The sequence below is a fragment of the Eubacterium sp. AF19-12LB genome, from assembly GCF_003479125.1.
In the GTDB taxonomy this organism is placed as follows: domain Bacteria; phylum Bacillota; class Clostridia; order Lachnospirales; family Lachnospiraceae; genus Eubacterium_U; species Eubacterium_U album.
On sequence record NZ_QUGP01000007.1, the window covers coordinates 1 to 46945 of the forward strand.

30 protein-coding genes are annotated in these 46945 nt (G+C 35.0%); all 30 read left to right on the top strand.

Annotation, left to right across the window (positions count from 1 at the left end; genetic code table 11):
- Nucleotides 1-455: 455 nt before the first annotated feature.
- Nucleotides 456-2117 carry a hypothetical protein gene (locus DWX29_RS08215; protein ID WP_117910605.1) on the top strand — a complete coding sequence of 554 codons (1662 nt, stop codon included), beginning with the start codon at nucleotides 456-458 and terminating at the stop codon, nucleotides 2115-2117.
- A 76-nt stretch (nucleotides 2118-2193) separates the two neighbouring features.
- Nucleotides 2194-5283, top strand: coding sequence for an extracellular solute-binding protein (locus tag DWX29_RS08220; RefSeq protein ID WP_022088809.1), 3090 nt, complete (start codon nucleotides 2194-2196; stop codon nucleotides 5281-5283).
- Nucleotides 5284-5286: 3 nt separating this feature from the next.
- A complete protein-coding gene (locus tag DWX29_RS08225; protein ID WP_022088810.1) occupies nucleotides 5287-6216 on the top strand; it encodes a sugar ABC transporter permease in 930 nt (309 codons plus the stop codon).
- Nucleotides 6217-6233: 17 nt separating this feature from the next.
- A complete protein-coding gene (locus DWX29_RS08230; RefSeq protein WP_022088811.1) occupies nucleotides 6234-7103 on the top strand; it encodes a carbohydrate ABC transporter permease in 870 nt (289 codons plus the stop codon).
- A gap of 13 nt (nucleotides 7104-7116) precedes the next feature.
- Entirely contained in the window at nucleotides 7117-9189 is a 2073-nt protein-coding gene (locus tag DWX29_RS08235; protein ID WP_118565600.1) for a YIP1 family protein, read from the top strand.
- The gene (locus tag DWX29_RS08240; RefSeq protein WP_022088813.1) at nucleotides 9173-11668 is read left to right on the top strand and encodes a DUF5696 domain-containing protein; all 2496 of its coding nucleotides are present in this window, start codon (nucleotides 9173-9175) and stop codon (nucleotides 11666-11668) included. The genes DWX29_RS08235 and DWX29_RS08240 overlap by 17 nt, the downstream gene beginning before the upstream one ends.
- Nucleotides 11668-13152, top strand: coding sequence for a sugar ABC transporter permease (locus DWX29_RS08245; protein ID WP_022088814.1), 1485 nt, complete (start codon nucleotides 11668-11670; stop codon nucleotides 13150-13152). The genes DWX29_RS08240 and DWX29_RS08245 overlap by 1 nt, the downstream gene beginning before the upstream one ends.
- A complete protein-coding gene (locus tag DWX29_RS08250) occupies nucleotides 13142-14095 on the top strand; it encodes a carbohydrate ABC transporter permease (RefSeq protein WP_022088815.1) in 954 nt (317 codons plus the stop codon). The genes DWX29_RS08245 and DWX29_RS08250 overlap by 11 nt, the downstream gene beginning before the upstream one ends.
- A 2-nt stretch (nucleotides 14096-14097) precedes the next feature.
- Entirely contained in the window at nucleotides 14098-15114 is a 1017-nt protein-coding gene (locus DWX29_RS08255; protein ID WP_199522696.1) for a glycoside hydrolase family 16 protein, read from the top strand.
- 9 nt (nucleotides 15115-15123) lie between these two features.
- Nucleotides 15124-16485: a family 16 glycosylhydrolase gene (locus tag DWX29_RS08260; RefSeq protein ID WP_022088817.1), complete on the top strand. Its 1362-nt coding sequence runs from the start codon at nucleotides 15124-15126 to the stop codon at nucleotides 16483-16485.
- A 67-nt stretch (nucleotides 16486-16552) separates the two neighbouring features.
- Complete coding sequence (locus DWX29_RS08265; RefSeq protein ID WP_022088818.1) at nucleotides 16553-17557, top strand: LacI family DNA-binding transcriptional regulator; 1005 nt, start codon at nucleotides 16553-16555, stop codon at nucleotides 17555-17557.
- A gap of 61 nt (nucleotides 17558-17618) precedes the next feature.
- Nucleotides 17619-20798: a hypothetical protein gene (locus DWX29_RS08270; protein ID WP_022088819.1), complete on the top strand. Its 3180-nt coding sequence runs from the start codon at nucleotides 17619-17621 to the stop codon at nucleotides 20796-20798.
- A 178-nt stretch (nucleotides 20799-20976) separates the two neighbouring features.
- Nucleotides 20977-23673 carry a cellobiose phosphorylase gene (locus DWX29_RS08275; protein ID WP_118565601.1) on the top strand — a complete coding sequence of 899 codons (2697 nt, stop codon included), beginning with the start codon at nucleotides 20977-20979 and terminating at the stop codon, nucleotides 23671-23673.
- 194 nt (nucleotides 23674-23867) lie between these two features.
- Nucleotides 23868-24773, top strand: a complete 906-nt coding sequence (locus DWX29_RS08280; protein ID WP_118565602.1) for a glycosyl hydrolase family 17 protein — start codon at nucleotides 23868-23870, stop codon at nucleotides 24771-24773.
- A 338-nt stretch (nucleotides 24774-25111) separates the two neighbouring features.
- Nucleotides 25112-27256 (top strand): hypothetical protein, encoded by a 2145-nt coding sequence (locus DWX29_RS08285; protein ID WP_117910611.1) that lies wholly within the window; start codon nucleotides 25112-25114, stop codon nucleotides 27254-27256.
- Nucleotides 27257-27557: 301 nt separating this feature from the next.
- The gene (locus tag DWX29_RS08290) at nucleotides 27558-30551 is read left to right on the top strand and encodes a discoidin domain-containing protein (protein ID WP_118565603.1); all 2994 of its coding nucleotides are present in this window, start codon (nucleotides 27558-27560) and stop codon (nucleotides 30549-30551) included.
- Between the two features lie 138 nt (nucleotides 30552-30689).
- Nucleotides 30690-31601: a LysR family transcriptional regulator gene (locus DWX29_RS08295; RefSeq protein ID WP_117910613.1), complete on the top strand. Its 912-nt coding sequence runs from the start codon at nucleotides 30690-30692 to the stop codon at nucleotides 31599-31601.
- A 270-nt stretch (nucleotides 31602-31871) separates the two neighbouring features.
- The gene (locus DWX29_RS08300) at nucleotides 31872-32903 is read left to right on the top strand and encodes an ATP-binding cassette domain-containing protein (protein WP_022088256.1); all 1032 of its coding nucleotides are present in this window, start codon (nucleotides 31872-31874) and stop codon (nucleotides 32901-32903) included.
- Nucleotides 32893-33552, top strand: a complete 660-nt coding sequence (locus DWX29_RS08305) for a methionine ABC transporter permease (protein ID WP_118565604.1) — start codon at nucleotides 32893-32895, stop codon at nucleotides 33550-33552. Before DWX29_RS08300 ends, DWX29_RS08305 begins: the two co-directional genes overlap by 11 nt.
- Before the next feature lie 138 nt (nucleotides 33553-33690).
- A complete protein-coding gene (locus DWX29_RS08310) occupies nucleotides 33691-34536 on the top strand; it encodes a MetQ/NlpA family ABC transporter substrate-binding protein (RefSeq protein WP_118565605.1) in 846 nt (281 codons plus the stop codon).
- 461 nt (nucleotides 34537-34997) lie between these two features.
- The gene (locus tag DWX29_RS08315; protein WP_118565606.1) at nucleotides 34998-36068 is read left to right on the top strand and encodes a hypothetical protein; all 1071 of its coding nucleotides are present in this window, start codon (nucleotides 34998-35000) and stop codon (nucleotides 36066-36068) included.
- Between the two features lie 24 nt (nucleotides 36069-36092).
- The gene (locus tag DWX29_RS08320; RefSeq protein ID WP_118565607.1) at nucleotides 36093-36668 is read left to right on the top strand and encodes a hypothetical protein; all 576 of its coding nucleotides are present in this window, start codon (nucleotides 36093-36095) and stop codon (nucleotides 36666-36668) included.
- Between the two features lie 471 nt (nucleotides 36669-37139).
- Nucleotides 37140-39260: a recombinase family protein gene (locus DWX29_RS08325; protein WP_118565608.1), complete on the top strand. Its 2121-nt coding sequence runs from the start codon at nucleotides 37140-37142 to the stop codon at nucleotides 39258-39260.
- The gene (locus DWX29_RS08330; RefSeq protein WP_347496384.1) at nucleotides 39257-39562 is read left to right on the top strand and encodes a TnpV protein; all 306 of its coding nucleotides are present in this window, start codon (nucleotides 39257-39259) and stop codon (nucleotides 39560-39562) included. The genes DWX29_RS08325 and DWX29_RS08330 overlap by 4 nt, the downstream gene beginning before the upstream one ends.
- Before the next feature lie 340 nt (nucleotides 39563-39902).
- On the top strand, nucleotides 39903-40463 hold the full coding sequence (locus DWX29_RS08335; RefSeq protein WP_118565609.1) for a sigma-70 family RNA polymerase sigma factor: 561 nt from the start codon (nucleotides 39903-39905) through the stop codon (nucleotides 40461-40463).
- Nucleotides 40460-41152, top strand: a complete 693-nt coding sequence (locus DWX29_RS08340) for a hypothetical protein (RefSeq protein WP_054690455.1) — start codon at nucleotides 40460-40462, stop codon at nucleotides 41150-41152. Before DWX29_RS08335 ends, DWX29_RS08340 begins: the two co-directional genes overlap by 4 nt.
- Before the next feature lie 388 nt (nucleotides 41153-41540).
- Complete coding sequence (locus DWX29_RS12950; RefSeq protein ID WP_054325471.1) at nucleotides 41541-41732, top strand: hypothetical protein; 192 nt, start codon at nucleotides 41541-41543, stop codon at nucleotides 41730-41732.
- The gene (locus tag DWX29_RS08350; protein ID WP_173783928.1) at nucleotides 41713-42735 is read left to right on the top strand and encodes an AAA family ATPase; all 1023 of its coding nucleotides are present in this window, start codon (nucleotides 41713-41715) and stop codon (nucleotides 42733-42735) included. The genes DWX29_RS12950 and DWX29_RS08350 overlap by 20 nt, the downstream gene beginning before the upstream one ends.
- A 180-nt stretch (nucleotides 42736-42915) precedes the next feature.
- Nucleotides 42916-44181 carry a plasmid recombination protein gene (locus DWX29_RS08355; protein WP_117599154.1) on the top strand — a complete coding sequence of 422 codons (1266 nt, stop codon included), beginning with the start codon at nucleotides 42916-42918 and terminating at the stop codon, nucleotides 44179-44181.
- A gap of 467 nt (nucleotides 44182-44648) precedes the next feature.
- Nucleotides 44649-46945 (top strand): glycoside hydrolase family 16 protein (locus tag DWX29_RS08365; RefSeq protein ID WP_199663686.1); only part of this gene is annotated, 2297 nt, incomplete at its 3' end.

Sequence of the window (46945 nt, forward strand, 5' to 3'; positions counted from 1 at the left end):
CTGCGTCATGAATAACCACCTCAAATCCGCTGCGCTACTTTTCGGTGATTATACATTCGCCAAATATATAAAATTTTATGTAAACATAAAATTTTATATGTCTGGCTCATTGTGTATAACAAACAATAATAAATAATAACAAACAATAAAAGGCTGAAAGTGGCATAAATAAAGGGTTTTACCACCAAATATCGCAAAAATACAACAAAAAATGTCTATATATAGTAATTGTGAATGATTTAACAAAGAAATGAAACGGTTTTAAATAACAAAGTATACAAGTTTGGGAAAATGAGAAATAACAAAAATGTATAAAATATACAAGAATACGATTTGTAAAATCGTTTTTTTATGTTGATTTGTACATATATGTGTGCTAGAATATGAATTAGGAAATCACGATGTGAATTCTAATGTAGGTGAAATTTTTAAATTTTTTGAAGGAGGAAGTTATAATGAGAAAATTTAGCCGCAAAGCATTAGCTTTATCACTTTGCGTAGTTTTAGGAGCTACAGGTTTTACAGGTTGTGGCGATAAGAAAAATGGAGGCGGTTCTTCTAAGGGAGATAATACTGCAGACATGAGCACAGGCCTCAACAAAGATGCAGAAGGTGACATATCAATCATGGTATGGTCAGGTGATGGTCAGTATTATGAAGATATAGGACATATGGATTGGACAAAGGATGACATTAAAGCACAGAACGTTGCAGCAGTTTATGCAGTAGCTAAGAAGTTTAATGAAACATATCCTAATGTAAAGATTAACCTTTTTGCTAAATCAGGTGATCCTAACCAGGCCGGAACAAACACATGGGATCAGGAAATTGAAAACTTTAAAGTAGACCATGGTAAATATCCTGATATTTGGGCATCAACAGATGTTCCTAATGACATTAAGAAAGGTTTAGTTGCAGATTTATCAGTTTACAAAGATGAAAGTTCATACAAAGCATACAATGAATCACTTATGGCAACAATGAACTATTGGGGATTCCAGGGCGCATTGCCATCATACTCAATTCCTTGGGGTATTTGGGTTAATAAATCACTCGCAACAGAAAACAATATCGATGTTCCTGATATTGATTGGGATATTGATGAATATACAGATTTTATCAAGTCAGCAGATTGTGAAACATTCTGGGGCGACAAGAGCACTCCTGTACGTTTAATTGAAACAGGAACAGAAGATATTAATAAGAGCATCTTAGAGAATGGAACAGTTAATGTTAACTCAGATGCAGTTAAAGACTTGCTTACATATGTACCTGAATGGGCTGAAACAACAGTTGACGTTGCTGAAGGTGCAGGAAATCTTTCAGAAGAAATTGCTAAGGAATGTGGTCAGTACAGCTGGTATTACTTCTGCAACAATAGATTATTAACAGATTCAAATGATCCTTGGTATCTTGCTAGTGCAGCAGATCCTAATGCAAAGAGCACACTTGGTGTTGTACAGGCAGATGACTTTGATATTTATCCAAGACCATCTACAGAATATTGTGATAATACAGTAGGAACAGTAGTTGACCCAATCTGTGTACACAATTATGCATTAGATGATAAGAATGCTGAATGGAGTGATTCAGAAAAACAACAGTTATTAGTTGCTTACACATTTGCAACATACTGGACTGGAAGCACAGAAGCTAAGCAGGCAATTGCAGATCAGGAATGGGTTCAGGGTACATCATATAAACCTGCTATGAACGATACATTCCCAGTAGTAACTGGAGATGCATATGATGAACAGATGGATATCTGGTATTCAATCGATTCACATGCAGTTTACAAAGATACAGAAAAATTCCCTGGATTTGCAGAAGTTGTTCGTTTATATAAAGAAGGACAGACATGGGATTACTCAGATAAGACAACTCCGGTATCAATTACAGAAAATGGTGAAAAACAGAGCTGCTTATATGAATGGGAAAACATGTGGGATGAAAATGTAGCAGGCGCATGGCAGACAGACCCTGACTGGGTTGACAATGTAAAATCTAGATTGGCTGACTGGAATACAGCTATGAATAAAGATTTAGAAGCAGCTACAGAACAGTTGAAGGAATCTTTAAAGGAATATTATGGATTCACAGATGCTGATTTTAAATAAAAGCTGATTGTTAACATCATTGCGGAACTACTCACTTGGGCAGTTCCGCTTTTGTAACAAGAAAGAAAGGACAACAATGAAAAAAAAGATTATTAGCGGATTGGTTGCTGTATGTGTCATTGTTGCAGCGATATTTGCATATAAGTTTGCGTTTGGCAACTCCGGTACATATGTTAAAGATCCAAGTGCTACTGAAGTACAAAAGGCGTTTGATACTTTAAACAATGCATATGTAGAAGATGGCACACAACCAGAAAAGTATTACACAGATTTCATTGCTGACAGTTCTCTGAGTACAGGCGAAGGAAAACATATTGCATCAGTAAATGGTGGAATATCAACTGAAGAATATTATCAGCAGAACAAAAACAATGAAAATGTTTCTGAAGAAGTTAAAGAAAATAGTAATCCGATGAAAGAATTAGATTATCAGGATGTAGCTCAATATGACATTTCAGTTGAAAAGAGCGGATTGTACTATTTGTATTTGGATTACACTTCAGTAGGAAGCACAATGTCTAATTACACAGTAAGCGTTAAAATTGATGGTGAACAGAAGTATAATGAAATGAATACAATAAGTTTACCGCTTACATGGAAAGATAAAGATGTTGAAGTTGATAAAGATGGAGTTAAAACATTTCCGTTAGACAGTCACAATGATGAAATGGCTCCAAGCCAGGAAGTTGTTAAAGACTGGAATTTAGAATCTCCTCTTTATAATAATACATATACATCAACAACTCCTTTATGCTTCTATTTAGAAGAAGGCGTAAATACAATCGAAATCGAAAATGTTTCATCAGGCGGCTTGGCAGTTGGAGATTTAGTTGCTGCAGCTGCAGAAGATGACACAGATTCATACGAAGATTATGCTAAGAGTCATAGCAATGAAAAACATATCTCAGATGAAGATGTTCAGATTGACGCAGTATATTATGATACAAAAAATACAACAAGTGCTATTTATGGAACAAGCACAAATTCATCACTTACAAGATTTAACATCGATTATGAAAAATTAAATACATTAGGATGGTCAGAAGCAGGTGCAGAAGTTACATATAAGTTCAATGTAGCTAAGACAGGAAATTATAACTTGGCCTTCCATTATAAAAATGAAAAGAAAGAATTCAGTTCTTTTGAAACAATTAAAATAGATGGAAAAGTCCCATTTACTGAATTAGAAAATTATCAGTTTCCATATGTAGCATCAGGTTGGGACAACCTTACACTCGCTGATGAAGAAGGAACTCCTTATGAAATCTATTTAACAGAAGGTGAACATACAATTACGATTAAACAGGAAAACCAGCCTGTTATGGAAGCGTATAGAGATGCTTTACTTATTGAACAGCATTTGACAGATTTTGAACTTGAAATCACAAAGATTACAGGTACAAATATTGATAAAAACAGAAAATGGAAAATGACTAAATACATTCCTGAGATTAAGGATTATCTTGATGCGTACGAAACATTAATTCAGCATATAAGATTTTTGCTTCAGGATTATTCAGATGGTGGTAATGATGGTGCAGTTCTTACTTATTTAGATCAGGCGGAAGTTTTCATCAAGAATATTTCAAAATATCCGGATGAAATTGCTTTACATAAAACTGATTTAACCGGAGCTGAAAACTCAATATTAAAATCAATGAGTAACTTTACAACAGAAGTTGTAGCTAACAGCATTACACTTGATAGAATTTATGTTTATGGTGATAAGAGCCAGTTAGGAGCAAATAACTCTTCGGTTGGTGGATCACTCTGGGTTGGAATAAAGTCATTGATGAATACATTTACTTCATCTAAGTATTCTACAGATATTGAACAGGCAGGAGACGACGTACTTACGATTTGGTACAATGGTGCTATTACTCACGTAGATTTACTTCAGAAGATGGCTGATACACAGTTTACACCACAGACAGGAATTAAAGTTAAGATTGCAACAATGCCTGATGTAAATAAACTTACATTAGCTATTGCAGCTGATAAGACACCTGATATGGTATTAGGACTTGCTTCTTACGTGCCATTTGACTTATCAAGCCGTGGTGCTTTATATGATATGACACAGTTTGATGATTTCTGGTCAGTGTCAAAGAGATTCCCAACAGGAAGTTTTGTTTCATATGTATATAATGAAGGAGTTTATGCTATTCCTGAAAGAACAGATTTCAACGTTATTGCATATAGAACAGATATATTTGACAACTTAGGAATTCAGGTTCCTGATACATGGGATGACTTAATTGAAATATTACCTACACTTCAGAGATATGGTATGAATTTCTATCATAATATTTCTCTTGGTACAACAGGTTACAAGTGGTTCTATCAGACAGCTCCAATGATTCTTCAGAATGGCGGACAGCTTTACAAGCAGAATGAAGATGGAATTGTAACAACAGGTATTGATACAAAAGAATCAGTTAAAGGTTTACAGGTATTGGGCGATTTATTTACAAAATACTCACTTGATACATCAGTACAGAACTTCTTTAATTCATTTAGATATTCTACATTGCCAATTGGTATTATTGGTATGGAAGATTACACATTGATTAACAATGGTGCACAGGAATTAGAAGGACAGTGGGATATTGCTCCATATATCGGAACAAAGAGAACTGATGAAAATGGAAATGAATATGTAGACAGAACATTCGTAGCAAATGGTTCAGGCGCTTCTATATTTAAATCGTCTAATAAGAAGGAACAGGCTTGGAAATTCCTTAAATGGTGGACAAGTCAGGATGTTCAGGTTGAATATACAAACACACTTCGTTCTACATACGGTAAGACATATTTCTGGCTTTCAGCAAATATTGAAGCTTTAAAAGCTAACCCAATGGATGAAGCTGATAAGCAGGTTATTTTAAATCAGATGAATTATGTAACTGATGTAACAAGAACACCGGGGCAGTACTTACTTGAAAGAACAATTTCAAATATATGGACAACAATGGTATTCGATGGAACAGCGGCACAGGTTGCAGTCGATGAAGCAAAGGTTGATGTAAACAGAGAAATTATTCGTAAGATGCAGGAACTTGGATACTACGATGAAGATGAAGTGATGGTTAAGAAATTCAAACTTCAGGGTTACGATTGGATTAAAGAAAATCAGGATGCGGCAGCACCGGAAAAGGAGGAGTAAAAGATGGCTAAAACAATAGCAGAGCGCAATCATAAAAAACACGCATCTGGCGAAGGATTTAAAATCTTTTTACTTTTCCTTCCATATGCACTTTTATTTATAACATTTATTTTACTTCCTATTATAATAGCTATGGGATTGTCATTTACATATTTTGATGTAATTAACGCTCCAAAGTTTGCGGGATTACATAACTATATAACATTGCTCACGGGTGATGAAGTATTTATGAAGTATGTATTACCTAATACTGTATTGTACGCTATTGTAGTAGGTATTGGAGGATATATATTATCTTTCTTAATGGCTTGGTTACTTGCTCAGGTAACACCAAGAATCAGAACAGTATATGCTTTGGCTATGTACACACCTTCAATGGTAGGTCAGGTTTTGATTACAGTAATTTGGAAGACAATCTTCTCTGGTGATCAGACGGGTTTAGCTAATGCATATTTACAGAAATTTGGAATAATTGATCAGCCAATTCAATGGTTGATTTCATCAGATTACTTTATGCCGATTATGATTTTCGTATCATTATGGTCATCAATGGGTATTGGATTCTTATCAATGCTTTCAGGTATTTTAAATATCGATCAGGAATTATACGAAGCAGCTTATGTGGATGGTATAAAGAACAGAGCACAGGAAATCATTTACATTACAGTCCCATCAATGAAACCACAGATGTTATTCGGTGCGGTTATGGCGATTGTAAATGCGTTTAACATGGGATGGATTGGTGTTGCTTTAGCAGGTGCCAACCCAACACCGGATTATTCAGGACAGTTAATTGCTAACCATATTGATGATTATGCATTCTTACGTTATGAAATGGGTTATGCAGCTGCAATCTCAGTAGCATTACTTGCTTTAGTATGGATTTGTAGCCAGGTAGCAAATAAGTTGTTTACTGAAAAAGATGAATTTTAAAAGGGAGGAGAAATAGAATGGCAAATTTTCAAGGTAATAGAATTAACCCAACAAGATTTTCAACAGGGCAAATAAAATTCCACATTATTGCATTTCCATTGTCAATATTTATGATACTCCCTGTAATTTTTATAATATGTCAGGCGTTTAAGCCTTTAGGTGAATTGTTTAGATTCCCACCAACAATTTTTGTTCACAATCCAACATTGGATAACTTTAAGAATCTGTTTAACTTAGCAGGAGCTACAGGTATTCCAATGTCAAGATACTTTTTGAACTCACTTATTGTAACAGTTCTTACAGTAATCTTGAATGTAATTATTACAATAATGGCAGCATATGTATTCTCAAAAAAGAAATTTAAGATTAAAGGTGCTTTATGGGAAATCAACCAGGCAGCCCTTATGTTCGTAATGACAGCTGTTGCCATTCCAAGATTTATTATTATTGTTAAATTAGGAATTTACAATACATGGCTTGCACATATTTTGCCTTTGATTGCAATGCCGGTAGGTTTGTTCTTAGTTAAGCAGTTCGTTGATGGTATACCTGATGCTTTAATAGAAGCAGCCGTAGTTGATGGCGCAGGAGATATTACTATTTTAAGAAAAGTTATTATTCCATTAACAAGACCTGCTTTGGCTACATCTATCGTGCTTACATTCCAGGCAGTATGGAATAACGTAGAATCATCAAATAACTACATTACAAACGAAACATTGAGAACATTAAACTACTATGTAAACTCTATCAGTGTTAATAACGTAGTTGCAGCGGCTGGTATTTCAGCAGCAGCTTCGATGATATTGTTTGTACCTAACTTGATTATCTTTATCTGTATGCAGTCTCAGGTTATGAACACTATGAGCCATTCAGGTATTAAGTAAGGAGGACCGGAAGATGAAGAGAAATATGAAGAAACCATTAGTGTTTATAATGGCATTAATGATGATGATAATGACAGTTCTTCCGGTTAGTGCATCCCAGGCTACAAGTTATACATACACTTTGGATGATAACAATGAGCGTGTAAGAACACAGGATGCTTACTTGCCAGATAGAACAATTACTAATTTAGGATTGAAAAATCCTTCAGACATAATAATTGATGAAAACAATATTATGTACATCTGCGATACAGGAAATACAAGAATTGTAATATACGATTTAAATTCAGAGAAGGTTTTACATATAATCTCAGGTGATGATGATATTTACAAGGGAACAGATTTCAAAGGATTTACAACTCCTAAGGGTATATTCCGTACAGATGATGGAACACTTTATGTTGCTGATGGCGGAGAAAAAGCTGTTTTCAAATTTGATTCAAATTACAATTACTTGACAGCATTTGAAACTCCAACAGCTCCAATATTTGGTGACACAAACTACGAACCAAGTAAAGTGGCAGTTGATAAAGGTGGAAACATCTTTATCGTGTCAGAAGGTGTTAATACAGGTATAATTCAGTTGAGTTATACAGGTGAATTTCTTGGATATTTTACATCAAATAAAACAAGATTGACACCACAGCAGGCATTCTTGAAAGCTATTTATACAAAAGAGCAGGAAGAAAAATCTGCACTGTTAAACACAGCACCACCTACATTTTCTAATATTTATGTTGATGAGACAGGTACTGTTTATACAACAAGTATGGGAAAAGGTGATGACTTATTAAAGAAACATAGTACAAACGGTGGAAACATGTTCCAAAACGCTGTTGCGGCACATGCAAGTTTGACAGATGTTTCAGTTGATGACAGAGGAATAATTTATGCAAGTGATACTACAGGATATATTACAGTTTACACAAAATCAGGAGAATTGATTTTTGATTTTGGCGCAAATGTAAAGAACCTTGATATTTCAGGTTTATTCTCATCACTTACAACAATTGCTACAGATAATAATAATAATATTTGGACAGCAGATGGAGATAAAGGATATTTACAGTCATTTATTCCAACAGATTATGCTAAGACAATTTATAAAGCCTTAGATGAATATGAAAATGGTGAATATGCAGCATCACTTGAAGACTGGTCAACAGTTCTTCGATTAAACCAGATGTCAGTACTTGCACACAATGGTGTAGGTAAAGCATATTACAATGCAGAAGAATATTCAGACGCAATGGAACATTTTGAAATTGCCGGAAACAGAAACGATTATTCAAATGCATTCTGGGAAGTTCGTAATGAAGTAATTCAGAACAATTTATGGTGGGTAATGCTTATCATCTTTATTCTTATTGTTGTAAAAGTATTGATTGTTTTAATTGACAGAAAGAAAGTATTAAAGAAGAAAAAGAGAGCCCTCGGTAAGAAGTTAAAAAAAGTGCCTGTAATTGGAGAGTTAGGATATGCATTTAAGATATGTAAACACCCAATTGACAGATATTATGATATCCGTGTAGGAAAGAATGGTTCAGTTATCGCTGCAAGTATTATATACATAGTATTCTTTATTGTTTATATGATTTATAAGACAAGCAAAGGATTTATTTATCAGTACACAGATATTGAAGATATGGATATCAGCGCAGTAGTAATCGGTTTCTTCGCAATCGTAATTTTATTTGTTATTTGTAACTATCTTGTTACATCAATTACAGATGGTGATGGAACATTTAAGCAGGTTTATATGATTCCTGCATATGGTGCAATTCCTGCTTTAATATCAATGATAGCAGTAATTGTTATGTCTTATGGTTTGACATATAATGAAGCATTCATTCTTACAGTAATCTTAATTGTTGGTATCGGCTGGTCATTAGTACTGGTATTCCAGGGATTATCAACTGTACATGATTACAGTTTTAAAGAAACAGTAGTAAGTTTGATTATTACATTTGTATTTATGCTCATTGCAGCAATCGTAGTACTTATCGTAATTATCATGTGGGAACAGTTATCAGGCTTCTTAATTACAATAGGAAAGGAGATTATAAGAAATGTTACAGGTAAATAAAAAAGTTATAAATAAAATAATATCAGCATCTCTCATAACAGTCCTTTCAGCAGGAGTTGCAGTAAATGGTTCCTATCTTAATACAAACAGAGATACAAGAAAGGCACCTGAAAGATCAAAGTCAGCAATGAGTGTTTCTTCAGCTTTTGAAAAAATATATGAGTCTGATAAGGTTGCATATTATTATAGAGAAGACAGAGATATATTTGCTATTGAAGATAAGGCAACAGGATATGTCTGGAAAACAGGTTTAGACGTTCCGTTTAAAAAGCAGGTTGAAGATGCTAAAGATGCAGTAAATGGTGAAGGCCATTATACAGTTGAAAGACTAGCAGAAAAATGGAAAATGACTAAAGTTCAGGTTAGAGAAATTGCCAATACTCCAATTGAAGAATCAATGAATGAACAGTACACTGGAATTGCTAATTCATTAATTTCAATTGAATGTTTCAAAGGAAGCGGAGAAAGTATGACAACAACTACATACGCTTCAGCATCATATGATGATAAAGATGGTGATTCATCACTTGAAGAAGTAAGTGGTTCTAATGGAAAACAGTGGAAATTAAATGCTGTATTTGATAAAGCTGAAATTGGTGTTGAAGTTATGATTACTTTAGGTGATGACGGAAGCATCAATTACAATATTCCTTACGATGGAATTTCAGGTAAGGGTATTAAGAAACTTTCATCAATATCAATTACTCCTTTCTTAGGAGCAAGTGGTGGTGTACAAACTGTATATAATGAAAAAGAAAAAGATTGGACAGACCTTCAAAAAAAATATTTAACACCTGGTTATGTATTTGTACCTGATGGAAGTGGAAGTTTAATCAGATTCGCAGAAAATACATCAAAGTTCAGTGATTACACAGGAGATGTTTATGGAAGTGATTTATCAAGTTATATGTATTACTACAGTGCACTTGATGATTCAGTTCCACTTGAAGATCCGGTAATGCCTGTATTTGGCGTTTCACAAGGTGATGGAACTCAGTCAGCGTTTGTTGCATATGCAGATAGTGGCGATGAATTTATGACAATTATTGCAACTCCATCATCTACGGACAAGAATAAAATCAGATATACATATGCATATCCTAAATTCTCTTACAATACAGAATTCTACCAGGTTACAAACCAGGCAGGTGATGCTTATCGTAAGACTCAGGATAAGGCAAATGAATTTGATATTGATATGACATACGATTTCCTTTACGGAGATGGAAGTAACGGCGAACCTGCAGCTGATTATACAGGAATGGCAAAAGCATACAGAGAACATCTTATCGAAGAAGGAATATTGACAGTTAAGGAAGATGAAGAGGGAGATATCCCAATGAGAATTGATTTCTTAATGTCAGATTCTAAAAAAGGTGTATTTGGAACACAGGAAGTTGCCGTAACAACAACAGATGATGTTAAGAAAATTTTAGATAAGTTAATTGGAGATGGAATAACAAATATTAATTCAGGTCTTATGGGATGGCAGAAAAATGGTGAAACATTAGCAAAGCCAAGTGATTGGAAGTTCTCAAAGGACATTGGTAAAAAAGGCAAATTCAAAGATCTTATGAAAGAATTTAGCGACAAGGAAATTGATATTTCATTCTCAAGAGATTTCGTATCAATTAACAGTAAGATGATTAACTACTATGGAAATGCAGCTAAGCATTTAAATACTCAGTATTTAACAGTAGATAAATCAAAAGTATTGCCTGAAAACTCACCTGTAACTGACTTTAGTTTTGCATTACCTACAAAGTCAGCAAACTGGTTGACAAGTTTATACGAAAGAATTAGTGATTACAATAATTCAATAACAGTTAAAGGTATTTCAAATACATTATTAAGCTCACATAGCAGTACAGGACCTACAACAACTGTTACACAGGCAATTAACTTATATGAAAAAGCATTTGAAAAAATTAAGAAGAATGGGGCAACAGTTAATATGGATAGCCCAAATCAGTACTTATGGAAATATACAGACCGTTACTTACAGTCACCTGTAGGAACATCTCAGTATGTATATGAAACTGATTCAGTTCCTTTCTTACAGATGGTATTAAATGGAACAATGGAAGTATACGCACCATATTCAAACTTCTCATTCTATTCACAGGCTGACATGTTGAAGATGATTGATTATAATATTTCACCTTCATTCGTGTTAACACAGAAGCCTTCATACTTACTTGCATCAACAACATCGTGTGATTACTACTCAACAGAGTTCGATCAGTATGAAGATTTGATTAATACAATTTACACAACAGTAAATGATGTGTTATCAAAGGTTAAGGGATGCGAATGGATTGGAAGAAAAGTATTAGATGATGGTGTAATTGCTAATGAGTACACATCAAATGATGGAGAAAAGACAGTAATCATCAACTATACAGATGAAGAAGTAACAATAAACGGTGAATCAGTTCCTGCCCAGAGTGCAGCAGTAATTGAAGGAGGTGTAAATTAATGGCAGACGAAAATAAGATTGTAACACCTTCAGATATTGAAGAAGCAAAGACAGAAACAGTAGATACACAGACAACTGCTACAGTGGAAAACACTGTAGCAGAGAAAGATGAAAAAGTTGAAAGTGTTGTTACAGATGAAGAAATTGCATCTGTAGAAATAACTCAACCACAGAAAGCCCAAAGTTCAAGTCTTCGAGCTCAGATGAAAAGTCTTAGAGACGAAGAAGAGGAAGAAGCTAAAGAAAAAGAAGAAGAAAAATCTCAGCCGGAAGAAGAACCTGTCCGTGGTGATTCCATAATAGAAGAAAAACTGGCTAAGATTGAAAAAGAAGAAAAAATGAGCAAAGCAGAAGCCAGAGCAGAAAAGGCAGCATTAAAGGCTGCAGAAAAAGCTGCAAAGGAAGAAGCAAAAGCCGTAAATAAAAAAGAAACTAAACAAAAGAAAGTACAGCCAAAGGAAAAAGGCAAAAAGAAAATGCAGACATATCAGCATAGACAGAATAAATATGGATATGCTTTTATGGCACCTTGGATTGTAGGATTTTTACTTTTTACATTATTCCCGTTTGTTGCAACTATTTTCTTGAGTTTTATGAACGTTAAGAAAGCAGCAACAGGTTATGTACTTAAGTTTGCAGGAATTAATAACTATATAACAGCGTTTATTAAGAACTCAGATTTCTTACCAGCGTTACTTAGTTATTTGAAGATGATAATTCCATATACATTCATTGTAGTTGTATTATCATTTATCATTGCGTATCTTCTTAATAAGATTAAGACAGGTAAGGGATTACTTAGAACAATTTACTTCCTGCCCGTAATTATTATGTCAGGTCCTGTAATGTCACAGTTACTTGATGTACAGAATGCGGCAGCAGAAGCTACACAGAAAGTAAGTGGTGCAGTTGATGCGGCTGATCAGTACTCAAACATCTTCATTATGCAGATGATTCAGAGTTACTCAGCACCATTAGCAACAACACTTGCTCAGGTATTTGATCAGTTATCAATAATTTTATGGTTTACTGGTATCCCAATCGTTTTGTTTATTAACGGTTTGCAGAAAATTAATGTAAGTATTTATGAAGCAGCTAAGATTGACTCAGCTAATGCTTGGCAGATAATGTGGAAGATTACAATTCCAATGTTAAGACAGATTGGAATGATTATTACAATCTTCACAGTAATTCAGTTAGGTACTTACGAAGCTATCAACCCTGTATACACCTTGATTCTTGAACAGACCGGTGATACGGCGAGTGGTTTAGGATATGCAGCAACATATGCATGGATTTACAGTATAATCGTATTAATAATTGTAGGATTTGTTTTATTGTTATTTAAGGAAAGAAAGCCAAAAGACATTAAAGACAGAAAGAGACAGGAAAAGAAATTGGCTAAACTTGAAAAACAGCAGATGAAGAGATTAAAGAAACAAAACAGATATGCAAAGAAGGAGGCAAAGAAATATGGCAAGTAAAAATGATCAATCAGTTATTGATTTGACTAAAATGAATAAGTTTAGTTTTGCAAAATTAAAGAAATTAAAAGCTGTTCATGTTATTTCTAAAATTGCTATATATTTCCTTCTTATTTGTATAGGATTTGTATACTTAGAGCCGATATTTGAAATGATATCAAAATCAATCATGTCAGCTAAGGATTTGATTGATCCATCAATTACATGGATTGCAAAGCATTTTACATTAAGCAACTTTAAAGAAGCAGCAAATACTTTGGATGTAAGTCATTCATTGATTAACTCAATTTGGGTTTCAGCATTGTTTGCACTTGGTCAGACTATTGTTTCTGCTACAACAGGATTTGCTTTATCAAGATATTCATTTAAAGGTAAAGGATTATGGTTTGGAATGATAGTATTAGCATTTATCCTTCCGGTACCACTCCTTACAGTACCTAGAATTATCATGTTAGATTCATTAAATACTGCAATCGGTGTTAAATTAATAGGAACTATCATTCCACAGCTTTTAATGTCTATTTTAGGACAGGGAACATATTCAACAATTTTGATTTTGATTTTCTATAACTTCTTCAATATGATTCCAAAATCATTAGATGAAGCAGCTATGATTGATGGTGCTGGAGCATTAAAGGTATTCTATCATGTAGCAATCAGATTATCACTTTCAACAATTCTTGTAGTATTTATGTTCGCATTCGTATTTAACTGGAATGAAACATATTCAACAAGTACATTGATGCGTAATTCAATTGAGTTGGTACCAAATCAGTTAACATTATTTGATAACAATCTTACAACTAGCGATGTAGGTAGTGTAAATGAAGCAAGTAAGATGGCGGCAACATTAATTTCAATAGCTCCATTGTTATTGTTATATGCACTCGTACAGAGACAGTTTATTGAAGGTATTGAAAACGCAGGTATTACAGGAGAATAAAAATGAAACGAAAACTGACAGCAATATGTATGATATTCGCCACAGCTTTTGCTGTGGTGGCCTGCCAGTCTTCTGATAAAAGCCAAACAAATAATACGAAAGATAAAACAGAGACTCAGACAGTCAAAGAAAGAATAGCAAATAGTATTCCGGACAGATATGATGATTACGGTGAAACAAAACCGGCTGATTATTATGTAAAAGCGGATGGATTTGATTATGACTATAATAGTTTGAATTACAAACTTGTATGGTCAGATGAGTTTGATTACGAAGGACTCCCTGATGAAAGCAAATGGACTTACGATATAGGTAAAGGCCAGGGCGGTTGGGGAAATGGCGAACTGCAAAAATACACAGACAAAGGAAATGCCTGGGTAAAAGATGGTAAGCTTACAATCGAACTTAGAAAAGAACAGGATGAATTCGGGAAAGATATGTATACGTCAGCCCGAATTAAAACAAAAGGAAAAGCTGATTTCCGATATGGTAAATTTGAAATTAAAGCAAAATTACCTAAAGGAAAAGGAACATGGCCCGCGATATGGATGCTTCCATCAAGTACTACTGAATATGGTGGATGGCCTATGTCAGGAGAAATTGACATAATGGAACATGTTGGATATTTGCAAAATATTATTCATTCAAATGTGCATTGTCAAAAATACAATGGATTGGATGGCTCTAATAAAGGTTGGGCAAAAAAAGTCGAGGGTGTTAGCGAAGAATTTCATACATATGGATTCGAATGGCTCCCGGACAAATTAATATTTACCGTGGATGGTGAAACAATATTTACTTACGATCCCGATGAATATGTTGGAAATAGTAAAAATGTAACAAAAGATGAATGGCCTTTTGATAAGGAATTTCATCTTATAATGAATATAGCTTACGGCGGAAGCTGGGGTGGAAGTTCAGGAACAGATGATGAATGCCTTCCACAGCAGATGCAGGTAGATTATGTTCGTGTATATCAAAGCGACGTTATAAGCGCTTTGGCAGAAAAAGAAAAATAGGAGGCGCAAATGAAAGCAATGAAAAAAATCGCATCAGTTGTTTTATCATTATTAATGGTTGTTTCTATAATTGGTGTTATGCCAACTCAAACAGATGCAGCTATCAAGGTTTTGACAGGCAAAAAGACAACTATTTCAATAGGCGAATCATATGGTATCGCTACATTAGCAAAGGGAGTTAAATACTCTACAAGCAATAGCAAAGTTGCTTCAGTTAACAGCAAAGGTTCAGTAAAAGGTAAAAAAGCCGGTATTGCAAAAATTAAATTATCATCAAGTGCCGGAACAGCAACAGTTAAGGTTACTGTTACACCAACTAAGGTAAAAGGTGTTAAGGCTAGCATTGCTTCAAGTACAGAAACAGCTTCAAACGTTACTGTATCTTGGAAGAAAGTAAAAGGAGCAACAGGTTATTATATCTACAAATCAACAAATAAGAACAAGGGATTTAAGAAGGTTGCTACAGTAAAAAAAGGTAAAAAAACAAAAACTACAATTAAGAATGTAGCCGGTGGTGCAACATATTACTATAAAGTAAAAGCTTATGCTAAAGCAGGCAAAAAAGCAATTGCTAGTAGCGAATATTCAAATGTTGCAAGCGTAAAAACTTGGAAGTTGACTTGGTCAGATGAATTTAATGGAACAAGTTTAGACCTCAATTCATGGAAATATGAAACAGGAGCAAATGGATGGGGTAATGAAGAATTTCAGGATTATACAGAAGGAAAGAACATTAAATTTGAAAATGGTTGTTTAGTAATTATTCCTAGAATGGAATATGATTTAGTTGCTAAGAAACCTGTATATTGCTCATCAACAAGAATTAATACTAAAGGTAAAAGAGAATTTACTTATGGTAGAATGGAAATAAGAGCAAAGGCATCTAAAGCAAAAGGTACTTGGTCAGCAGGATGGATGCTTGGAGCAAACAATGATACAAAAACATGGCCATTATGTGGTGAAATTGATATTTTAGAAGCAATGAACGGTGGAGTTCCACAGACAATCCATTGCCCATATTTTAATAACCAGTCAACATCTCATGGAAATAAGAATTATGACACAGGTCTTACACAGGCTACTGCAGCAGCAGATTTCCATACATATACAGCAGAATGGAATGAAAATTCAATCACATTCATGGTAGATGGAAGAGTAGTTGGTGTATATGATCCTTCAAAATTCAGTGCAAGTATTTTCAATGAAGCTTGGGTATTTGATCATTCATTCTTCTTCATTCTTAACTGTGCAATCGGTGGTAACGCTGCAGGAACAGTTACAACAAATGGATGGACATTAACAGGAACAAATGGAAATATTCAGACATATGAAGACTACTATTATGTTGACTATGTAAGAGTATATCAGTAAGATGAAATTGACTGTCACCCGTTAAGTGGCGGGTGACAGATATAATAAAACCTTAGGAGGGAATAACATGGTTACAATTAAAGATGTTGCTAGAGAAGCAGGAGTTGCAATATCTACGGTTTCTAATGTATTTAACAATGCTGACATCGTAAGTGAAGATACAAAACAGAAAGTATTAGAGGCGGTTGAAAAATTGCATTATATCCCTAATATGAATGCAAAGTTATTAAAATCTAATAGAAAGAATACAATAGGATTATTTGTAACAAGTTTACAGGGAGATTTCTATAAGGTTTTAACACAGGCAATTCATTTGCAATGCAAATTAAACGATTACTTATTAAACATATATGTAAGTAATGACAACTCACCGGATGAAATATATCGTATGATAATTGCATCAGGCGTAGCAGGAGCAATAATTTATCATGAAGATTTAACAGGCGATTATGTAAAGCGAATTGCAACAGTTAATATTCCAATGGTATTTATTGATAGAAATTGTAAGGGAAAAAATATTTCAGGAGTATTTGTAGATGACAAATTAGGAGCATCTATGGCAGTTGACCATTTGATTAAACTTGGTCATAAGAGAATCGGTTACATGCATGGTAACGAAAGCGGCGACGATGAACATCGTTATGCCGGATATGCGGAGATGATGGAAAAGAACAATCTCCCAATCGATAAGGAATTAGAAGTCAGAGGATATTATGAGGAATCACTTGCGTACAGTGAAATGAGATCACTGTTATCAAAAGGAATTGATATCCCGGATGCTATGTTCTGTGCAAATGATGAAATGGCATGGGGCGTTATTCAGGCATTTCAGGATATCGGTGTGAGAGTACCTGAAGATGTAAGTGTTATCGGATATGATGACAGTACAATTAGTCCTTATTATGGAGTACCTCTTACAACAGTACACAGCCCAATTGCAGAAATGGGTAGTGTAAGCGCAAATGAGCTTTTCAGATTGCTCAAATCAGATGATGATAAGAATGGAACAGTAACTAAATTATCACCAAAAATGGTTTATAGAAGCTCATGTGGTAGAGCAAAAGAAAGATAAAAAAGAAAATTATTAGCGTAAGCATAAAGATAAATATAATGATAAAAAAAGGAGTAATAAAATGAGTAACTACAGACTTGAAGGTAAGACTTTTGTTATAGATGATTATGATAGAATGCCGGCTTTTTCAAGCTTTTTGCCAGGTCTTGCAGGTGTTAAAGGAATTCCAATGTGGACATTCTACACTAACAGAGGACAGGGAATGAATAGTTTTGGTATTGGCAACAAGGGAAATGCCATTATGGAATTTAACTCAGCTAATACGGCATTTGAAAACACACAGGTAAAAGGTTTTAGAACATTCTTAAAAATTGATGGACAGTACTATGAACCATTTTTCCAGTATGAAGATGATGCAAAACGTTCAATCAGAATGAATAAAAACAGTTTCAAGATTATTGAAAATAATACTAAATATGGTATTGAGGTTACAGTAAATTACTATGTACTTCCAAATGAAAGTATCGGAGCTCTTGTAAGACAGGTTTCTGTTAAGAATACAGGAGATAAGGCTAAGAACATCGAAATCGTAGATGGTCTTCCAAAGATTATTACATACGGAATTGCAAATGGTGAATTTAAGGAAATGTCTAACTTATTTAAAAGCTGGGCAGACATTAAGAACCTTGAAAACAAAGTTCCATATTATACACTTAGAGCTTCAACAAAGGATTCAGCTGAAGTATCAGACGTTGAAGGTGGTTACTACTATTTAACAATTAAGGATAATGAATTACAGGACGTAATCTATGATGTAGATACAGTGTATGGTTATGATTTATCTCTTATGAAACCTGTTAATTTTGTAGAAGGTGGAATTGATAAAGTATTAGCAAAGAAACAGTGTTTTGCTAATAAAGTACCTTGTGGATTTACTCCATTTAAGGCAGAAATTAAAGCCGGGGAAGACTTCTCATTCTCAACAATGATTGGTTTTGCAGGTTCAGTTGAACAGATTAATGCTAAACTTGCAGATTTTACAGTACCTGGTTATTTAGATAAGAAATTTGAAGAAGCAGAAGAATTAGCAGATAGCTTCACTTCAGATATTAAGACAAAGACAGCAGCTGGAATATTTGACCAGTATGTAGAACAGTGTTACTTAGATAACTTCTTAAGAGGTGGATATCCATATGTATTAAACAAAGATGGAAATAAGTCAGTAATTCACTTGTTCAGTAGAAAACATGGTGACCCTGAAAGAGATTACAACTTTTTCTCAATCGCTGCTGAATATTATTCACAGGGTAATGGTAACTTCAGAGATGTATCTCAGAACAGAAGAAATGATGTATTCTTCAAGAAGGACGTTGGTGACTTCAATGTTAAGACATTCTTTAGTCTTATTCAGGCAGATGGATACAATCCACTTGAAGTAAGACCAAGTCTTTTCAATGTAATTGAAGGAAAAGAAGATGAAGTTCAGGCTTATGTTGAAGAATCAATTAACGGTGATGCTACAGCAATTAAGGAAATTGTTGCAGGTAAATTTACACCGGGACAGATTTCAAACACAATTGCAAAACTTCAGTTAGAACTTAAGATTGATGACGGAGAATTCATTGCAAATATTTTAAATAACTGTGATCAGAACATTGAAGCTGGATTTGCTGAAGGTTATTGGAGTGATCACTGGGATTACAATATGGATTTAGTAGACAACTACTTAAGCATTTTCCCAGATAAGATTGATGAGTTCTTATTCGAAGACAAAACATATAAATTCTATGACAGTGTAGCAACAGTTGTACCACGTGATGAAAAATACGTAATTAACAACAAAGGTGCTGTACGTCAGTATGGTATGGAAGTTGAAGATGAAGAAAAACTTGCAAGACCTGGATTTAATAAATGGGCTACAAACTGGTTACAGACAAAAGACCAGAAGCCATATATGACAACATTATCAGTTAAGATGATTATTTTAGCACTTAGCAAATTCGCTCAGCTTGATGTTGACGGAATGGGTGTTGAAATGGAAGGTGGAAAACCGGGATGGAATGACGCCATGAACGGACTTCCTGGATTATTTGGTTCAGGTACACCTGAAACATTTGAATTAAAGAGACTTGTAAACTTCATCATTGACAATTTCGAAGGCGAAGGCAAAATCGTAATGCCTGCTGAAATTGCTAAGTATTTAAGAGATGTTAAGGCTACATTAGATAAGGCAAATGCAGGCGAACTTAACGATTTTGAATATTGGGATGCAGTTGCAACAATCAGAGAAAATTATAGAGAAACAATTAAACTTTACTTTAGTGGAGAAGAAACAGCTCTTGCTAAATCAGAAATAGTTGAAATCTTCAAAGCATTTGAAGCTAAGATTGAAAAAGGCATTGCAAAAGCAGTTGAAATTGGTGAAGGCGTAGTTCCTACATACTTTACACATGAAGTAACTGACTTTGAACCAGTTGTAGATGCTGATGGAAATCCTGTAATGAGTCATTATGGATTACAGAAAGCTAAAGTTAAAGGCTTTAAGGCAGTTCCACTTCCAGCCTTCCTTGAAGGACCTGCAAGAATGATGGGATATGTTGATACAGACACAGCACGTGAAATGTTTAATAATGTTAAAAAGACAGATATTTACGATAGCAAACTTGGAATGTATAAGACATCAGCTTCAATCGAAGAATGCTCAATGGAAAATGGACGTTGCCGTGCATTTACACCAGGATGGCAGGAAAGAGAAAATGTATTCCTTCACATGGAATATAAATATATGTTGGCAATGATTAAAGCGGGATTATATGATGAATTCTACGAAACAGTAACAAGAGCGTTAGTTCCATTCTTAGATCCAAATATGTATGGAAGAAGTATTCTTGAAAATTCATCATTTATCGCATCAAGTGCAAATCCAAATGAAGACATTCACGGAAGAGGTTTTGTTGCAAGACTTTCAGGTTCTACAACAGAAATGATTTCAATGTGGATTGAAATGTTTACAGGTGGAAAAGTATTTACATATGAAAATGGAGAATTAGTACTTAACTTCACACCAAAGCTTGCAAAATGGTTATTTGATGAAGGAAAGGCTACATTCAGATTATTATCAACTTGTGATGTAACATATGTAAACAACACAGGAAAAGATACATATGGTGCTGATGCAGCAGTAGTTGATAAAGTAGAAATAGACGGAAAAGTAGTTTCTACTGAAAATAAGATTACAGGCGAATTAGCAGAAGCTGTTCGTGATGGAAAAGTAGACAAGATTACTGTTTATTTTAAATAGTTGCTAAATGAATAGGCGGAGATCCAGGAGGGTGTCCGCCTTTTGTGTGAATAGTGATTGCAAAAAACGCAAATTTTTATAAAAAATTAACATTTTACACACTTATAAAGACATACAAAGGATACGGGCTGTGGTTTTTGCGAACGCTTACTTGAGTATATTAGAAAGAGGAGAAGAAATGGGAAGTCTTAAATATATAGATAAAAAAGGTACATTTACACTGGACAATCCTGATTTAACAAGTTATATGTATTTTCCACTTGCAAATGAAGCAGGAATGATGAGTGCAATTACTCCTGATTTAGGTGGTGACATTAAGTTAGATCAGAATACATTTTTGTTAGAGCCTGTAAGTAGTGAAAATTTACATAATAACAAATCAAGCAGAAATTTCTGGGTTTATGTTGAAGGAAAAGGAGCATGGTCTGTTACAGGTAGATCTGCAATGCAACAGGCACAGTTGTTTACAGATAAAAAAGATGATGTGAAATTAACTGCAGGTATTATGTGGCATGAAATAGAAAGAAAATCAGATGAATTTGGATTGTCAGCTAAAATTACATCATTTGTACCTTCTACTGATGATAAAGTAGAACTTACTAAGATTGTAATTACTAACAATACAGAGGGAGAAGTAGAATTTACACCTACAGTAGCAATACCTATGTATGCACGTTCTGCGTCAAACATTCGTGACCATAGACACGTTACATCATTATTACATAGAACATACACAATAAAAGACGGTGTAGTAATTAATCCTACATTAACATTTGACGAAAGAGGTCATAACCTTAATAAAGTTTATTATGCGGCATTAGCTAAAATGACAGGATTTGAGAAAATGGTTAATCCTGAAAGTTTCTGCCCTGTTACAGAAGAATTCATAGGAAATGGCGGAAATTTTGAAAATCCATATTATGTGATGAAAAATATGCCATTACCATACAAGGAAGGAGAAGAAGTTGACGGTTATGAAACTGTAGCAGCGATGCAGTTTGAAAAAGTAACATTAATGCCAAAGCAGTCAAGAACTTTCGTAGTAGCTTTAGGTTACGGCGAATCAATGAATGATATAAATGAACTAAGTAAAAAGTATTTATCTGTGGAAGAATTTGATAAATATTTAGAGGAAACAAAGGAATTCTGGCAGAAAAAAATAAATGTAAGTTATAGTTCAGCAGACAAGGAATTTGACAATTGGATGCATTGGGTAAACTTCCAGCCAATGTTAAGAAGAATTTACGGATGTTCATTCTTACCTCACCATGATTATGGAAAAGGTGGAAGAGGATGGAGAGATTTATGGCAGGACTGCCTTGCACTTTTAATTATGGAACCGGCTAAAGTTCGTGGCATGTTAATTGATAATTTTGGTGGAGTCAGATTAGATGGAACAAATGCAACAATTATTGGTTCTAAGCAGGGCGAATTTATTGCTGATAGAAATAATATCACAAGAGTATGGATGGATCATGGCGCATGGCCATATCTGACAACGGAGTTATACATTGAACAAAGTGGTGATATAGAATTTTTAACAGAAAAAAATGCATACTTTAAGGATCCGCAGGTTTGCCGTGGTGAACAGAAAGACTTAGAGTGGAATGATGCACAGGGAAATAAGCAGTTAACAAATGATGGAGAAGTATATGAAGGAACAGTACTTGAACATATGCTTATGCAACATTTGACATCTTTCTATGATGTAGGTGAACATAATCATATTAGACTTAGAGGGGCTGACTGGAACGATGGTCTTGATATGGCTGATGAGAGAGGCGAAAGTGTAGCATTTACAGCACTTTATGGTGGAAATCTTGGAAATATGGCAAAACTTATAAAGAGTTATGCTGACATGACAGGAAATGAAACTGTCGAATTAGCTAAAGAAATGCTTTTATTATTAAATGTTGATCCAACAGTTTATGATAGTATAGACGAAAAACATGAAGTGTTATACAGCTACTGTGAACAGGTAAAGCATAGTGTAAGTGGTGAAAAAGTAAATGTAAAATGTACAGAGCTTTGTACAATACTTAATAGAATGTCACAGTGGATAGCAGAGCATATCAGAAATACAGAATGGATTAAGAGTAAAGATGGTTACTCATGGTTTAATGGTTACTATGACAATCATGGAAATGCTGTCGATGGTGATTTTGAATCCGGTGTAAGAATGATGATTACAGCTCAGGTGTTTACAATTATGGCAGGAACAGCAACTAAAGAACAGATAAAAGACATTACTGCAGCAGCAGATAAATATCTTTATGATGAAAAAGTTGGTGGATATAGATTGAACACTGATTTTAAAGAAGTAAAAACTGATCTTGGAAGACTTTTTGGATTCGCATATGGTCATAAAGAAAATGGAGCAGTATTCTGTCACATGGCAACAATGTATGCAAATGCATTATATCAGAGAGGATTTGCAAAAGAAGGATATCAGGTTATAAATACTCTGTTTAAACATTGTAATGACTATAAAGTAAGTGGAATATATCCGGGAGTACCTGAATATATCAGTCAGCGTGGAAGAGGAATGTACCATTACCTTACAGGGGCTGCAAGCTGGATGCTTCTTACAGTTTTAAATGAAATGTATGGAGTAAAAGGTGAAATAGGAGCGCTTAAATTTAAACCAAAGCTTTTAGCTAAACAGTTTGAAAATGGAGAAGCTTCAGTAAGTTGTATGTTTAGAGGTACAAATATACATGTAACTTATAAGAATGGCATGTGCAAAGACGCAGGCGATTATAAAGTTGCAGTTATTTATATTGACGGACAAAGATACGGCGAAACAGATACGATTGCAAAAGAAGATGTAGACAAATTTGGTGATAAGGCTGATATTGTGGTTGTATTACAATAGAAAGTTTATATTTTTTTGATTTGAATATTAAAACTGAAGTAAATTTAAAGATTAAAGCATAGCGGGGAATCTATGGGTTCTCCGCTATATTGATAAAATGCTAACAGAGACATACGGAGATGATAATAAAGCAATGCTAATTTCCACTATTGTTTTTGTAAAATAAAATCAGGAAGTTGAAAGGAAAAGAGAAAATGTTTGAATGGGGAAGAGCAATATGCTATTCAGGGTACAGAGAAAATCAAAGTCCATTAAATGAAACATATCCAACATATGATGAGATAAAGGAAGATTTACGAATAATTGAAAGCGAAGGATTTAAATACATAAGAATGTATTCACCGGTTATTTATGCAGAAATGACATGTCAGGTTATTAGGGATTGTGGCATGAATATAAAAGTAATGCTTGGTCCTGAACTAATATCAGAGGTTAATAATCCGGGATGCTCATGGGTTCATGAGGTGTATACCGAAGAAGAGTTGGCTAAAAGGGCAGAGTTTAATGATAAAAGAATTGAAAATCTTGTTAGAATAGCAAATGAGAATAGCGATATAATTAATGCAGTATCTATAGGAAATGAAAATACACCTGAATGGGGAGCAAATAATGTTCCTATAGAAAGATTGATTTCTTTTGCAAAAATATTGAAGTCAGAAACAAATGTACCTGTAACATTTAATGAGGGCGCATTCGAATGGGTAAAACTTCAGGAACTTGCAAAATATCTTGACATTATAAGCGTACATTCATATCCGTTGTGGTATGGAAATACAGTTGAAGAAGCGTTAGATGTAAACAAGGAATGGTACAAAAAGATATGTGAATTATATCCGGATAAACCTGTAATTTTTTCTGAAGTAGGCTGGGCTACAAACTGTGCCGATTTTTCACAAATGAAAGAAGGCGAGGCTAACGAAGAAAATCAGAAGAAATATTATCAAGAATTCTGGAATTGGTCAGACAAAGAAAAGATAATATCTTATATGTTCGAAGCTTTTGATGAACCTTGGAAAGGCGGAAACAGACCGAATGAAGCAGAGAAGAACTGGGGAATATTCAGAGTAGACAGAACACCAAAGTTAGTAATGCAAAAATAAATTAAAATCTCTCTTACTGAAAATCAGTTAGAGAGATTTTTAATTTAAAGGAAATTTTGCACATTTATAGTGATGCCGGAGTTTATTTTATAAATGATATTTTTTAATCGACATAATTAGTAATGTTGTAGCATTACTTGAAAATAAAATGTAAATATAAAAATGTTTCAATAGTATTTTACAAAAAACGAAACAGATAAAAACAAATATGCCGTGCAATTATACTAATTAAATTGTGAAAATTACAATATTATTGGTTGTAATGCATAAAACAATATGCTAGAATGAAATATGTAATAAAAAGGTTTTTATAACCAGAATATTGAAAGGAGAATAAAATGAAATTTAATAAGATTTCAAGAAAGGTATTGGCATATGCGTGTGCAACAGCAATGGTATTTTCAAGCGTATCTGCTTATCAGGTGTTGCAGGTAAGTGCATATGAAGAGAGTGATTACACAACTATAGGTGACGACAAGACTGTAACTGTAGGTGATTGGACTTTATATGCAGGTAAATGGGGATCAAATACAGGAGAAATGGCTTATGCAGGAAGTACAGTTGACGACTTAAGCTTAAAGGTTATTTCATCAGATGGTAACTCAGGCTGTTGGAAATTACAGGCTAAGCACACTGTTACAGGATTAACAAAAGATACTACATATGATTTAAAATTAAAAGTTAAAGCATCTCAGGCAGGAACTCTTTATGAAAAAATTGAGACACCTGAAGTAATAAAGACAGGTATTGAAATTAAAGAAGGTGAAAATGAAGTTACAGTTCAGTTTAAAGCAACTTCAGAATCAACAGGAATGGTACTTGAATTGAGCGGAATTCCATCTGGAACAGTACTTGATTTTGGAGGAATTACATGTACAGAAGCAACAGAAATTGAAACAACGACAGAGCAGCAGGCAGATGCAGAAGGATACTATTCATCAGCAAAGGGTAAGTGGACAACATCATTGCCATGGCAGGTATTTACTGTTGGCAGCATGAAATATAAAGGAACAGCAACTAAGAATGCTGTAACAGCTGACTTTAAATTTTTAGAAGCAGGCGGTGGAGACTGGAATACACAGGCAAGAGTTCCTGCAGATAAACAGGTATTTGGACCATTAGAAGCAAGTGGAGATGGAGTAAATTATAAGGTTAAAGTTGCTTATACTTCTACAGCTACATTTGGAGCTAACCTTCAGTTAAACGGAGCAAATAATGATGTTACATTTGAAGAAGGAACACATGAATTGAATTTAGATTATGTTTCAAAGGCAGATTATCCTGTAATCTTTATGAATTTAGGAAATGCTGTAGCTAATTCACAGTTGACATTTACTATGACATTTACAAAGGATGGAGAGACAGAACCAACAACAGAAAGTACAGAAACAACAACAGAAGCAGTTGAAACAACAACAGAAGCAGCTGAAACAACAACAGAAAGTACAGAAACAACAACAGAAGCAGCTGAAACAACAACAGAAAGTACAGAGACAACAACAGAAGCAGTTGAAACAACAACAGAAGCAGCTGAAACAACAACAGAAAAGCAGGAACCTGTTGAAATAACAATGGATCAAGAATTCAATGCAGATGGAGATCGTGAATTAGGCGGATATACAATTTATGTTGGTCAGTCATGGAATGGTTCAACAGCAGTTGCAGGTGTAGATGCAGAAGACGCAGATCACATCAAAGTTCAGCAGAAGACAAGTAACTGGGGTCAGGCATGGGGCTTACAGGTTAAGAAAGAATTTAGCGGACTTGTACCGGGAGCAAAATACTCAATCTCATGGAAGATAAATGCAGAATCAAATGACGGAAAAGTTTTAGTAACAAATAATGAAGCACAGATTGCATTAGTAGGTGGAGAACAGGTATTAACCGGAGAATTTACAGCAACAGAATCTGGAACAGGAGAATTCGTAGTAGGAATGGGCTGGGTAGGTTTAACAAATCCAATCGAATTCTTTGCACCTGAAATTACAAAAATTTCAGACCCTGAAACAACAACAGAAAATACAGAAACAACAACAGAAGCTCCTGAGACAACAAAGGCTCAGGAAGAAACAACTACAAAGTCAGCTGAAACAACAACTGCAAAAACAGCAACAACTGCAAAAACAGCAACAACTACAACAGTAGCACCAACAACAACAGCTCCTGCTACAACAGTAGCACCAGCAAAAGTAACAGTTAAGAAAGTTGCTATTAAGAAAGCTACAAAGAAGAAATCAGCAAAGAAAGCTTCAATTGTACTTAAGAAAGTAAGTGGAGTAGCAGGATATCAGGTTAAGGTATCAACAAGCAAGAAATTTGCTAAGAAGACAACAGTTACAGTTAATGCAAAGAGCGTAAAAGTAACAGTTAAGAAATTAAAAGCTAACAAGACATATTACGTAAAAGCAAGAGCTTACAAGAAAGTAAGTGGAAGCAAAGTATATGGTAAATGGAGTAAAGTAATAAAAATAGCTAACAAGTAATTTAATACAACCAAACTAATTTAGGAGAGTAGTTTTTACTACTCTCCTTTTTTTTGAACTATTTTTATTTGTGAAAAAAGTAAATAAAATGGCTTAAAATAGTCATAAAATGTTCAGTACTTGTGTATTTTGCACAATAAAATAACAAATATAAGAAAATTAAATACGTTGTGCAATGTGCACAATAAAAATGTTTTTTAAACTGTGATATTGTTGAAATGTGCACATAATTATGATAAAATTTAAAACAACATTGGGGCACATAATAAATGTGTAGCACATTATGAAGGGAGACAATAAAATGAAAATTAGGAAAGGAATTAAGTTAGCCTGCTCATATGGTCTTGTGGCAGCAATGGTTGTTACAAGCGCTACAGGCTATCAGGTAAAGAATGTTAGTGCGGCAGATCAATATGGAATTGCTTTATTGGATGGAGAAGTAGCTGTTCCTGAAGGATATACCTTACTTAATGAAGGATGGAATCCATTGGGAGAGAATTTAATCTACAAAGTTGGAGACAAGAATGATGTAGATGGTTCAGAATGGAATCTGTATTCAGGCAATTCATGGTCAGGAGTTTCAGCAGCAGCTAAAGATGGAGCTGATGGACAGAAAACAGTATCTGTATATGTTATAAATACTGCAGCCCAGGCTTGGGGACTACAGCTTGAAAAGGTTTTTGGTAATTTAGAAGGTGGAAAGTTCTATAAATATAATATTAAGTATACAGTTGATGGAACAGAAAATTCATGGGAAGAAACGACAATAGCTGATGAAAACGGACAGATTAAGGTTACTAAAGATCTTAGTGGCGTAGTTAAGGCGGGACAGACATTTACTGTAACAGATGTTACTGTTGAAGAGGCAACGGTTAGTGATGAAGTAAGATGGCTTACAACAGATAGAAACCTTGCATATCAGAAATCATCATCAGTAAGTAATTATAAAGAAGGTAACAATGATTCAACAACACTTACAGATGGTATTTGGGATAAGTGGAATGGTAATTATGTTGGTGTTAAAACACCGGGATATTTTGAAGTAGATTTAGGACAATCATATGCAGCTTCAAGTATTGATGAAGTAGTAGTATGGTTTAGAAATGGTCAGGCAGAATTATATCCGGCAAACGGATTCGATATTCAGTTCGGGGATACAACATTTAAGACGGTTGCATCTGTAACAGAATACCCGGCAGGAGCATCTACAGACCAGAAAGATGGCTCTCAGTACATGGTCGCTAAGGTACTTGACAAAGATAGCCTTAAGGGAAATGTTAGAAAAGTAAGAATAAATGTAAATCAGGCAGTTAACTGGGGAACACAGATTACAGAAATTGCTGTATTCTCAGAAAATCCACAGGGACCTGTAGAAATGGAAAAGGCATCTGCTCCTGCAGGAGTTACAGCAACATCTGATGCATACAATTCTATTACATATTCTGTTGAAGCAGCAGAAGGTCAGGTTGAAGCAGGATATAAATATATGGTATATGCAGGTGACAAGGTAATTGGTGATAATGTTGAAGCCGGAAAGTCATACACAGCAACAGGTGTTGATGCAGGTGAATATACAATTACAGCAAGAGCCGTATGTGATGATATGGATGTTTCAGATGTGATTGAAGCAACAGAAACAGTAAAAGTTACAGATATCTCTGAATTAGTTACAGGAGCAAATAATATTGCAAACACTAATAATAATCCTGAAGCTAAGATAATAGACATTTCATCATATTACAATGACGGATATACACTTGAAAATGCAGGCGTTGCAATTGATGGAAACATTGCAAGTGGTGAAGATAGTGGCGCTGCAATTAGAACAGCTGCAGGAGAAGAAGCAAGTGTTGTACTTGATTTAGGAGATGCGTATCTTCCATCACAGTTTGAAAAATTAATATTAGGATATTCTAATCCAAGAACATATGCAGCAGATACTAAGGTTGAACTTTCATTAGATGGTGAAAACTATACAACTGTAGCAGAAAATAATGGTTATTCATGTAAGAAAGACAATGCAGGAACAGCTGACTTAAATATTATTAATTTAGATAAATTAAGTGATTACACAGAAGCAGGAGTAAGATACGTTAAGATTTCTGTTTCAGGCGGTAGCAACGGATGGGGTTATGTAATTAATGAAATCGGTGTAGGCTTAAATGTAACAGTTGATGATGCTAAAGTTTATACAACAAAAACTCCAGTTGATGCACCTGTAATTGAAAGTAAGACATATACAGGTGAAACAGTTGTAGCAGATATTGAAGATACAGATGATTACACAGTAACAAAGAATGAAGGTGGAGTTGATGTAGGAACATATGATGTTGAACTTACATTAAAAGATGCTGACAATTATTACTGGAGTGATGATAACAAAGCTAAGGCAACAACAAAGACAGTTAAATTTGAAATTACTAAAGCAGACAGAACTGCACCTGAAGGAATTGAATCAGTTGCATCTACATTAGAAGAAAATGCTGATGGTAAGATTACAGGCGTTACAGATGAAATGGAATATAGAGCTGAAGGTGAAGAAGAATATACAGCAGTTACAGAAACAGAAATTGCAAATGTAAAAGCAGGAAAGTATTATGTAAGATATGCTGACAGCAAGAACTATAAAGCATCTGAAGATACAGAAGTAGAAGTTGCAACAGGTAGAAAGTTAAATGTTACATTAACAAATGGAACAGGTTACACATTAACAACAGAATATGAAGCAAGTGTTGTATACGGAACAGAATATACAGTTAAACTTGAATTAGCAGCAGGATACACAAAGGATAGTAAGCCGGTTGTTAAAGCTAATGGTGTAGAAGTAGTTGCATCAGAAGATGGAACATACAAGATTGAAATCAAGGAAGATACAGAAATTACAGCAGAAGGTGTAATTGAAGATATTCCTGAAACAACAGCAGCACCAACAACAACAGCTGCACCAACAACAGTAGCACCAACAACAACAGCTCCTGCTACAACAGTAGCACCAGCAAAAGTAACAGTTAAGAAAGTTGCTATTAAGAAAGCTACAAAGAAGAAATCAGCAAAGAAAGCTTCAATTGAACTTAAGAAGGTAAATGGAGCAGCAGGATATCAGGTTAAGGTATCAACAAGCAAGAAATTTGATAAGAAGACAACAGTTACAGTTAATGCTAAGAGCGTTAAAGTAACAGTTAAGAAATTAAAAGCTAACAAGACATATTACGTAAAAGCAAGAGCTTACAAGAAAGTAAGTGGAAGCAAAGTATATGGCAAGTGGAGCAAAGTTGTTAAAGTTAAAAACAATTAATTTCTAAATATTTCATTAAACTATAAAGCTATCGGCAGAGTTTCTGTCGGTAGCTTTATTAATTGTATGGAATCATAAGGAAAAAATATGTTAAAATGAAGTCATTGAAAAAAGAAACTTGATAAAGTAGGAGGAGTTATGACTTTAACACAGTTAAGATATGCAATAACAGTTGCTAATTCAGACTCAATGAATGAAGCGGCTAGAAATCTGTTCATATCACAGCCTAGTCTTTCTGCGGCTATTAAAGAATTAGAAGAAGAAGCCGGAATAGAAATATTTAGAAGAACTAATAGAGGAATATCTGTTACTCCGGAGGGAGAGGAATTCATAGGATACGCCAGACAGGTAGTTGAACAATACAATTTAATAGAAAATAAGTATATTGATAAAAAAGAATCAAAGAAAAAATTCAGTGTATCAATGCAACATTACACATTTGCAGTAAGTGCATTTGTGGAAATGGTAAAGCAGTTTGGTATGGATGAATACGAGTTTGAAGTTCATGAAACGAAAACTTATGATGTAATTGAAGATGTAAAAAATTTCAAAAGTGAAATCGGTATTTTATATATAAATGATTTTAATAAAAAAGTGTTAACTAAGCTTTTTAAGGAATCAGGTGTTGAATTTCATGAAATATTAAAGTGTCATATATATGCATATTTGTGGAAAAATCATCCATTGGCAAATAAAAAAGAGGTTACGCTTGAAGAACTTGAAGAATATCCATGCTTATCATTTGACCAGGGAAAAAATAATTCGTTTTATTTTGCAGAAGAAGTATTAAGTACTTATAGTTATAAAAGGCTTATTAAGGCGAATGACAGAGCAACATTTCTTAATCTTATGGTTGGGCTTAATGGATATACACTATGCTCAGGAATTATCTGTGAGGAATTAAATGGAGAAGAGTATTGTGCGGTAAAGTTAAAGTCAGATGAAATAATGACTATAGGCTATATCGTAAGAAAAGGAGTAACGGTAAGTCCTTTGGGAAGGAAATATTTGGAAGAAATAAGTAAATTTAAAGATAAAGCATTAGAATAACATGATTAAATACAGCTTGCTATAGACAAAACCTATAACAAGCTGTATTTTTTTTCGATTAGCACAATTTCTACTAAGGTGTTATACTTTGAAAACATAAGGAATAAAACAATTGAAACAAAGAAAATTAAGTCACAATATATAATAGCTTAATAAAGTTAAAAAAGTACATAGAAAGTGCTAATTTAATTATATTAATAAAACAAGTTGATTAGATACAGAAAAATGTATATATGCTGATTAGATTGAAAATGGAAATGAGGTGAGGGCATGTCAGAAATATTAATTCAAAATGTAAGTAAAACATATTCTACAAAAGATGGAAATGTTCAGGCTTTGAAAAATGTAAATTTATCAATAGAGCAGGGAGATATATATGGAATCATTGGTATGTCCGGTGCAGGAAAAAGTACATTAGTAAGATGTATTAATTATTTGGAAGAACCAACAGAGGGAAAAATTTTTATTAAAGGAAAAGAACTTGGTAGTTTTTCTAAGAAAGAACTTAGAAAGCAAAGAGAAGATATCGGAATGATATTTCAACATTTTAATTTGCTTATGCAAAAGAGTGTTCTTGAAAATATATGCTTTCCACTTTATATACATGGGAAGAAAAAGACAGAGGCTAGAAAAAGAGCAAAAGAATTACTTGAAATTGTAGGACTTAGTGATAAGGCAAAAGCATATCCGGCTCAGCTTTCAGGAGGACAAAAACAGAGAGTTGCAATTGCAAGAGCATTAGCATCAAATCCTAAAATTCTTCTTTGCGATGAGGCTACAAGTGCATTAGATCCGCAGACAACAGCATCAATACTCGATTTGCTTAAAGAGATAAATCAGAAATTTGGAATAACGATTGTAATTATTACACATCAGATGTCAGTAGTCAGAGAGATTTGTTCGCATGTAGCAATTATGAAGTCAGGGGAAGTTGTTGAGGATGGAAAAGTATCAGAAATATTTACACACCCTAAATCAGATGTAGCGAGAGAACTTATTAGCAGAGATTTGGGAAATGATATTGAAAATACAGGAAAGGTGGCAGCAAAAATCAGCAAAGGGAAGAATGTAAGAATTGTATTTTCAGAGAATTCATCATTTGAACCTGTAATTGCAAATATGATTTTACAATTTAATGAACCGGTAAATATTCTCAAAGCCAATACTAAAAATGTTGGTGGAGTTGCTAAAGGAGAAATGATATTAGGATTTCAGGAAGATAGCAATAATGTAGAAAAGATGAAAGAATATTTGATAGAAAGAGGTTTAGAGATAGAGGAGGTGGACAATTATGTGGAGTAGTGAAGTAAACAATATGATTTTGAATGGAATATTGGAAACGCTTTATATGACATTGTTGTCTACAGCCGTTGGATATTTATTTGGACTGCCGATGGGGGTGTTGTTAGCAGTATTTGACAAAGATGGGCTTAAACCAAATAGAGCTGCATATAAAGTGATAGACATAATAGCAAATATTGTAAGAAGTATTCCTTTTCTTATTTTGTTAATTTTAGTAATTCCATTAACAAAATTAATTGTGGGACAGAGTTATGGCTCGTCGGCAACAGTTGTACCGTTGGTAGTAGCAGCAATCCCATTTATAGCCCGAATGGTTGAATCTTCATTAAAGGAAGTAGATTATGGAGTTATAGAAGCGGCAAGAGCTATGGGAGCAAATGATTTTACCATAGTTGTCAAGGTGATGATTTTAGAATCAAGAACATCACTTATAACAGGAGCAACAATTGCAATAGGAACAATTCTTGGCTATTCGGCGATGGCAGGAACTGTCGGAGGCGGAGGCCTTGGTGATATTGCAATTCGATATGGATATTACAGATATGATTCAGCAATAATGATTGTAACAGTTGTGTTATTAGTAGTTCTTGTGCAGGTGTTTCAGTCAGTAGGAATGGTAGTTGCATCAAGACTTGATAAAAGAAAATAGACAAAAATATAAAATAAAAAACTAATTAGTAAAAATAAATTAATAACTTAAACAATTTTGCAAAATTAATTAATATAAACAAATTTTAAATAACAAATAGTTAATAACTTTTAAGTTTGAGAATAGGAGGAAAAATATATGAGAAAGAAAATTTTAGCAGTAGTATTAACAGGAATTTTAGCAGTAGGAGCATTAACAGGATGCGGAGCAAAGAGTGATAGTAAAGATTCAGCAAAGGCAAGTGATGATAAAAAGATAACAGTTGCAGCTTCAGCAACACCTCACGCAGAGATTCTAGAAGAGGCAAAGTCTTTGCTTGAAAAGAAGGGTTACACATTAGAGGTAAAAGTATTTGATGATTATGTTCAGCCAAATAACGTAGTAGAAAGTGGAGAATTTGATGCAAACTATTTTCAGCATATTCCTTATTTAGAGCAGTTCAATGAAGAAAAAGGAACACATCTTGCAATTGCAGGAAAGATTCATTATGAACCATTTGGAATTTATCCGGGAACAAAAAAAGATTTAAAGGATATTGCTAAAGGTGACAAGATTGCAGTTCCTAATGACACAACAAATGAAGCAAGAGCGCTTTTATTATTACAGGATAATGGCATAATTAAATTAAAAGATGGAGCAGGCATAAAAGCTACAGTAAACAATATTGTTGAAAATCCGTATGATGTTGAAATTGTAGAATTAGAAGCAGCACAGGTACCAAGAGTTGTAGATGAAACAGCATTTGTAGTATTAAACGGAAATTATGCACTTGAGGCAAATTACACAGTAAGCAAAGATGCATTAGCTTATGAAAAATCAGACTCAGAAGCAGCTAAAACTTATGTAAATGTAATAGCCGTAAAAGAAGGAAATGAAGATAGCGAAAAGATTAAAGCATTGGTTGATGTTTTGAAATCAGATGAAATCAAGCAGTTTATTGAAGAAAAATATCAGGGCGCTGTTATTGCATACGATGGGGAATAATCATATAATATTAGAATGATATGGTGTCATATGAAGATATAATCAGAAATTTAGAGTTATACTTTTAATAAAATAAAGTAGGTAGAGGATTAGATATTGATTTGTTTAATAATTAAATCCTTTACCTATTTTTGTTTTGAAAAGAATGAAATGAAATCATAAAGAAGTAATTATAAAATGAATTACAGGAAGCCATGAAGCTCTACAGAATAGGAAAAAACAAGTTTTGTAGGGCAAATAAGTATAAAAATAACAAGTGAACCCACAAATTAATATATCTACAATATACAAACCAACATATGTCCATATATTAGTTTACAAATCACAATCTACAACCATAAAACCAACCATCCAACATCCAACCATCCAACATCCAACCATCCAAATCAAATTTCGTTGAATATTATAGCGATAAATGTTAGAATAAAAAATAATTATGTGGAAGAAGAGAGGTATTAATAATGATTTCAAAAATCGCATGGAAAAAAGTTATGGCGGTAATTTGTTCAACTGCATTAGTTGGAACAGTAATGTGTGGATTTGGACATAAGGTTACATATGCAGAGGGAACTACATCTGAAGTTAATGGAGACCAGGGGACACTTCCTTGGGAGGCAGAATTTTATGCAGGTGAGACTGAAAACAATGGAGATGAAGGAACATTCCCATGGAATGATGAATTCACAACAACTGCACCTGAGACGACAACTGTAGATGTTACAACAAAAGGAAATGGCGATAATTGGGGAGAAGATATTTTTACAACATCGCATCAGGAGACAACTACAACAAAGGCGCCTGAGATAACTACAACAACGAAGGCACCTGAGACGACAACAACAAAAGCACCAGAGACGACAACAAAGGCACAGGAAACAACAACAAAAGCACCTGAGACGACAACAACAAAAGCACCTGAAACAACAACAGTACCAGAGACGACAACAACAAAAGCACCTGAAACAACAACAAAGGCGCCTGAGACAAGTACAACAACGAAGGCACCTGAGACAACTACAACAAAGGCGCCTGAGACAACTACAACAACAAAGGCGCTTGAGACAACTACAACAAAAAAAACACCGGGAATAACTACAAATCAGAACGAAACAACAACACAGAATGCAACAACAAATAATAACTCAAATGCACAGCCAACAAGTGTAGGTGGAACTTCTGCAATTTCTACAGCAACAGCAACAGAGACTACGATTGGTGGAGCAAATGTATATACAGTAAATAATCAGACAGCACCTGTAATCAAAAAAGCAATTAAGAAAAAATCAGCAAAAAAAGCAACAGTTAAACTTAAAAAAGTTGCGGGAGTAAATGGTTATCAGGTAAAGGTTTCTTTAAACAAAAAATTTAAAAAGAAAACAACTGTTACAATAAACACAAAAAAGGCAAAGGCAGTTGTTAAAAAATTGAAAGCCGGTAAGAAGTATTTTGTTAAGGCAAGAACATATGTGATTGTAGATGGAAAGAAAGTATATGGAAAATGGAGTAAGGTAAAGAAAGTTAAGAATATATAATCAGACTTTTAAGTGGTGAAAGACATGAGTAATATTAGTAAAAAAACATATGTATGGGTTTTATTGGCTATGGCAGTGATAATGGGAAGCGGATTGTTGTATTCTGCAAATGCAAGAGCCGGGGAAATAGTTAAAACAGAAAAGAATGGTGATGAAGGAACTTTCCCATGGCAGAACGAATTTACAACAACAGCACTTAATTATGAATCAGATACACAGAAAGAAACAGAAAAGACAACACAAAAAGTAACGACACAGCAAAAAGAAGAAACTAATGTAACAACAGTTGTTATATCTGATGAGAAATGTGTTAATGCAACTATTAAAAGAACCAAAATTAAAAAAATAAAAAAGAAAGCATCAAATAAAATATCGATTAAGCTTAAAGTCTTAAAGAGTGTTAATGGATATCAGATAAAAATATCAACATCAAAGAAATTTAAGGCGAAAGCAACAAGAACTTTAAATATAAATAAAATTAATTTTACAATTAAAAACATAAAAAATAAAAAAATTTATTATGTAAAAGTTCGAGGATATAGAAAAGAAAATGGTGTAAATCTTTATGGAAAATGGTCCAAAATAAAGAAAGTAAAATAAAGAAATAAAACAAAATAATAATAAAAAAGTTCAATGAATTGTATAGCTTACGAAAAGTTAGATTTTTAAGTCTGACTTTTGAGAGACTAAACAAAATTTCAATGAACCTTTTTTATTTAAAAATGACAAACTAGTTTAGGCAGTGTCGTATTAGAAAACGAAAAGCAACATAGCAACGAGCCAACTCATAGATGCTGCGCATCTATTTCGTTTAGGCAGTCGCCATATTCTAAAACAAAACCCCTCTGGTTTGTAAGCAAGCTTACACCAGAGGGCTATACTTTAGTAGGACGATAAATAATGCGTTTCTAAATTGAAAATAGGCTATCAAAATCGGTCTTGGAACTTCAAAAAAATATTTTGATTTTCTTGAAAAACAGTTCCGCTTTGTACCCCTATTTTCTCCTATTAGCAGAGGGAGTAATCCCTGTAATGCTAAATCGGATTACATAAGGAAAGGAGGATAAGAGAATGTCAAGGAGTTCAAAGATTACAGCACTCTATGAGCGTTTGTCGAGAGATGATGATCTTAATGGTGAGTCAAATTCAATCACCAATCAAAAGCAATACTTGGAAGATTACGCCCGAAGAAATGGTTTTACGAATATCCGTCATTTTACTGACGATGGTTTTTCGGGTGTAAATTTCAATCGTCCGAGTTTTCAGGAGTTGATTAAGGAAGTAGAAGCAGGAAATGTCGCAACGATTATTGTTAAGGATATGAGCCGATTAGGGCGAAACTATCTGCAAGTCGGTTTTTATACGGAAGTTCTGTTCCCACAGAAAGATGTCCGTTTCCTTGCGATAAATAACAGTATCGACAGCAATAATGCTTCTGACAATGACTTTGCCCCATTTTTGAATATAATGAACGAATGGTACGCAAAAGACACAAGCAATAAAATCAAGGCTGTGTTTGACGCCCGTATGAAAGACGGAAAGCGTTGTAGCGGTTCAATTCCCTATGGATATAACCGATTAGCAACCGACAAACAAACGCTTGTCGTTGACCCTGTGGCTTCTGCGGTGGTAAAGCGTATCTTTTTGCTTGCCAACGAGGGCAAAAGTCCGAGAGCAATCGCTGAATTGCTTACCGAAGAAAAGGTTTTAATTCCGGCTGCACAAGCAAAGGAATATCACCCCGAACAGTATAACGGAACAAAGTTTTCAGACCCGTATCTTTGGGGAATGTCAACCATAAGAGCGATTTTAAGCAGACAGGAATATCTCGGTCATACTGTTTTGCGTAAATCGGTCAGCACCAATTTCAAACTGCACAAAAGAAAGAATACCGATGAAGATGAACAGTATGTATTTTATAATACGCACGAGCCTATCATCTCGCAGGAACTTTGGGACAGCGTTCAGAAGCGAAAGAAACGAGCGAACAGGACAGCGGCAAGAGGAACGCATAGCAACCGTTTAAGCGGTTATCTGTACTGTGCGGATTGTGGCAGAAGAATGACCCTGCAAACGCATTACAGTAAAAAAGACCGTTCGGTGCAGTATTCTTACCGTTGCGGCGGATATGCAAGCAAAGTAAACTCCTGCTCTGCCCATTCAATTAGTGCTGATAATGTTGAAGCCTTGATATTATCGGCTGTCAAACGATTATCAAGATTTGTTCTGAATGACGAAGAAGCCTTTGCAAAGGAACTTCAAGCACTTTGGAATGAAAAGCAGACAGAAAAGCCAAAGCACAATAAATCGGAATTGCACCGTTTTCAGAAGCGATACGATGAATTGTCTAAACTTATTCGTGGCTTGTATGAAAATCTTGTTTCGGGATTACTGCCCGAAAGACAGTATAAGCAACTGATGAAGCAGTACGATGACGAACAGGCTGAGCTGGAAACGAAGATTGAGGAAATGGAAAAGGAACTTACCGAAGAAAAAGTAAATGCTGTTGATATTAAGCATTTCATTTCTTTAATTCGCAAGTGCAAAGAGCCGACAGAAATTTCCGATTTGATGTTTGCTGAACTCATTGACAAGATTGTGGTTTATGAAGCAGAGGGTGTGGGAAAAGCAAGGACACAAAAGGTTGATATTTACTTCAACTATGTCGGGCAGGTCGATATTGCCTATACAGAAGAAGAACTTGCTGAAATAAAGGCACAGGAAGAACAGATTGAGATGGAACGCTTGGCAAAACAGCGTGAGCGTGAAAAAGCCTACCGAGAGAAGCGAAAGGCGAAAAAACTCGCTGAAAACGGTGGAGAAATCGTCAAGACAAAGATATGTCCTCACTGTCAAAAAGAGTTTGTGCCTACAAGTAACCGACAGATATTCTGTTCAAAAGATTGTTGCTATCAGGCAAGGCAGGACAAGACAAAAGCCGACAGAGAAGCTGAAAAAGGAAATCATTATTATCGTCAGCGTGTCTGTGCTGTGTGTGGCAGTACCTACTGGCCTACACACAGTCAGCAGAAATTCTGTTCCGAAGAATGTCAAAAGATAAACCATAACGAGAAGTCTTTGGAATTTTATCACAAGAAGCAGAAGGAGAAATCAGAATGCAAAGATTTATTACAGACGAAAGAACTGGTATCCAGTACGAACTCATCGGAGATTATTACTATCCCTGCTTGACGATAGAAAACGAAGAACCGCCTACGCTCACAAAATACGGAAGAATGAGGGAAAGATATTTGAGGGAGCATAGGAAAGTCTTATATTGCAATCTGCTTACAAGCGGAAAGTTATATGAACACCTTGCTGAAATTGATACTTCGGCGTGTAATATGGCGGAGTATCTGATAAAGGAAATGGCAAGAAAACAAGGTGTGACGGAACAACTGAAAGCGGAGGATATGATGAGATGGGTCGGATTGATGAATAATATCCGAGCCTGTGCAGATGAGATTGTATTGAACGATATTGTGTATTCCTAATAGCATACCAGCCGAAAAGGAACTGCTGTCTTTACTGATGGCAGTTTTCTTTTTCGGGAAGTATTCAAGAAGTCATTAAGTCGTGAGTGTAATGGAAGTGGTTAAATTGAAAGTTCATAAAGATGGTATGATGTGTTAAAATGAGAGTGATGAATTGTAATTTTCCGCATTGAATATTAAGAGACTTGTAGGTGTAAGCCTTTTGCTGTTTTATTATATTCTTTCAAAAAATGAAAGCTAATCTTTGAATAAATATTTTTTGAATTTAAGTGACGCTTGACACATTTTTCCCGTTTATTAGGGTGAAAGGCCTTAATACAAGGGAAAGGAGGAGAAGCCTATGGATGATAAGCAGATATTAGATTTATATTGGGAGCGCTCCGAAGCTGCTATATCCGAAACTTCAAAAAAATACGGAAAGTATTGCAGATACATAGCCTTTAATATTCTTTACAATGACGAAGATAGCGAGGAATGTGTAAATGATACTTATTTAAGAGCTTGGAACAGCATACCGCCTAACCGTCCATCTGTCCTAAAAACTTTTTTAGGGAAGATTACTCGCAACCTATCTTTGGACAGGTACGAACTGCTTAATGCAAAGAAACGTAATGGTGGGCAAATGCCATTGGTTTTTGATGAAATACAAGAGTGCATACCATCGTTGGATAGTACAGAAAACATTGTTGAAGAAATCGCTCTAACGGATATTCTCAACCGCTTTCTTTCTTCCCTGTCATTAGAACAGCGAAAAATCTTTATGAGAAGATATTGGTATTTATCGCCCATTAAAGAAATTGCAACGGAATATGGTATGAGCGAGAGCAAAATCAAGATGTCATTATTTCGTTCAAGGAACGAACTCAAAAAATTGTTAGAGAAAGAAGGTATCTCTGTATGAAAGAAAAGAAACTTTTAAGGGCATTGGGAAATGTCGATAATCAGTATATTAAGGAGGCTGAACCTATGAAAAAAACAAGTAAAATAACTAATCGGCAAAAATGGGTGTCTGTTGCAGCTTGCTTCGTACTCGTTGCTGTGATTGGAGTGGGAGTTTTTCAAAGCAATCTGTTTGGTACAAAAAACGATATTGCCACGCTGAATGATGGAGAAACAATTACTTTTGTTAAAAATGACTTATCACAATCTTCAATTAACTTAAATGTAACAACAAGACCTTTGAGCGATGCTGAAATTGAAATGCTTTTTGCAGACTTGCCTGTTACCGCAGATGCTTATTTTGATGCTGACAATCATAATATTCTGGGTTTTGAGGGAAAAATTGATGATACAAGAATGGTAGTTTCTAAACAGGGTGTAAATCTATTAGATACTATCATTGATGGAAATACAATCACTTCAAGTGTAGACGGCGTTGATATCAACGCAGGATATTTCGTAACAAAGTCAAATAGTCAAGGTGTCAAAACCGTAATATATTATGCAACCTTTGATATGGGAGAGAACACTATTTATGTAGAGTATTCTGGCGTTGAAAATGAAAGTGAAACTGTAAAAAACAACTTGGCAGACACAATTTTGAAGTTGATTGAGAACGGTGCATTTGATTTGAGCCAAATCCAAGAATAATCTGCAAATTTCATATACTAAGAACTTGATGTAACACCCTATACCCTTAAAAAATAGGGAAAGTAATATAAAGCCCCAAAAAACAAGTCTAAAAAGCTCTATTAGAACGGTATCTTCGCTTTTTGCCTGTTCTTATGATTATAATTTTAGTGGTCACGTTTTTTGCTACTTGAATGACAGAAAACATCGTAGAAATACGGTGTTTTTTGTTGCCCCAAACCCTACAATTTCATACATAACCACAGGTTAGTACAAATACCTTGCGTGATTTTTTTGAAAGGCTTAGAAAGGCAATTTTGCCCGATTTTCGCCCCGAAAAATGACAGAAACAAGGCTCTGAGTATCTTTCCTGTGGTTTTTTTATTTTCAGACGGAAAGGAGGATTGATATGCCGAGAATGAGTAAGAAACGGAAACAAGATTGGGCATTGTTTCTGAACGAAAGAAATCGCATTACCTACAACGAACTTTGCAGAAAATGCAGTAATGACTGCAAGCAGAGTTTCCGTTGTATCGTGGTGCTTTGCCCTAAGTATTTATCGAAAAGGAGAACGAAGAAAAATGAAGCAAATGGAAAATGAAATGAATGTAAATGTCCCTCTCGAAGTTATTAAGGCAAGTGAGATTGAGCCGAAGGAAGTGAAATGGCTGTGGTATCCGTATATTCCGTACGGCAAGGTTACGCTGTTGCAGGGCGATCCGGGCGATGGAAAAAGCAAGTTAATGCTGTCAATCGCCGCACTGCTCTCTAAGGGCGAACCTCTGCCTTTTACTGAAACGGAAGAAAATGAGCCTATGACTATCATCTATCAGACAACGGAAGATGATGCAGACGATACGGTAGTACCCCGATTTAACTCTGCCGGTGGGAACGGAGAAAACCTTATCTTCATCAAGGAAGATGAAAAGTCTTTATCCTTTGGAGATAACCGTATTGCTGAAGCAATCGAAAAGTATCACGCAAAACTTTTAATTCTTGACCCGATGAGTTCCTATATCGGAGAGAACTGTTCAATGAACAATGCCAACGAAACAAGGGCAGAGTTTAATCACTTGATTGCAGTTGCAAAAAATACTGGCTGTGCCATCGTGATTATCGCCCATATGAACAAGATGAGAGATATAAATCCTCTTTATCGCACCAACGGTTCGATTGATATTGCGGGTGCTGCAAGAAGTATTCTTGCAATCACACGCACACCGAACAAAGAAGCACCAGCGGAACGATATATGGTGCAAGTGAAATCTAACCTTGCCCCGACAGGCTCGGCAATTCTTTTTGAGGTGGCAGAAAAGGGAGTGGACTTTATCTCTGAAATGGAAATGACAGCAGAAGAAGCGTTCCAATCCCTCGCACCCAAAATGGGCAGACCGAACGAAAAGGAAATCAAGGCGAAAGAATTTCTTTTGGAAATGCTGAAAGACGGAGAAATGCTTTCTTCGGATTGCGAAGAAAGACTTGAAGCCGCTGGGTTCAAAAAATCGACCATCAAAAAGGCAAAGAAGAAAGCAGGAGTTATCTCCCGAAAACAAGGCTTTCTGTGGTACTGGTCTTTGCCGATGGGCGATATACCGAGAGAATAAAAGCAGGCTGTCTGATGGCGGGACAGTCTGTTTTTATGATGGAGGTATCAAAAGGAGGTCAAGGGGGAACACCCTTGCCCACGACATCTTTGCAGACGAAGTCTGAAAGTGTCATAGTGGGTTACACACATTCAGAGAATGTTGTGTAATGGCTTCGCCCTGTCTGGAAAGGAGAGAAAAATGGCAAAAACCAATAAGGCGGATATGAGTTGTGCAAGGGTAAAACAGTACACCGCTTTTGATGTGAGCAAGGCGGAAAGGCACAATGAACGCAAGAATGAAACCTATGAAAATATGAATGTGATTACGGAACGCATAGCCCTTAATGTGCATTTCAAAAAACCGACTGTCCCAACCTATATGGAGCAGTTAAAGCAGATGGAAACAGACGGGTTAGTATCGCTTCGTGGACTGAGGAAAGACGCTACCCTTTTCAATGAGATTGTGATTGATGTGAATACGATGTACTTCGAGCGTAACGGTGGTTATGAATATGCAAAGCAGTTTTATGAAGAAGCCTATCATTTCATCGAAGAAAAATTCGGTGCTGATAATGTTATATCGGCAGTAATGCACGCTGATGAAATCAATGTAGCCGCAACCGAGGAACTGGGAAAAGAGGTTTACCATTATCATCTTCACGCAATGGTTCTGCCTGTTGTGGAGAAAGAAATCTTATGGAGTAAGCGTTGTAAAAACCCCGAACTGCGAGGAACGGTCAAGGAAGTGGTTAATCAGATAAGCCATTCAAAGAAATGGAAATCGGATATTCCAATGACCGATGAAAAAGGAAATCCATTGTTAAAGAAGAACGGCAAGCCGATGTTTCGAGCTTCGTACAGCATACTGCAAGATGAACTGTTTAATTATATGACGGAACGAGGGTTCAAAGGCTTTCAGCGTGGCGAATACGGAAGTACAGCAGAGCATTTAACTTCCCTGCAATATCAAATCCAACAGGACAAAGAACGATTGGAGAAGTTGCAGAAGCGTATTCAAAAGGAACAGGTTAAATATGAGCCTGCCCGTCATATCTCAAAGACCTTAAACGAGATTGACGGTATGGGACAGAAAACCTTTACGGGCAAGATGGCAATATCCAAAGAGGACTACTCACAACTGACTGCCCTTGCAAAAGAGGGAATTACCAGTCGTGCGGAAATCAATAAGTTGGAGCAGAGTGCAAATTATTACCGACAGAAATATTTTGACAGTGCAAACGCATTGGAGAGAATGAAAACCAAATACAACGAACTGAAAGAAAAGTGCAGACCTTTTCTTGAAGCGTTGGAGCATTTCCCCGAAGTTGCTAAACTTTTTACCGAAAAAGTGAAGCAACTTTTTTCTTTTAAGGAAGCACAGGAACGAGCCGAAAAAGAAGCGAGGGAAAAAGAAAGACAAGAGCGTATTAAGGCACGAAGAAACAAGCGTGGTATGGAAAGATAACCATTTCCATTATACTCACGACTTAATGACTTCTTGATATGTTCCGATGAAACAGGCTGTATTTGTGGGGTGTTCCAAACGGAATGCCCCACAGTCAATTTATGAAAAGGAGAAACGGACTATATGAAAGAAAACACTTTATCTTATACAACGCGAATAGGCAAAACAACTTTTATTGTCAATGTGAAGCAATCGGAAAGTGCGAAGAAGCCTTTGAATACGGTGTTTCAAGAAATATGCCGACACGAGATGTTAGGCGTTTTTTCAGCAGATAAATATTTGAATTTAGAAAACTTACAAAAATCATCTTGACAAACTCGTTCCCGAGGGGTTTTGTTTTAGAACGTGGCTCGTTGCTATAAAAAATGTAGCTTTTATAAAATAAAGATACTTTATTTTAAATGGTTTAGTGGTAAAATTAAAATGGTTTATACGATTTACAAATAAAAAAGAAAGGATTATTTAATATGTTTAAAAAAGGAATTGCATTTATAACAGCTGTTGCTTTAGTTACATCAGGGATTGTATTTACACCTTCTAATGCAGATGCAGCAGTTAATTCAAATCAGGGTTCAAATTCATGGAAATTAGTGTGGAGTGATGAATTTAATCAGACTGTTGGTCAGGCACCGGATACAAGTGTATGGAATTATGATATTGGACATGGTAGCAATGGATGGGGAAATAATGAATTACAGCGCTATACGGATAGCACGAATAACGTTTACATTGCAGATTTATCTTCTGATTCGGGTTCGAGTGACGGAAGAGCACTTGCAATAAAGGCACAGAAAGAGGGAAGTGAATATACATCAGGACGTATTCAGACTCAGAATAAACAATATTGTAAATTTGGAAGAATAGAAACAAAGCTTCGTGTTGAAAATGGAAGCCAGAGTGGTGTATGGCCGGCATTCTGGATGTTAGGTCAAAATTATAATGCGAGTGGTAATAATTGGAATGGCGCATATGGTGCGTCACCATGGCCGTCATGCGGTGAAATTGATATTATGGAACATAGAAATGCAGAAACGCAGGTAATTGGTACACTACATTGGAATCCAAGTACAACTAATTATGAACATGTTTATGCGGGTAGTGAGACAACAAACAGTTTTGGAGCAATAGATACAATTGAAAATTGGCATACATATGCAATTGAATGGTATGAGGATTGTATGAAATGGTATGTTGATGGTATTTGCTATCAGACAATGAATATTTCAAGTGAACAAATGGATGAGTTTCAGAGAGACCATTTTATTATTTTAAATTTGGCATTAGGAAGCAATAGTTCACCATTTACTTTGAATCAGACTGTAAGTGCAAATTTTACAAATGCTACAATGTATGTTGATTATGTAAGAGTTTTTCAGGGAAATGATGCTTCATTTTCAATTAAGAATAAAAAAGAAGGCATTGCTCAGCCTGAAACTACAACTAACAGATTTTCAAGTATGACTTCAATTAATAATGATGGTAATATGCATAATATAGGGCAGTGGAATTATTTGTTCGCAGGCTCTTGGACAGGCACATCAGGCTATTATAAGGGCGGAACAGATTTAAATGATTTGGAAGTTTATATTGGAAGCAATAACAATGCAAGCGAAGAATGGGGAGCACAACTAAAGACAAATGCACTTAGCCTTAATGCAGGGAAAACATATAATTATTCCATTTCAATAGAGTCTGATAAGGCAGGTGCAGAAGTTCTGCTTAAAAATGATACGGATGGAATTGAATTACAAAGAAAGACTTTAACAAATGGCAAAAACATATTTGCAGGAACTATAACATCAGAAAAAGGAAACGCAGAGCTTATATTTGCACTTGGAAAAGTAGCTGCAGGGACGACTTTAAAAGTAACAGATTTTACTATTTCAGATAGCTCGGGAGAAATAACAACAAAAGCACCGGAGACAACAAAGGTTTCTGAAACGACTACAAAAATTGCAGAAACAACAACTGCTAGTGGTAATAAACCTGAAAAACCATTTGGTTTGGTGGTAAATTGTCCAAGTGATAATACTATTTCTGTAGTATGGGGAAATGTAGTTGGAAATTTATACAATATCTATATAGATGGAGTAAAAGTAAAAGAAGCTGTAGGATGTGCAGAATATAGATTTGAAGGATATTCAGTAGGAAGTCATACAGTAGAGGTGTGTACGATAAAGGGTGGTATCGAATCAGACAAAATTTCAGGTACAGTTAATGTTACAGGAAAAGATGAGATAACAACAAAAGCACCGGAGACAACAAAGGTTTCTGAAACGACTACAAAAATTGCAGAAACAACAACTGCTAGTGGTAATAAACCTGAAAAACCATTTGGTTTGGTGGTAAATTGTCCAAGTGATAATACTATTTCTGTAGTATGGGGAAATGTAGTTGGAAATTTATACAATATCTATATAGATGGAGTAAAAGTAAAAGAAACTGTAGGATGTGCAGAATATAGATTTGAAGGATATTCAGTAGGAAGCCATACAGTAGAGGTGTGTACGATAAAGGATGGTATCGAATCAGACAAAATTTCAGGTACAGTTAATGTTACAGGAAAAGGTGAGATAACAACAAAAGCACCTGAGACAACAAAGGTTTCTGAAACGACTACAAAAATTGCAGAAACAACAACTACTAGTGGTAATAAACCTGAAAAACCATTTGGTTTGGTGGTAAATTGTCCAAGTGATAATACTATTTCTGTAGTATGGGGAAATGTAGTTGGAAATTTATACAATATTTATATAGATGGAGT

What these genes read in the sequence shown, in the direction of transcription:
- DWX29_RS08215 (WP_117910605.1), top strand. Translation starts at nt 456, where the DNA reads ATGAGAAAATTTAGCCGCAAAGCATTAGCTTTATCACTTTGCGTAGTT.
- DWX29_RS08220 (WP_022088809.1), top strand. Translation starts at nt 2,194, where the DNA reads ATGAAAAAAAAGATTATTAGCGGATTGGTTGCTGTATGTGTCATTGTT.
- DWX29_RS08225 (WP_022088810.1), top strand. Translation starts at nt 5,287, where the DNA reads ATGGCTAAAACAATAGCAGAGCGCAATCATAAAAAACACGCATCTGGC.
- DWX29_RS08230 (WP_022088811.1), top strand. Translation starts at nt 6,234, where the DNA reads ATGGCAAATTTTCAAGGTAATAGAATTAACCCAACAAGATTTTCAACA.
- DWX29_RS08235 (WP_118565600.1), top strand. Translation starts at nt 7,117, where the DNA reads ATGAAGAGAAATATGAAGAAACCATTAGTGTTTATAATGGCATTAATG.
- DWX29_RS08240 (WP_022088813.1), top strand. Translation starts at nt 9,173, where the DNA reads ATGTTACAGGTAAATAAAAAAGTTATAAATAAAATAATATCAGCATCT.
- DWX29_RS08245 (WP_022088814.1), top strand. Translation starts at nt 11,668, where the DNA reads ATGGCAGACGAAAATAAGATTGTAACACCTTCAGATATTGAAGAAGCA.
- DWX29_RS08250 (WP_022088815.1), top strand. Translation starts at nt 13,142, where the DNA reads ATGGCAAGTAAAAATGATCAATCAGTTATTGATTTGACTAAAATGAAT.
- DWX29_RS08255 (WP_199522696.1), top strand. Translation starts at nt 14,098, where the DNA reads ATGAAACGAAAACTGACAGCAATATGTATGATATTCGCCACAGCTTTT.
- DWX29_RS08260 (WP_022088817.1), top strand. Translation starts at nt 15,124, where the DNA reads ATGAAAGCAATGAAAAAAATCGCATCAGTTGTTTTATCATTATTAATG.
- DWX29_RS08265 (WP_022088818.1), top strand. Translation starts at nt 16,553, where the DNA reads ATGGTTACAATTAAAGATGTTGCTAGAGAAGCAGGAGTTGCAATATCT.
- DWX29_RS08270 (WP_022088819.1), top strand. Translation starts at nt 17,619, where the DNA reads ATGAGTAACTACAGACTTGAAGGTAAGACTTTTGTTATAGATGATTAT.
- DWX29_RS08275 (WP_118565601.1), top strand. Translation starts at nt 20,977, where the DNA reads ATGGGAAGTCTTAAATATATAGATAAAAAAGGTACATTTACACTGGAC.
- DWX29_RS08280 (WP_118565602.1), top strand. Translation starts at nt 23,868, where the DNA reads ATGTTTGAATGGGGAAGAGCAATATGCTATTCAGGGTACAGAGAAAAT.
- DWX29_RS08285 (WP_117910611.1), top strand. Translation starts at nt 25,112, where the DNA reads ATGAAATTTAATAAGATTTCAAGAAAGGTATTGGCATATGCGTGTGCA.
- DWX29_RS08290 (WP_118565603.1), top strand. Translation starts at nt 27,558, where the DNA reads ATGAAAATTAGGAAAGGAATTAAGTTAGCCTGCTCATATGGTCTTGTG.
- DWX29_RS08295 (WP_117910613.1), top strand. Translation starts at nt 30,690, where the DNA reads ATGACTTTAACACAGTTAAGATATGCAATAACAGTTGCTAATTCAGAC.
- DWX29_RS08300 (WP_022088256.1), top strand. Translation starts at nt 31,872, where the DNA reads ATGTCAGAAATATTAATTCAAAATGTAAGTAAAACATATTCTACAAAA.
- DWX29_RS08305 (WP_118565604.1), top strand. Translation starts at nt 32,893, where the DNA reads ATGTGGAGTAGTGAAGTAAACAATATGATTTTGAATGGAATATTGGAA.
- DWX29_RS08310 (WP_118565605.1), top strand. Translation starts at nt 33,691, where the DNA reads ATGAGAAAGAAAATTTTAGCAGTAGTATTAACAGGAATTTTAGCAGTA.
- DWX29_RS08315 (WP_118565606.1), top strand. Translation starts at nt 34,998, where the DNA reads ATGATTTCAAAAATCGCATGGAAAAAAGTTATGGCGGTAATTTGTTCA.
- DWX29_RS08320 (WP_118565607.1), top strand. Translation starts at nt 36,093, where the DNA reads ATGAGTAATATTAGTAAAAAAACATATGTATGGGTTTTATTGGCTATG.
- DWX29_RS08325 (WP_118565608.1), top strand. Translation starts at nt 37,140, where the DNA reads ATGTCAAGGAGTTCAAAGATTACAGCACTCTATGAGCGTTTGTCGAGA.
- DWX29_RS08335 (WP_118565609.1), top strand. Translation starts at nt 39,903, where the DNA reads ATGGATGATAAGCAGATATTAGATTTATATTGGGAGCGCTCCGAAGCT.
- DWX29_RS08340 (WP_054690455.1), top strand. Translation starts at nt 40,460, where the DNA reads ATGAAAGAAAAGAAACTTTTAAGGGCATTGGGAAATGTCGATAATCAG.
- DWX29_RS12950 (WP_054325471.1), top strand. Translation starts at nt 41,541, where the DNA reads ATGCCGAGAATGAGTAAGAAACGGAAACAAGATTGGGCATTGTTTCTG.
- DWX29_RS08350 (WP_173783928.1), top strand. Translation starts at nt 41,713, where the DNA reads ATGAAGCAAATGGAAAATGAAATGAATGTAAATGTCCCTCTCGAAGTT.
- DWX29_RS08355 (WP_117599154.1), top strand. Translation starts at nt 42,916, where the DNA reads ATGGCAAAAACCAATAAGGCGGATATGAGTTGTGCAAGGGTAAAACAG.